Below are 57671 nucleotides of genomic sequence, written 5' to 3' on the forward strand. Positions count from 1 at the left end.
GTCCCCTGGTTCAATTGATTTTAAAGCCGGTTCTAAATCAGGAATCTTAGAACTGGGAAGAATTAAATAAAGAATCCCAATTAGATAGATAACTAAAATTGGCAGAATAATTTTCTTGGGCCAAAGCTTCTTTTTTTTTAATCTTTTTAACATCAGCGAAAAAGCATTTTGCGGCCTAACCGGTATTGATAATCCTTCAACTTTCGTTCACCAATCTCTTTGGCCGGCACACCACCCACAATCTTACCAGGCAGGACATTTTTAGTGACGACGGCACCGGCGGCAATAATCGCCCCTTTGCCAATCTTAATCCCTGGTTGGATAATGGCCCGAGGGCCAACAAAAACATAATCTTCAATGACCACCGGTTCCTCAGAAGCTTCAAACTTAGGATCATTAATTTTATGTTCGGAATTGTAAATCATCACTCCCGTCGCCATATCCACATGGTTACCAATTTTCAGCTTAGCCCGGCCATCAAGAACCGAACATTCACCGACAATCGTGTCTTCACCAATGACAATGTTTTTGGTTTCGTAAAAACGGCAAAAAACATGAATTTTGGAATCCTGACCGATCTTCATACCCGCCAATTGGTAAATAAATTTCCGCCAACCCCAAAAAGGACACCAACCACTCCGGTTAACCATAAGGATTTTGAAGTCCAGCCACCAATTGAAAAAACGGACAAAAGCCCGTCGAAAAGCTTCGCTCACACCAAGAGCCTCACCGTGTTTGTCAGTGAATCTAATTCCCTTTTGGCTAATTTTAATGTTTTCCGAATAAAGCATTTTCTTATTTAATTTTCTTATTTAATTTTTATTTAATTCCTTCTAAAACCTTAATTGTTTTTTGGGCACACGCTTGCCAACTGAATTGCTTGGCTTGGACCAAACCTTTTTTAATTAAATCATCTTTTTCTTTTAGCGCCTTTTCCATCCCCTGAGCCATTTCTTTTGGCTGATAAGGATCAACAATCACCCCGGCCTGACCAACTATTTCCGGCAAACTGCCTTGGTTCGAAACCAAGACCGGTGTCCCACAAGCCATGGCTTCAACCACCGGAATACCAAAACCTTCCCAAAAACTTGGCATCACAAAAACCTGGGCGCCCTTGATTAAAGCCGGTACCTCTTCTTCAGGTACAAAATCAGTGAAAATGACTTGTTTCCCTAAATTCAATTCATTAACTTTGGCAAAGATAGTGTTGAACAACCAGCCTTTTCGGCCAGCAATCACTAAACTCAAATCCTTTTTATCTAGAAGTTTAAAAGCTTCTAATAATCCCTCAAGGTTTTTATTAGGTTTTAAAGTACTTAAAAAGAGCAGGTAATCGCCTTTGACTCTATATTTCTTCTTAACCCTTTCAATCTTTTCTCTTTTTATTCCCGGCTTGAATCTGGTTTGATCATAGCCTGGATAAGTGACCGTAATCTTGCTTGAATCAAGACCGTAGTTCTTAATTATATCATTCTTGGTCGATTCCGAGATAGCCAAAAGGTGTTTGGCCCGTTTGATTGACCAGCCCGTCCAAAACTTAAGTTTCCAGTAAATTGGCTTGGTAAATTGCTCAGGAAAACGCAAATAACCCAGGTCCATAATCGCCACCACTAGAGGCGCAAAAGCAAGCAGGGGTGAATAATGGCCAGGATTAAAAACCAGGTCTGGCTTTTGTTGAAACAGACCTCGGGGCAAACCAAAAACATTCCATAATCTACCTGGACCAAGCACTTGATAATGCCAGTTTTCTCTTTCCTTGGGTAAATCGGCCAAAGGTGGACTGGGAAGATAAACAATATATTGATTCTTTTTATCTAATTGATAAATCTCTTTGATTAATTCAAAGGCATATTGATTCGAACCAACCCGGTTTTTAATATTCGCTTCGTAGCCAACTAAAGCAATTTTCATCTTATTATTTTTATTATTTCCCTAATTTATAGATTACTACACCTTTGGGTAGTTCCCAAGTTTTTAGGATTTCCTTAGGCTCAAACTTATAAATTTCCATGATTTGAACCTTAACCGGGTCAGCGATTTTGCCTTCAGCCACTACATACAAGAAAGCCGCTTTTTCATAGTCTTCAGGCTGCCAGTCTAACGGTCTTTGGTGATAGTAAGCTTCAACAAAATAGCGGTAATCAACCGCATTATGATCCCAGCGGTCGGGACTACGGTAATTGGCGGCCAGATTAAAAACTTCGCCTGGTTGAATATCATCGGCAATCACTTTGGCCGCCAGTTTAATATCCTCAATTGTCCGACCCGACTCTTCCAAGACCAAAACATGACTCAAGTTAAACCAAAACATGCCAATAAAAATTAAAATCGCCAACCATTTTAACCATTTCCTCTGCCAAAGGAACCAAAAGAAAAAGCCCAAGAAAAGAAAAGGCAGAGAAAAAATGAAAATGTAATAGAAAAAATAAAACTTGCCAATATAAAAACGACTGACCAAACCGCTAATCAGAATCGTGGCGACTAAAAGATTAAGGACAAGAAAATTAATTTTGCTTTTAGCTTTCTTTTTAAAATAATCTTGGTAAGCTAAAATTAAGCTAACTATAATTCCTAAAAGTAAACCAACTCCCCACCACTGATAACGAACCAGTAAAGGCTTATGGGCAATAATCGAAACCGGGGCAAAGTCTAAAACTGATTTCATCTTCCCCCAAAATTCAAAAGGAACTTCCGCGGTTTTTAAAAAAGAACCGGAAAGGAGGGCGACAAAAAGCTGGAAAACCGAAACCACCATCGGTTCAAAAAACTTTTGCGGCGAAAGACTGACTCTCTCACCAGCAAAAAAATGAGCGTAAACATTCCTCGTCAGCATAAACTGATGGCGAAGATCAAAAAGAATCAAGGGGGCGCCGAAAAGAAAGAGAATCAAAGCAGCTAGAAGAATTAATCTTTTCTTTTTTAATTTCAACCAGCTCCAGATAAAAGCCAAAAGCCAAAGAGGAGCTAAACATAAAGCCCCGTAATGAAGATTAACCGCATAGCCAAAAGCCAAGGAAACCAAAATTAAGTAGATTTCTTTTCTGGTTTTAAAAAGGCGAGCGAAGAAGAAAATCGTCAGAAGAATAAAAAAGGGTTGGGTATTGGGGTTCCAGGCCCGGTGAGAGAGTTCGACCACCAAAGGCGAAGTGGCGTAAAGAGCCCCAATCATCAGGCCAGGAATCTGGCCAAAAAATTCCCGAACCATCAACCAAATTAACAGAACGGTCAGAACACCAATCGTCGCCGTGTAAATATCGACGCCCACCGGATTAAGACGAGCCAGCCCTAGAATTGGGACGAGAGTGTAGTAATAAAAAGGAGGCAGGTAAACACCACGCATTGAACTTTGGGGTCCCAGTAAGGTCCATTGGTGGTCAACCAAAATTCGCTTAACAATCAAATTATCTCGCGCCTGATCATAAGTGAAAAAGTGAAGTTCGTTAATCTTATAAAAACGAACAAAAACGGCCACCACCAGAATGATGGCCAGGAGGATTATTTCTAATTTATTTTTTAAGATTTGTCTTTTAAGGTCTTTGGGTTTGATGTTTTCGATAAGCTTCTTCATAAACTTTTAGGGTTTCTTGAGCCGTTTTCTGCCAAGAAAACTGCTTAACTCTTTTTAAACCGGCTTTGATTAATTGATCTCTTTTCTCAAGCGCCTCTCTAATTCCCTGAGCAATCGCTTTAACGCTTCTTGGATTAACTAGAATGGCGGCCCGGCCAGCCACTTCAGGCATACTGGAAAGATTGGCGGTAACCACCGGACAACCACAAGTAAAAGCTTCTAGAATCGGTAAGCCAAAGCCTTCATAAAGAGAAGGATAAACTAAGCAGCTGGCGCCACTAAAAAGAGCATTCATTTTCTCCCCTGCGGACACATAGTCAGTAAAAATAATTTTCTGGTCTTTAAACCAGGGTCTCATCTCGGTGTAACCAACCACCACTAAGTTAAGATTTAAATCTTCAAGCTCCCTAAAGGCTTGGAGAATCCTTCTGAAATTCTTTCTTGGCTGCCAAGGAGAAATAACCAACAAATAATCGCCTTTGATTCCATATTCTCTTTTTGTTTTAGCAATTTTCTTTTCATCCTTAATCCTAGCCACTTTAGCGGGAGCGGCTTCGTAAGTTACTCGAATCCGATTAGGTTCGATGTCTAAAATCTTAATAATATCTTTTTTGGTTGTTTGGGAAACAGCCATTACTAAATCACTTTCTTTTTTGACCCAACGCAAACGGCGCTGATGGGCTTTAAGAACCCGGGAATCAACCTCCTTGCCATTTTTCAGAAAAGTCAGGTCATGAATGGTGGTGACTTTAGCCGCTTGAGCCGCTGGTTCAGTCCAGTCAGAAGTATGAAAAACATCAATCGGGCCAATTAGTTTTTCGATTGGCAGGCAATGAAAGCGATTAAAAAGCGGTTCCGCCAGAGTGGGAGGAAAAGTGATGATTTTAGAACTGAAATTCTTGTTAATCTCCCTAATTTCTTGACTGAATTTTTCTAAAGGCTCTTTTTGTCTTAAAGAACCGCCAAAAAGCAGATATTGATTTTTTTTATCAATTTTGGCTAAGGCGCGAACTAAATTTCGGGTGTAAAAGGAAACCCCGGTGTTGTAAATGATTTGACTGATATCAATTCCAATCTTCATTTTGGTTTGTAGATCCAAACAGGAATCTGATTAAAACTAACCTCCTTTATTTTAACAAAGCCGTTTTCTTTAAGCCAGGTATTTATTCTCTCTTGAGAATCAAACATAGGGACTAAATAGCGAATGTAATAGACAGTGGCTGAGGAATAAGGCTCAAGTTTTTCTTCAAGGTTTTCTTTTTCAACCATCTGAAAACCGGAACTTAAACTGACTAGGGGAGTTTTGTTAAGCGAATAATAGTCATAAGGCCAATGAGAAGTATAAGAAGGCAGAAGGGCAATTTTTTCTGTCCCTGGCTGGTTTTCAATAAACCGAACCACCCCTTGCCAATCTTCCCGATAAAAATAGGGCTGAGAAAAATAAACAAAGGCAGAAACCAGATTGATTCCTAAGATTATCAGGATAATAACAAAGATAAATCTTTTCGGAAAAAAAGAAGCCCCATAAACTAAAAGCAAATAAAAGGCTGGCAAAACTAGGAGTAAACGAAAAGGTTGGTAGTTAGGAATAAAAAAGGAAATTAACCAAGCCAGGCTAATCGGAACAATAAGCCAGGCAAACAAAACTAGAGGCCTTTTTTTACTCATCAATCCCCTACCCAGGAGCAACCCATAAAAAATGAATAAAACACCTATAATAATAGTATAAAGTTTTTTGTTGAAAATCGTGATTCGGCCAAGAGAAAACTTGGCCAAGGTTAAAGGCAAGGCTTTGAAAAAACTAAGATTAACTAATCTCCCCCACTCTGGCAGGGAAGTTACGGCCTGGCGGCCAGTTAATAATTGAGTTTTGAGTAAAACCCAGTCAGGCGAAAATAAAACCAAACAAGTAAAAATCAACCAGCCTCTCCTCCATTGTCTTTGCCAAGCAATCACCAGAGCTTGAGCCAATAAAACAAACAGGCCAAAATAATTGGTGTAAAGGAGAAGAACAGTAGTCGCTAAGTAACCAAAAATCAATGGTTTTTTGGCTTCTCGATTAATTCTTAGAAAGAAATAAATGGAGAAAGTGGCTAAAAGCGTGGCCAGAGCATAATTCCTGGCTTCTTGGGAATAGTAAAGATGAAAAGGCGCGGTCGCCATCAAAAGCGCCGCGATTTCGGCCAGATAAGAATTCTTTTTGGCAAATATTTCCTGACCAATCAGATAAACTCCAAAGACGGTGGCCACGCCAAAAAGAACTGAGGGTAAACGAAGAATAATTTCTCGATCACCTAATAAATGAACCCAGACCCAAATGAAGAGATGATAAAAAGGCGGATGAAAATCACCGCCTAATTCTTGAAAAATATTAAAAAAAGAACCTCTGGCCATGATAGCCCGAACCGCCTCATCAAGCCAAAGAGATTGATTAAGATTAATCAAGCGCAAAACCAAAGCCAAACCAAAAATGGCTAAGAGTTTTTTGTGAGTCATTAATTTAACTTTACAGGAAATCAAGGCCTCGCTTAGTCTTTTACCTAAAAAGGTTTTCACTATGGCTCGAAAATAGCGAAATTTGGGTTGGGCTTGATAGGCTTTTTTAAAAAACTCTCTGGCTTTTTTCATTTCTTGACGATGGTAATAGAGATCGCCTAAGCGAAAACACCACGAGGCGAAAATGGCTTGGTCTTGTTTAATTTCCTTTTGGTGTTTTTGAAAAATCAGCTCCGTCGCTTTTAACAAAGCCCGATCATCACTCCGAATTCCCTGGCCCAGCATGTAGGAATCAACCAAGACTTGAGGCAAGTATTGGAAATGATAGTCTTGGCTAATTCTTAACCATAGTTCCCAATCCTGATAACGGGGGAAGTCTTCATCAAACAAACCGGCCTTTTGAAAACATTCTTTTTTGACCAAAGCCGCTGGTAGAGCGACAATCCAATTTTCTAAAAACAAATCTCGGTGAACATCCCCTTCTCTGACGACTTCTTTTTCTGTAGGAATTAATTTTTTTTCTTTGTCACTGATTCTTCTTATCCGGGTGTAAACAACTCCGGTTTTCTTATCAGCTTTTGCCAAAGCTTTTACTTGCTTTGCCAGTTTTTGTTTTTTCCAGAGATCGTCGTCATCATTAAAAGCAATTAAATCGCCTTTAGCCTTTTTAAGACCAATGTTCCTAGCCGCCGCCGCTCCTTGGGACTTGATGGGAAAAGTTTTTGTTTGCTGAAAATATTTAATTCTTTGGTCTTTAAAAGACTTGACTACTTGAGGTGTTTCGTCAGTGGAATGGTCGTCAACCACAATCAGTTCAAAGTCCTGGTAAGTTTGATTAAGAATACTTTGAATTGATTTTTTCAGCCACTGGGCCCGATTGTAAGTGGCGATAATAACACTGACCATTGGTTTTTTGTTTCCTGCCATTTTAGTTTCCTTTTTTCATCACCAAAAGATAACCATTCTTTTTTAACCAAGGAAAACCCCAACGATTAAGAGCATTAAAAACCAAATCAAAATATTTATTACCGACGACCAAGGGTTGATAGCGATATTTGAGAAAAAGAGTTTGATAATCTTGACTAATTGGTTTTAAGGAATGCTGGCTTTGGCCTTTAGCGGCTAGATAACGAGTGACGACTCCCGGATTATAGGGACGGATATGGGTCAAGTCTGAATAAAACTGACTCCATAAAAGCGGACTTCTGATAACCAAGATTCCTTTTGGTTTCAAAACTCGGTTAAATTCAGCCAAAATCTTGTAAACATCCCCTGGTGAAAAATGTTCAATTAAATGAGAACAATGGATGGCCGATACTAACTCTTTTTTAAAAGGCATTTTTCGAATATCGCCTTTGATGACTTGATAGCCTTTTTTCTGACAGGCTTTAATTGAGTCTTTGTTCCCATCAAGACCTTTGATTTTTTTTGGATTCTGGGTAATAAACCTGCCTTCGCCACAACCAACATCTAAAATCCAGTCACTCTTTTTGAGAAAGGAATAAGCAATCTTATCCCACTCCTTTTTTTGTTCAAACTTTAACCTTTTGAAAATTATCTTTTTCAATTTTTTCATCATGAAATTTGCCTGGGAAAGGCCTCTTTATTTTAACACAGATAGATAAAAGAGCATGATTAAAAGGTCTATTTGACTCGATAGTTATCATTCTTTATATTAAGATATAGATAGATGAAGTTTAAAAGAGCCAGACTTCAGCAGATTCTTGTTTTTACTATTCTTTCTCTGGGTTTAATTGCCAGTTTAGTCTTAGTCTCAAAAAATCAAGAGATTAGACGGGAAGCCGCGGCTCAAGGAGGTTTCACTTTTGCAGTTATTAGCGATACTCATGCTGGAATTGATCCTAGCCAGTTTGCTAATTTCCATAAATGGGCCAATTACAACCACACCCAAGCGGTTAAACAAATAATAACCATTAATCCGGTTTTTTATCTTCACTTAGGTGATATGGTCGAAAAACCAACCACTTTTGCCTGGGGTGAATTTTTTAATATTGAAAAACCTTTAATCAACAACAAACCAATCTACCCAACAATTGGCAATCATGAAAGATACCATGAGGATAAAAGCTATTTTAATCGTTTTAGATCATTCTCTCATCTTAAGAGTCTTTTAACTGATTCTAATAAACCTTGGTATTCTTTTGATTATGGTGACGCCCATTTTATCAGTCTGCGAATAGATTATGATAACTACAACCCTTCGGGTGAAGCCTGTAAGCCAGGCAGCCCTGAATATCAATGGCTGGAAAATGATTTAAAAAATACAAGCAAACCCTGGAAAATTGTTTTCTTCCACGTCACTATTTATAGCTCCCAAAGTTCGGCCGAAACCCGACAAGTCAGAAGTTATCTTCACCCGCTTTTCAAGAAATATGGAGTTCAACTCGTTCTCAGTGGCCACAATCATTTCTATGAAAGAGTCGTGGCCGATGGCATCACCTATATTACGGCCGGTGGCGGTAACAATGTCAGGGCAATCCCCACCCCGATTCCCCAAAGCAAGAAATTAGTGGAAAGAAATCATGTCGTTAAAATAACGATTAATAATGACACCTTAAAAGGAACGGCTATCTCCACTCAATCAATTGGCAAAAACTGGCAAAAACCTGGTGGTCAGACACTGGATACCTTTAGCCTAACCACCGACTCTCAAGTAACACCAGAAATCCCAGGAACTACCGAAAAAGGTACCATTCAAGGAAATATCTGGATTGATAATAATAGCGATGGTCAAAAATCTTCTGAAGGCGTTTACAGCTGCTCAGAAACACAAACCAAGCCAAAGTTAAGCCTTTATAAAATAGGCAATTCCACTACTCCTATTAAAACAGTTGAATCTGGAAATGGCTATTACAAATTCACTGAACTGGAACCAGCCAAATATCATCTCAAAATCACCTCACCAACTTGTAATCAAACCCAATACAGCTTAACTAAATGGCGAATAAAAATGGCATCATCTGATGGAGCTAAGACTGATGTTTCAAACTATTGTAACAGCGGGACTTGTGCTGACAGTACTGATACCTGGACCAACACACCTTTTTGGTCTCTCAAAGTTTATGCCAACGAAACTACCTACGCCTACTTTGGCCTTAAACCTAATACCGCCCAATCTCACTTACCTCTTATTACCCTGTAGAAGAATTTATTTGTTAGACTCACAAAAAAAGGTGCCAACGGCACCTCTTTTTGAGATCCTCAGGTGTGAAATCATTTCACAATTAAAAAGTACTTGATTAATTTTAGTTTGTCAAGTACCTTTTGCCAAACTCGGGGACTAAAAACAGCTACTGGGAATAAAAACAGACTTGAAAACAACCAGTTTTTAATCAGAGCAATTCGAAAAATCAATTTTTTTGGAGAACCATAATTTTTTTCGACAAACAAAAGCATTGAAGAAAAATATTGCTTATAAAAATCAAAACTTTCTATTTCTAATCTCTTTTTCCAGCTAGCGCCGCCAAGGTGAATAATCTTGGCTTCGGGAATAACTAATAATTGGCAGTCTAATTTTCTGGCCCGATAACACCAATCAACGTCTTCAAAAAGAAAATGAAAATCTTCATCAAGAAGACCAACTTTATCCCAAGTTTTTTTGGAAGCGATTAAAGCCGCACCAGGCAGTTGGTCGACTTCAAAAGGTTCTTTTCTGGGAAAAAAGCAAATTCGATTGCGGAGAAAGGCTATTTTCAAAACTAAAGGTCTTAAAACCGGATTATGATAAAGAAAAACTTGCCAGAGATTAGGAAACTTCATGTAATAATCAATTTGGGGTTTTTTATTGGGCAGGATTAATAAAGGTGAAACGGCTTTAAACCTGTCTTGTTTCTGAAAAGAATCTATTAATTCTTTGATCGTTCCTTTTTGAACAATCGTGTCAGAATTAAGGAGCATGATTAAATCTCCTTTGGCAATTTTGATTCCTTGATTATTAGCTTTGGCAAAGCCTAAATTTTCTTTGTTCCTGATTAATTTTACTTGCTTAAATTCTTTTTCCACCATCTCTGGTGAGCCATCACTTGAGGCATTATCGATCACGATAACTTCTAAAGAAAGTGGTTTTTGAGCAAGAACCGATTTCAAACAATCTCTGAGAAGTTTTTTGGTATTCCAAGAAAGAATAATAATTGAGACTTTCATTTAATCCTTAATATAACATAAACATTGATTCAAGCTAAAAATTAGGGTAAAGTGAAGTTAATGGTTTCTAAGAGACCAAAATTATATCAAGTTCTTCTTTTTGGCCTTTTACTTCTTGGGTTAGCTACCAGCCTAAGATTAGTTCAAACTAGTCAAGAAATCCGAAAAGAAGCGGCAGTCACCTCCTTCACTTTTACCTTCGTTGGTGACACTCATGCGGGGATTATCGATCCTGATTACTTTCCTAAATACCAAGAGTGGGCGAATTATAACCACCAGCAGGCGGTTAACAAAATGCAAAACCTCAATCCTAATTTCTATCTTCATCTTGGCGATTTGGTTAACGAGCCGACTGAATCTAACTGGAATAGATTTTTTAATATTGAGAGCTCTTTAATTAATAGTAAGTCTATTTATCCAACAATCGGTAATCATGAAAGATACACGGAAAGCAAAAGCTTTTACAATCGTTTTAGTAGTTTTTCCCATCTTGTTAGTACGTCTGATCCCCGCCTTGTTAAACCGATGCAAACAAATCAACCCTGGTATTCTTTTGACTGGGGAAATGCTCATTTTGTCAGTATGCGATTAGATTATGATAATTACTATCTCCAAGGAGAAGATTGTGACCCTGGTAGTCTTCAGTATCAATGGCTAGAGAATGATTTAGCTAAGACCGACAAACCCTGGAAAATAGTTTTTTTCCATGTCCAAATTTACAGTACCACTTCCCAGTCTAGCGCCGAACGAAGAGAGATGAGGAGTTATCTCCATCCCCTATTTAAAAAATATAATGTTGATTTGGTTCTGGGTGGCCACGACCATTATTATGAAAGGGTGGAAAAAGATGGCATTATTTATATTGAGTCTGGAGGAGGCGATAACAGACGAGAGCCACCACCAGCAGTCTCTCAAGTCCCTCGCCAAAAGGCTTCTATAAAGAACCATATCGTCAAAATCGATATTAATGGCGGTTCTTTAACCGGAACGGCTATCTCTACCCCAGCAATAGGAAAAAACTGGACCGATCCTGGCGGCCAAACATTAGACACTTTTAACATCACCAAAACCATCGAGTGTATTGAAGAAGGAGAAATAGGCATTGTTTATCCAAATACACCTGATTGTTGTTCTGGGTTAGTTACTTCAGGCAGATTTCAATTAAATGATGAGGGTCAATGTCAACCGCTCCTTGGCGGTTTTACCTGCACTAAATGTGGTCTTGACGATCAGTGTGGTCCTGGTGAAGATTTTTGTAACTGTCCAGAAGATTGTCCAACTCCTACTCCCTCGCCTTCACCAAGTGAAAGCCCAACGACCAGTCCTTCTCCGAGTGAAAGCCCCACCACTCCCTCACCTTCTCCAAGTGAAAATCCGAGCCCCTCAGCGATAACAACGCCTGCTGAAATGACTCTTAATCTCAAAATGAGTTTTAAAGGAAGAAAATCAGAAGACCAGGGATTGGAAATGAATCTCTTAATACCTGAAATAGAAATAACTCATTCTCTTCAGCTTAAGAAAGACGGTACTTATGATGATTTATCCCTAGATGATTTAGAGCCAAGCAAGAACTACAATTTCCTTGTTCACAAGCGCCCCTATCTTTCTGTGAAGAAATCACTAAAAATCAATGAAGGTGATAACCCAGAATCTGGTTTCTTAGATTTTGGGGTTTTAAAACCAGGCGATCTTAATGGCGATAATCAAATTAATGGTATTGATTGGTCAATTATGAAAAAGAAATATGGCCAATCAGCTAATTTAGAAGAAGGTGACTTTAATAACGATGGTCTGATTAATGCCCTTGATTGGTCATTAATGAAACTCTTTTATGGACAAAACGGCGAAAATTAAAGAAAAAATTCTGTTTTTTAATCGAGATTTGAGCTGGCAAGCAACGGCTTTAATTCTTCTGGTTTTTTCGTTTATTGCCATTTTAATTTTAATTGAAGGCAAGATAAGCTTCCCGCAAAACCTCTTTCAAAAGAAAACTCAACCTTTATCAGAAAACGAAATTAATCTTGAAGAAGATGCTTCTCTAGTAGGTCAGATCTATCTTTCTCCCTCAGAACAGATGGTTTCTCTGGGAGAAAAAGTTGTTATTGAAGTTTGGATTGATAGTCAGGAAAAAAAGCTTGATTCAGTTGATATTAAACTTAATTACCAACCAGAATTAGTAAAAATTATTAGCTTAGAAAAGAGTGACCTTTTTGAAGAATTTCCTGAATTAAACTGGGATGAAGAAACGGGACAAATTGTAATTAGAGCCATTAGTTTTCAGGACAATGAATTTTCAGGTAAAGGAATGGTTGCTCAAATTATTTTCCAATCGCTTAAGGCAGGAATAACCGAAATAGGAGTTGACTTTATTCCCCAGGAAACTTTAGACTGTAATTTAGTGGACTCAGAAACCAGTCAAGACATTTTAGGTAAAGCGACTGGGGCCCAAATTGAAATTGGAGAATAAAAAAATGAAACAACTAAGACTACTCATCATTTTTCTGTTCGTTTTCTTGGTCGGTATTTTTACTCAAGCAACCTTCGCTTACGCCGGCGCTTCTTTATCCCTTTCTCCGGCCGAAGAGACGGTTAATCTTGAGGCTAATCTCACCCTTAATGTTCTTCTTAACACCGGCGGGGTTGAAACTGATGCAGCTGACGCTATCATTCTTTACGATGAAACTAAACTTTCGGCGACGAGTGCCACTCTTGGTTCACTTTATGAAAACAAAATTAGTCAGGACACTTCTCAATCAGGTAAAATTATTCTCCGAGCGACCAGTAGTGCTATTTCAGGCTTTAGTGGTTCGGGTACTCTAGCCACTCTTATCTTTGAAACGATCGACACCGGTACGGCCAATGTTTCTTTTCAAATAACAGCCGGGTCAACCACCGACTCTAATGTCAGTGCTGATGGTGAAGATATTCTCACCACTGCCACTAACGGCATTTACACCATTCAATCAACCGCGATTGGCGGCACAACGACCGCCAGTGCCACTCCGAGTGCCTCTCCCAGTAGTCTGCCGGTGAGTGGTTTATGGGAACCAACCGCTTTTGTTTTTGGCGCCGGTAGTTTGTTGATTATTTTGGCGCTTTCCTTTTTTGTCTTTCTCTGAAGATTACATATAGCCTAAAGCCCGAAGGTCTTCCATTAATTCCTCTTTATCTAAAGCCCGGCCGCTACGTTCTTCCAGGGCTTTCTTAGAAACAGGTTTAGTACAAGGCCAACAGCCAATGCTTCTAAAAATTAAATTACTGTGTTCCACCCGATCATAAAGCGGATTGTAGGCCACCTTGTTTTTCTTTAAGTAATTCCAGATTTCTTTTTCCGACCAATTAAGCATCGGGTGGACCCTCATATGGGGCGGGTTATCCCGCCAGGAAAAATAGCTTTCTTTACCCCGGACCCCATGTTCATCCCAACGAATGCCAACCAGAACAGCATCAAATTTATATTTTCTAATCGCCATGGCCAAAGCTTCGGTTTTCAGAGCATTGCAACAGGCAAAATGATCGGTTTTAAAAGGATTAATTCCCTTTTTTAGAGCCGCTTCATTCTTAAAACGAATAAAATCAAGTTTCCATTCCTTAGCATATTTTTCCATGTATTCATAGGTTTCTTTGAATTCATAATTAGTATCAATCAACATCACTGGAAAGGGGAATTTTTTTAGTCTGGCAAAAGCCTGACGAGCAACAGTCAACATCGTCGTGCTATCCTTGCCGCCTGCCCAAAGAATAACCGGGTTTTTAAACCGGGCTTTGGCTTCTTTGATAATAAACTCGCTTTGACTTTCTAAAGAATCTTGCATGAATCTCCTTAAATCTCTTTTAAAATAACTTCATATAAGTCCTTGTGTTCTTGAAATTTATTCTTGATTCCTCTAGTAATCAAAATTGCTTCCTGATGATGGTCGCCTTTTAATTTTTCGCCTTGTTCGTTTTCTTCTGGCAAGGTTTTGGTTCTAGCCTCGCCAAGGCCACAAAAACCATGATCCGAGATGACAATTAATTTTTCGGCTTTTTCATTTAAAATCCCAACAATCTTATCAATTTTCTGATACCAGGACAAAACCAAGGGTTCGCCCCAGTGAAAGTGCTGCATCCGGTCTAAAGCCGTAAAAACAACCAGGAAAACCGGTGGTTTTTTCTTTTCAATGATTGCCAATGATTTGAAGAAAACATTGTCCGTATCTTCAGCTAATTCATTTAAATCATAAGAAGCACCGTAACCCACCGGTTTATAATCACAATTAAAGTTAAAAGGCGGCATGACAAAAGGAATTTGAAGAGCCACCACTTTAACGCCTTTTTTGTTTAAAACATCCCAAACAAAATCAACTTTAATATCTTCTCTTGTTTGGAGCTGATCATTAACCACATATTTCTGATGACCATGTTCTTTTTGGGTTTTACCAGAAAACATGGTGCACCAAATGGGAGGCGAAAGAATTTCTTCCTTATCAGGGACAGTTAAGGTTCTGAATTGACCAATTTTCATTAAATGATCAAAAGCAGGCAATTGCTTCCGATTGGATTTGATAATCTTCCAGGTGGCGGCATCAATACCAATGACCATTAATTTTATTTTCTCTTTTGTTTCTTTTTTTTCTTTTTTCTTTGTCATTAAAGAATCTCCAAACAAAAACCTAAACCAACAACTTTTTCTTTAAGTTTTAAGCGAAAATTAGCTAAGAAAGGTAAACTATTCTGGGTTTCAATAAAAACAGGCTTCTTGGTAGTAATAATGACCTCACCGGCTTCATTATCCCCTAGTTCCCTACCCTTGACCGTGGCCCCGCTGGTGGTATCAATTTTTCGAATCACTTTTTGAACTACGGCCGGTGTTTCTTGAACATTTAAGTCAAGGTTGAATTTGAAGTTCTTTTTAAGATTCTTTTCTAAACCAAAAGTAATAATCTGGGCTTTGAATTTTTTGGCACTAACGGGCGGCTCTTTGGCAAAGGTAATCAGGTCGCCCCTTTTGACCAAGCCCTTTTTCAAACCTTTTAATTCTAGATAAAGATTGTCACCCGGCATCGCTTTTTTGATTGGTTGGTTATGAATAAAAAGCTTTTCGACTTCAAATCTTTTTTTCTTAGGAAAAACTAAAACTTCATCTTTTTCTTTTAAGACCCCGGAAAGCAAACGACCAATAATCACTGGTTTTCGATCAATCATGTAGATATCCTGAACTGGTAAACGCATCGGTAAATCACTAGGCACTTTTTTGGAGGATAATTTTTCAACCGCCTCTAAGATAAAAGGGCCTTTGAACCATTTCATCTTCTTACTCTTTTTAGCAATATTCTCGCCCTTTAAAGCCGAAGTGGGAATCATCGGAATTTCTTCAGGAAAGTAGCCAACTTTTTTTAACAAGGTAGTGACTTGCTTTTTAACTTTTTCAAAAGGAGCTTTTTGATAATCAACCAGATCCATTTTATTAATGGCAATAATTACCTGGGGTAAGCCAATCATTTTAGCCAGGAAAAGATGTTCTTCGGTTTGACGCTGAATACCCTCATCAACTGCCACTAAGAGAATAGCGGCATCTGATTCAGCGGCCCCAACCAGCATGTTCCTTAGAAAATCATGGTGACCAGGTGCGTCACCAAAAGTAATCGAAGTATCTTTGGTTTCTAATTTTTTATGACCTAAATCAATCGTAATCCCCCTAGCTCTTTCTTCTTTCATCTGGTCCATCAGATAAGCAAAATCAAATTTATCATGGCCAAAAGCTCGAGCATATTTCTTGACTCGCTTCATCACTTCTTTATCAATCTTGCCTAAATCATAAAAAAGCCGACCAAGGAGGGTTGACTTACCGTGATCTAGATGACCAATACAGACAATATGTTTTTCCGGTAAGGTCTTGCTGGCAATCTTGTAAATCTGGCTCATTCTAGATAACCTAGTTTTCTTAATTTATCTTTAATCTTTTCCGCTTCCTTAGGCGATAAATCGTCAATCGCTCGTTCCACTTTGCCTTTCCGATTCTGAATCTTAGCCACCGCCCGGCGAGTGTAATAAAGAATAAACTCAGTCACGGTTCGAAAACCAGTTTCGGGTACTAATTCTTCAATCTGCTCATATAATTCTTGGGGGAAACTAATGGTTTTGTATTGTTTTCTCATATTACCAGTAATTGATAGGTAATATCTTAAACATTCAAAGAATTCTTGTCAAGGAGATTATTCAAGATAGCCTAGATTCCTCAGTCTTCTTTTTACCTACTTCATCGCATCTTTGTTTTGGACGAAATTAACTTTAAATCCCATTTTTTACTCCATTTTTTCACAGAAGCCATCACTTTTTCAAAAACATGATCCTTGTTAATAAACACTATTTAAGGCAAAAGCAGATTATTTTTTGATAGACTTTTTTTGCCAATTAAAGATTAAATTGAAAAGTTAATGAAGGTTATTCGGGAAGCATATAAAAACTCCCTCCTGATAAAATTGCTCTGGATTAGACTGGGAGGCAAAGATAATACTTTAATTCTTTAGTTGACAAAAGTTTTAATTTTTTATTCATTTATTCTTTGGTTGAAATAAAAGCAACTGCTGGGACCATTATTTCCCTAACTATAGGAATTTTGGTTAAAAAATGAAGTCTAAGGTGCGTATCTTTTGTTGCTATTAGTTTGAAATTACTTAATCTAATCATCTCTTCCATTCTCCTAAAGGTAATTGGAAATAGACTCACTTCTTCAAAAGAGGAGGAATTATTATAATTTTTGTTCAACCTATATCTAAAGACCGACTGTTTTAAAAGTCTAGCTATCTTAAAAGGAAATATGTGGAATGGTCTTAGGGCATGTCCAGCATGGGGATTAAACCATGGGGGGATCAAAACGTAGCATATCCCCCCTGGTCTGGTTACTCGATACATCTCATTGACACTTACTTGCTGTTTCTCCAATGGAATATGTTCTAAAACCCCCCTGCATATTACTAAATCAAATTCGTTATCTTTAAAGGGTATTTTGTCAGCAAATCCAGTTATAGTTTTTGGCCAAACATATTCGCCTGGATGCGGATCTAAATTTATAGCTTCACATTGTCTTTTCGCATTCAACACTTTACAATACTCCCCCCTTGCGCCACCGACATCAAGAATTTTCTTTTTCCCGAGCGGCATAAATTCCTCGACTTCTGTCAATAATATTTGAGCAAAATATTCTCTCATCAACTTGGCATTTCTGTTGGAAACAAAAAACAATAATTTTCGATAATGGTTAAATAAATTTATTTTACGATCTTTCACAGTTTTACCTTATTAAATTATAACAAATATCTTTCCTTGACGAAAGAATAACTCTAATTTAAAATCAAAATTACTAATGAAAAGACAAAATAAAAAAATAATAGCCATCATTCCTGCCTTCAACGAAGAAAAAACCGTTACTAAAGTAGTTCGAGAAGTAAAAAAATATGTACCTGATATCTTGGTAATAGACGACTCTTCCCGAGACAGAACAGCTCAAAAGGCAAGAAAAGCTGGAGCCAAGGTAATTTCTCATATTTTAAACCAAGGGGTGGGAATCACTCAAAAAACAGGATATAATATTGCTTTCAAAAGAGACTACGATTACATTGTTCAATTGGATGCCGATGAACAACACAATCCTGAATATATTCCTGAACTGATAGATTTTGCCATCTCTGGTAACTATGACATGGTAATCGGCAGTCGTTTTTTGAATTCTAGCTATAAAAATCTTCCTCTTGGAAGGAAATTAGGAATTAAATTTTTTAGTGTTATAGCTAACGTCCTGGGAAGAACAAGGGTAACTGACATCACCTCGGGCTATCGGGTTTACAAGGTTAAAAGTTTAAAAAAATTGACCCCAATTACTGACAAAAACTGGGCTATTGAGCAAACAATAGAAGCGGGAATAAAGGGATTAAAAATCGGTGAATATTCTGTTAAAATGCCAATGAGGGAAACTGGAGAATCTCAATTTGTCAATTTAGGAACAGTCTTCCGCTATCCTTTTAGAATGTTAGAGGCGTCTTTAAGGGTAATGGTTTTTAGGAGATAAAATGACAACACTAACCATCGGAAGGATTTTAGGAATATTAATGGGAGGTTATTTTCTCTGCAAGACTTTTGTCTTAATTAGGAAAAAAAGAGAGACTCTCTTTGAATTTTTTCTTTGGTCTGGTTTAGGGCTCGCCTTAATTATTTTCTCTGCCTTCCCCGGTCTTACCAACCTGCTCTCTAGATTTCTCGGGACAACCAAAACCACGAATGCCATTTTTTTACTCGCCATTCTTACTTTGCTCTTCTTAAACTTTTTTATTTTTAAATTGGTGAGAAATCTCCACTATGATGTCTCTAAACTCAATGAGGAGCTAAGTGTTTTAAAATCACAACAAGATAAACAAAATAAAAAGGTTAGTCGCTCCGCTAGATCTAAAAAGCAGGACTAATAAAAAGTCCCAAGTTCCAGATGAAAAAAATTGTTTATTTTGGTTCGAGAGAATACACCAGCAAACCATTTGTCGACTTCCTAAACAAAAACGGTGTTCCAACTCAATTTGTCAAACTGCCCCAAAACAAAAAGAACGTTATCAACTGGTTCAAATTTATTCCAATATATGTAAAAGCGATTAGATACCTTAATGCCCCCTTAATTATTACCGATTCATTCCTCATTCCTACTTTAATTTTCGCCTTTTTCGATAAGTTTATAAAGGTTAAATATATAATCCGTATTAGGGGTGATCCTTATAGCGAAATAAAACAATCTAAACTGCTTCCAAATTTTGTTCTTAGTTTATTTCTTTCTTTCGTTATTAAAAACGCCCAGTGCTTAATAGCAATTGACCATTATATTGCTGATAAAATAAAAAGGCGTTTTTCAGGAGTAAAAACTTATGTTGTATATAATGGGATTGACCGAAAAATTTTACCTTCAGATAATGAAATTAAGAAAAAAGAGAAAGAATTAATTGAAGGTGTGGGAAAAAAATTAACTTCTGCGATCAAAATTGTCACAGTGATAAGCCTTAATGATGAGAGAAAACTTAAGGGACTTTTAAAAGCTAGGAGGCCTATAGAAAAAATTTTGAAAAAATACAATTGTGTATATTTGATAGTCGCCTATGGAGCATTTTTAAACCAAGCCAAAAAGAAATACAGAGATTTAGAAAAAGTTTATTTTTTTGAAAATCAGAGTAGAAATGAGGTTATGTCCATCTTATGCCTATCTGATATTTTTTATTATCCCACTTTGTTTGATTTGCATCCCAACACTCTCTTGGAGGCAGGGATTGCAGAGCTACCCGTCGTGACAAAAGCTACTGGTGGGATTCCGGAAATGATTCAGGACCGGAAAACAGGGCTGTTAGTTGACAATATTAGTCACCAATCCTACGATTATTTAGAGATATTAATTAAAGATCCTAAAAAAAGGAAGCAGCTGGGTAAAGAAAACAAAAAACTGATTTTGAGAAAATTTAATTGGGATAATTTATTTAAAAAATATATTAGACTACTTGATAAATACCTTATTAACAATGTTTTTTCAAAAACCCCATAACTCTTAATATGCAAAAAAACAATCGCTTAATTATTATAAGAAATGTATTTTTATTATTAACTGGATTGATTTACTTTATTCTTATACAATACAACAGTAGTTATAGTGAAGCTCTCTTTTTTTTCATCTTTATTTTTGCGATTGGTTACTGTGCCAATTCTCTTCTTGAAATAAATACTAATTGGATGTTGGGAAACTTGATTTTAGCAATAATCATGAGCTTGAATCTCTCTGGTTTGATTAGTATCTATTCGAGTATGTTAGGCCATTTTAAGTATTCTCATTACTGGGGGGCTGGAGTTTATTTAATTCTCTCATCGGCTCTTTTTTTTGTTAAAGGAGACAGGAAAAAGTGGAAAAATAAACAAAATTACCTATCCAAAATAAGGGGAGAAATTATTCGTGATTTGTCATACGCCCTAATTTGTTTAATAGCGTTTTTCATACTTTCGGCTAACATTTATTCAGAAAATAGATATCCTGCTTATGATCCGTGGACTGTCCATCCTGTTTCCCAAGAAATAATAAATGGGAATTTAAATTTTTTTGGCGAATTAAAGATTTGGGATCTTGATTTTTACAAAGGGTTCTATTTTACTCATGCATTCTATGCAAATAATTCCCCAATGCCTGTTCGTTACTGGGGCCTAATTTCTTTTTGCTTAATCTCTGGCTTATTTTATTTAATCTTTATAAATAATTATAATAATCTCTTAATTGGAATTTCAATTCTTTTTGCCTTGAGTAGTGGAAGAATTATATTTAGGTTTTCCATGCCCATTAGGGAAAACTTCGCTCTTGTCTTTTTGATTTTTTTTGTTTATTTATTGCATAAATTATTTAGAAAAAGAAGACAAAACATCTCAGCTTTATTGAAATTAATAATACCTCTAACATTATTGGGCTTTTCGCATTCCTTCGCATCTGTATTCGTTTCACTTTTTATAATACTAAACATTTTTGAAGAGTTGTTAACTTTTTTTTCACTTCAGAAAAAAGAGGCTCTTTATCGCTCTATGCTTCTAGTCGGATCTCTCCTAATTGCAACAATTCTCTCCTATAAAGGTTTAGTTCTAATTTTAATAAAACTAATTTTAGGAGAAAGCTTTGTTTAATTTAATTTCAGAAATAGTATGAAAATAAAACTATGTCGTCAATTAGGTTGCAGCGCATTAAAATTTATGTATGCAATCCTTTTTGTTTTTTCTTCAGGATTCATAACATACCATCAATTTATTATTTGGGAAAGGGGACTTAAGTATATAAATGCTAGTTTGTTTCTAATTTTTGTTATTAATATTTCGATAGTCATACTTTCTATCTTCATCATTAAATTTAAAAGTTTTTTATTTGAAAATAAAATTATTATTTCATTTGCATTATCTACCTTTTTGACTTATAGCGGATACATATATTTGATAAACAGGGGGATAAGAGACGCTGCCTCGTTTCGTGGGATAGTCTATATTATTATCTCAACTTGCTTAGTCATTGTTTTAGTTTGGCAAAAAGTTTTAGAAAAATTTCTCGTGCTCAAGAAAAAAACATACATTTTAATTGTTATGGCGATTTCCATTAACTTAATTCCACAGGCAATACAAACCGCGCAAAAGCTTCGTATAGGACGAGGAGTTGCTATTTCACAAGCTGATGTTGACCTAATAAAAGAATTTAAAAATCGCTACAACGAAGATATTTATTTTATTTACAAAAGTGAAAAAAGCCTTATTAATTGTGCAGTCAAATATTATTTAATCGAACAGAGAAAAATGTTTGAGGAAGAAAATTTTACCAGTAACGAATTAGAGGAATTCTTTTTATCAAAATATAAAGAAAGAAACAAAAAAACATATTTTCTTTATGGAACTGAATATGGATTAGATCAGAATGGAACTGAATATGGATTAGATCAGAGGGTCCAAGAGGACCATCAAGTATTGGAGGAAACTTGCAAAAAGCTTGAATCCCATAACTGCAATTGCTTATTTGAAAAATTAGACAATTTTGCTTTAATAACTATCGAAAATTGCATTGATTAATTTATGACGCTTTTTTCTAAGCGCCACGTTGCTAAATTTTTGTTCTGCCCTTTTTTGGGCTCTCTTTTCCATTTCGTGTATCTCTTTAGGATGAGAGATTGCGTATTTAATTTTTAAGGCAAGTGATCTGGAATCGCCTTTAGAAAAAATTAAACCCGTTTTTAAATCCTCAACAAGGTATTCCACTCCGTCAAAGTTAGAAGAAATTACTAGAGCTCCAATTGCCATTGCTTCAATAATCACATTTGGCATAAATTCTGAATAAGATGGAAGAACCAATACGTTTGACTTTCTTATAAGATCATAAACCTTTTCTTGTTCCTGATAGCCCCAAAACTTGATTTTTTTTAATTCTAATTTAGCAGCCATATTTTTAAGGTTATCCATCATTTCTCCATCCCCAATAATTTGACACTCCATCGAATAACCACGCTTTTGTAGGTAGGCAATAGATTCCAATAATATCTCTACTCCTTTTACTGGTTTCAGCCTGCCAACAAATATCAATTTAAAAGGCTCTTGATTTTTGGTTATTAACTTCTTTTTTGAATATTTATCAACGGCGGGACAAATATTTGGTAATACATATAATTTTTTTGAATATTTTGGGAACTTTTTTAACAAAAGCGGAGAGGCGGTTATGACAAAGTCAGAATTTTTAATAACAAAGTTTTCTAACCTTCTAAAAATTTTTAGCAAAAGAGCTGGAAATTTCTTCTGATAGGTATCACTTCCTCCCGCAACCTTTATCACGCTTTTTTTCTTAAATAGCTTGCTTAGGATTATAACTTCAATTCCGTAGATCTCGTGTCCCCAAGGGTTAGTAATAATCTTGATTTTTGGATATTTTTTTAATACCAGAAGGGCTTTGATGAAAGAAGAAATCAAATAAAATATCGAATTAAAATACTTTCCGAATTGACCCTCAAAAAAAAATTGTTTAACCGAATGAATCAGGAGAAGTCCTGAACATCTTTTGAACAGCCTGCTTACGTTATCTGGTAGAACCATATGTAACCTATCAAAATAGTCAGAAAAAGATTCTATATAAAGTCCTAATTTCCTTTTATGTAAATACTCTAAGCCGCTGTCTGCTTTAGTAGAGATTACTAGTACTTCACCCATAAACAAAAAAATTAATTTTTAATTAGATTATGAAAAAGGCTGATATAGATATCAGCTATATTAGCCCAACTGTATTTTTTTGCAGTCATTCTGGCTCTTTTTGCCATTTCTTCCCTTATCTCTGAGTGTCCCAATAATTTATCTATCAGTTGCGATAGCTGGCTTATATTCCCGTGTTCTACCACATAACCATTTTGACCATGCTTGATCATGAAGGACATTCCTACCTTATCGCTAACAATTGTGCTGGTTTCACTAGCCATTGCTTCAAGTGCAACTAGACCAAAAGACTCATATCTGCTAGGAAGAACAAACACATCCGTTCTTCTATAGGCGGATCTAAGCATTTTTTGATTAAATGGACCAGTAAAATATACTTTTTTTGAGAAATTATTTTCTGAAACCCAACTTTTTAGTTTTCTATCTTGGTCTTTAGGAGGGCCAATTATATAAAGTTTCCAGTTTTTAGTTTTAACTTTTTTTAAGGCCTTAAGTAGAAATAATAGATTTTTTACCTTTTTAGTACCACCAACGAAACTTATAACCTTTACACCCCGACAATCATACTTATCAGAAAAAAGCTTTTTAGTAATCTCGTCATTCAAGAAAATATTCCCCACACCATGGGGGATAATATCTATTTTTTTTGGAGAAATGTTGTAATGGCTTGAGATGCTTAACTTCATAGATAAAGAAATTGTCACTATTTTGTCGGCAGTTTTTAAAATAAATCGCTCAATTATCTCTTTCCAAAATGGGTGACCTTCTCCCATTTGTCTTTCCAGAAAAATTAAACCATGGACAGTAACCTGAATCTTCTTGCGTCTTAAAAGCCCTACTATGGAAGAAAATAATATTGCAGGACTAAATCCGTGTAGTGAAAAAATATCTGCGTCAGAGTGAAAAGCTTCAAAAACAAAAAGAATCTTTTTTAAATATTTATTATAATTTTTAAATTTTCTTGCAGGAATTGAAAGCTCTATTCCTTTATCCTCCCAGCTCTGTGTGAGGTTATAAATTACTCTCATCGGTCCTGTAAAAACTTGGTCTTTACTTTTGGGATATTGACCAATTATCATGACCTTCATTTTCTTGATTTTTGTATGATTATGCTGAATAAATTGTAATTCTTCCCTAACCAGTTATTGAGCACGGCTGAGATATAAGACTTTTCAGCCCTGTATTTTTCTACTTTTATCTTCAGCTTTCTTCCCTTTAGAAAAGCCGTGAGGCTCTTGTAAATACCCTCTTTAGCATGAAAATCTGCCATTGTGTAATCTATTTGTCTTATTTCTTTGACTAGAGGGAAAACTCTGATTTTATAAATTAACCTGCCCACTAAAGATATTATCCTTGTTAATAAAGAATCAGGGCTATTCTTCCCAAGGGGTTCGTGAGTTATATATATCACTCCCCCGTTTTTTAATTTATCTAGTGATTTTTCCAAGACAGTACGGTAATCAGGCAAATGGTGCAAAACAGAACTAAAAGAAATAATGTCATACTTTTCAAAAGTGTCTTTTAGGAAGCTTTCTATGTCTTGATTTATCATTTTTAAAAACTTATTTTTATCTGTCTTTTTTTTAAGCAGGGCTAACATTTTTTTTGATAAATCGAGGGCAGTAACATAACAGCCCTTTTTTAAGAATTTTAAAGTTAGATTGCCAGTTCCACAGCCAACATCAAGAACAGACGGTTGATTAACCGAGACACTTTTTAAAATCAAATCTATATCTTTAATAACTCTCTTTTGTTCATATTTATTGAAAATCTCGGAGTGAATGAAATCATAGATTTCGGCTTCTTTTTCGTGAACCTTAATATTCTCTTTTAAAATTTTCTCACGCAGGCCAATTTTTTCTTTCTGGGCTGATACAGCCAGAGAATAACCATATCTAGATAATTTTGAATTTATCCTTGGTTCTATCTGACCGGTAGTTCTAACAAGAAGTTCTTTACAAAAATTAGGCAAAAGATAAGTCCACTGTCCCGGTATAAAACAGATGCCTTTTTTCTGTTTAACTTCAAAACCACTTTTCTTGAGAACCGATACTACTTCGCCTTGCGTCTTCCAAACATCATAAGGATGTTTTTTTCCCACTTTTACTCCAAAAAAACCTAGTGATTTCCTAACAACTCCAAAAATATTCCTTGTTAAGCCATACATGCTTATTTTATTAGGGGTAGTAATAACAAACAGCCCATTCTTTTTTAAAACCCTTCTCATTTCTCTAATTGCCTTTCTCCAATCAGGCATATGTTCTATTGTCTCGCTGCAGGAAACTTTATTAAAAGTGTTAGCTTTAAATGGAAGTTTGGTTGCGTCACCAGCGATAAACTCGACATTCTTCAAATTTTCCTTCTTGGCTTTTGCTTTAGCTGCTTTTATCATCCCCTCTGAAATATCAATCCCCACACACTTAGCTCCTTTTATAGAAAAAAGCTCAATATCTCTAGCATTACCACAACCAACATCTAAAATCAGCTCACCTTTGGAAGGATTAAGTAACTCCATCACTACCTTTTGCCTCATTTCTTGTTCATATTTCAGAATAGGATCACTTCTAATTCGAGTGTCTCTGCCGACGCTCATCTTGTCAAAAAAGTTTTTTATTACTCTCTCTTTCATGGATGTCGTCTTTTTATTATAACAGGTTGCTTTTTTATTATGTCTCTTTTATCATAATTAAAGGTGTAGAAGCCAATGAAAAATAACCAAAATCCCAAAACGAATCATGGCGTCCCCATAACAAACTACCAGGAGCTTGCGGTAATTGCTAAGGAAAGTACCATCTCTTTCTCAGGAAATATTTTGGGAAGAGGAATGGGGCTTATTATCACCTTACTTCTGGCTCGATTATTTGGCGCCACCCTTTTTGGTATTTATAGCCTGGGGCAGGTGATATTTAATTTTAGCGCTACCATAGCCTGTTTTGGCTTAAGTTACGGAGCGATAAGATTTGTTTCTACGAATCTGGCTAAAAAGGACCAAGCACGAGTAAAAGGCGCCCTGTTTGAGGTTTCGGTGATTCCGTTAGTTTTAGGAACTTTTATCGCCCTCATTCTTTACCTTGGCGCAGAAAAGATTGCCCTCCTTTATGGCAAGCCAGAGCTTTTTCGGCCCCTAAGATTATTCGCTTTTGGGGTTCCTTTTTTCTCTTTATTTCAAGCTTTAAGTAGCGCCACCAGGGGTTTTAAAACAACCAAATACACAGTTTTAGGCGAAAAAATAATTACTCCTTTCCTCAATATTTGTTTGATTATTCTTTTTTATTACTTTGGCCTTAAAATATTTGGCATGATTGGAGCATATATTATGTCAATCATCTTCGGGGCTTTGTTTTTTCTCTCCTCCCTTAAAAAGCTCTTTCCTAAGATAGTTATGGGTGAACTGAAGCCAAAATTTAGGACAAGAAAAATCCTGAAAACCTCTATCCCCTTAACTTTATCCTCTACTCTCTTCTTTTTGGTTGCCTGGACAGATATTTTTATGGTGGGATATTTTTTGCCTACAGTAGAGGTAGGTGTATACAGACTGACAACCTTACTTTCTTCTCAGGTAATAGTTTTTCTTTTAGCCATAAATGCCATTTTCACTCCATTTATTTCAGAATATCATCAAGGGAAGAAGATAAAAGAACTAGAAAGCTTATATAAGGTTGTCACCCGCTGGGCTTTTTATTTTGCTTCTTTAGTTTTTCTTATTATTGCTATCGCTCCAAGAGAATTACTGCAAGTTTTTGGTGAAAACTATATTTTGGGAAAAAATAGCATGATAACTCTTGCGGCGGGCCACTTGATAAGTGCGGGGGTGGGATCGGTGGGGTTTATCTTGATTATGACTGGTTATCAAAACTGGGAATTGATCAATTCGCTAATCTTATTTATATTGACTCTGGCTACAAACATTATCCTCATTCCCCGTTTTGGTATTATCGGCGCTGCTATTGCCACTGCTTTTTCAATTGGTCTTATTAATATCGTTCGTCTCATAGAAGTTTATAAGACCTTAAAAATTCAGCCCTTTAATCTAAAATACTTTGAAGGAATATTGGCAGGAGTAGTAACTTTTTTATTGGTTTCGGGTTTGAAAAATTATTTATTTACCAATTTCCACTATCTTGTCAGCCTCATGTTATCTCTATTATTTGTCCTAACAACATTTTCCCTACTTCTGCTGATTTTCGGTTTGGAGAAAGAAGACAGAGTTATATTAAATAAAATAAAACACAAGCTATGGCAAGGAAAATTTTGGTCATTGGTTTAGACGGAATGCCTGAAAGCCTAATTAAAAAATTAGGCAAACAGGGTATTATCCCTAATTTGTATCGCCTCTATAAAAAGGGCGTGTTTGGTAGTTTGGAAAGCACTATGCCCCCTATCACCGCTCCTGCTTGGGTATCTTTCGCTACGGGGGTTAATCCTGGAAAACATGGTTGTTTCAATTTTCTCAAATTATCTAAAGGTTCACTCAGCGTTAATAGGGCTATCACTTCTCGAGATATTAAATCTCCAACCCTTTACGAGATTCTTAATCTTCAAGGAAAAAAATCTATTCTAATCAACCTTCCAGTTTCTTTTCCTCCTATAACCAATGACATAATTTTAACCAGCATAATGTCTCGAGGAGAAAACTTTATTTTTCCCCAGTCGCTAAAAAAGGAAATGCCCATTTTAAAAAAATATCGAGTTAGTCCAAATCCTGAGATTGCTGCTTATGGAAGCAGAGAAAAGTTTGCTACCGAGGTGAGAAGAATCGAAAAAATTAGGTTTGACTGTGCTAAGCAATTATTTCAGAAGAAGGAATGGGATTTTTTCTTTTTATTAATCAGTAGTCCTGATTGGATTCAGCACAAATGTTTCGATAGGCTTGTTTCGGGTAAAATTTCTAAAAATTCAGAGTCTTGTAATATCTATCAAGACATTGACAAATCTCTTGGTTGGTTTTTAGAGAATATCAAAGACGACACCTCTTTAATTATTATTTCCGACCACGGTTTTAAAGTCTATGAAGGCTTCTTTTATGTTAACGCCTGGCTCCATAAAGAGGGTTTGCTTCAACTTCAAAAAGTGCGCGAAGATTTTGTCGAGACTCCAATCAGCCGATTAGCCGAGGAAAAGAGTTTGGCTAAGAAAAAGAAGAAAAGAATTAAAATCGAAAGGTTATATAATTTTTTAGTCCGCCACCCATTCCTGTTTCGCAAAATCACCCCCTCATATCGTTACATAAAATCATTATTGCCTTTTTACTTTGACCTCTCGGCTACCCAGAGACCGGATATTCCCTCTTCCAAAGCAGTATCCATTTCTATTGGGGCTAACGACATATACTTTCATGATAAAAACCGTTTTTCCGATGGACTATTAAGCGCTGATGCATATAGAAGGTTGTTGAAGGAAGTAAAAACAGAGCTTAGTCAATTAAAATCTCCGCTATCTCGAGAGAAACTGTTCAAAAAGGTTTTTGCTAAAGATGAAATCTATTCCGGCGACTATACCTCATTTGCTCCCGATTTATTGTTGGAAGAAAAATCTTTTAAAACCAGCAAAGAGACAAGGCCAGCAATATTCTCTATTCAAATAGTTAATAGTCACTCTCCAGATGGAATCTTTATCGGCTACGGTTCCGAGTTTGTGAAAGGCAAAAGAATTAAAAATCTCAAAATTTTTGACATCGCTCCTTTAATTCTCCATCTATTAGATATTCCCATTCCTAAAAACATGGATGGCCGGATTAGAAGGGAGCTCTTTGATAAAGACAGCTTCATGGCTAAACGGGCCATTAAAACTCAAAGCTATAGAATTAAAAAAACATTCCCCAAAAAATATAAAGAGGGAAAGGAGGATACAGAAGAGGTTAAAAGACGTCTAAAGACGCTTGGATATTTCTAGATTTAACATCACGATGGAAAAAAGAACAGTTATTATCGGCATTGATGGTGTCCCTTTTGGTTTGATGAACAATTTATCGGAAAAAGGGGTAATGCCTCATTTTAAAAAATTAAAAAATGAAGGTGTTTTTAAAAAAATGCGTTCTTCTATTCCACCCATTTCGTCTATCTCCTGGATTTCAATTATTACTGGTAAAAATCCTGGTGAACATGGAATTTTTGGTTTTATGGAACTTATGCCTAAAACTTATACTCTTCACTTTCCTAATTTTAATGATGTCCAAGAAAAACCCTTTTGGTTAAAAAAGAGGAATAAAAAATTTGCTATTATTAATGTTCCCTCCACTTATCCACCCAAACCTCTTAATGGTATTCATCTCTCTGGTTTTATCTCCCTAGATTTAGAAAAAGCTGTTTACCCTCCTGAGCTCTTTCCTAAATTAAAAGAAATGAATTACCAAGTCGATGTTGATTCGAGCCTAGCCCACCAATCAATGAGCCTTTTCCTTAAGAAACTGAACGAAACCCTTGAAGCTCGGATTGAAGCTTATCGTTATCTTTGGAAAAAAGAAGATTGGGATGTTTTTATGTTTGTTTTTACTGGTACTGATCGAATTGGCCATTTTCTCTGGGATGCTTATCGAAATAAAAATCATCAATATCATGCCGATTTTCTTGATCATTTTAATAGAATCGATAAAGTGATTGGGGAGATTAGTAAAAAACTAAGAAAAGATGATTCTTTGTTTATGCTTTCTGATCATGGTATGGGAAAAATGAAAGCTAATGTTAATATTAATTATTTCCTAAAAAAAAGAGGTTTTTTAGATCTTGACAAAAATCTCAAAAGCTATAATCAGATTACTGAAAAAACCAAAGCTTTTGCCCTCGAGCCAGCTAGAATTTATATTCATCGACAAGGAAAGTATCCTCGAGGAAAAGTAAATAAATCACAAAGAGAAAAAATTACTAAACAATTAGTCGAGGCTTTTAACTCTCTAAAATACGAAAATCGAAAAGTAATTAAAAAGATTTATCATAAAGAAGAAATTTACCAAGGAAAATGTTTAAATCAAGCACCAGATCTGGTCCTGTTACCTCGATCTGGATTCCGCTTTCGAGCTAATATTGATAAAGAAACTCTTTTTGAAAAAGATGTTTTTTCTGGAGAACATACTTTAGATGATTCTTTCCTCTTTGTTAGAAGTCCGCAAATAAGAGATTTACCAGAAAATCTAACCGTAGAAGATTTTGTGCCTCTTTTAGAAAAAACTTTCTAGATTGCCAATGAGAGTAAAAATGTGTAAGATATAAACGATTATGGCCAAACAAATTAAAAAAACTAGAAAAAAAGTAAAAAAAATGAAGAGAACAACATTTGTTTGTCACAATAAAAACAAAACTTGTTGGAATTGCCCGGCGGCTATCTTTAAGGGTAATGTTGATTTCCGCGCTTGTGGTCAAGAAAAAAAGGTTGAAAGTTTAAGAGAAGATGGTCAAATCGTGATTGAATGTTCCCGAAGACCTAAACTTGGTCATTATGAACCCAATATTACCTTTGAACAATGTCCAGAATGGGAAAAAACGAAATATGGTTATCTTCTCAAAAATATGAGAGTGATGATCTTGGGTATTGATGGCTATTTGGGATGGACATTAGCCCTAAAATTAGGCAAATTAGGTTTTCAAGTAAGCGGAATTGACAACTATACGCGACGAGATTCTGTTATGGAGAGATGCGCCCACACAATTGTTCCTATTGCTCGAATGACTAAACGTCTCAAGACAGCAAGAAAAGTATTAGGGATTGATATTAACTTCCGGAAAATGGATATTTGTGATATTGAAAATCTAAAAATTTTCCTTGAAGAAGAAAAACCAGAGGCAATTGTTCACTACGCAGAAATCCCTTCAGCTCCGTATAGTATGATCGATGTTGATCATGCCATCCAAGTCCAAAAAAATAATGTTATTGGTACTCTGGGACTCCTATGGACAATGAAGGATATCGTCCCCAATGCTTCCTTGATTAAATTAGGTACTTTGGGAGAATATGGCGCCCCATTAACAGGCAGGCCTCTTTTCGAGGGCATGTTCCCGGCTGATGCGATTTTAAAATGGGATAACCGAGAATGGAGCCTTGGAGGTGAATTAACCCCTCGAGATCCAGTCAGCCTTTACCATGTCAGCAAAGTTCAAGATACTTTTAATGTCTATGAGGCTTGTAAATATTGGTGGCTTCGGTCTTATGACGTCATGCAGGGAGTGATTTACGGCGTTCATACTCAAGAGGTCTCAGCTAACCCTAAACTCCGCACCCGGTTGGATATTGACGAATGGTTTGGAACAGTTGTCAATAGATTTGTTGCTCAGGTTATTTTAGGCCTTCCTTTAACTATTTATGGCAGTGGCAGTCAAATAAGAGGAATGATTGCTTTAGAAGATGCCATGGAATGTATGGTCCGGTTAATTGCTTCGCCGCCTGAGCCAGGTCAATACGCCGTTGTCAATCAAATTTCTGGCCTTCATAAAATAAGCGAATTGGCTGAAACAATTGCTGAAGTAGGTAGGAAAAAATTTGGTCTGAAAGCAAAAATTCAGAGATTGGAAAATCCTAGGGTTGAAACTGAAGAACACCCTTTTGAAGTTGTCTCCAGAAATCTTCCTCAATTAGGTTTCAAACCAAAAGTTAGTTTGGAAAAAGAAATTACCAGAATGTTTAAACTTTTAACCAAACGGGAGATTAAAGAAAGAATCAAGGCCAAAGCTCAACTAGTTTGGCCTAAAACAAGATGGTCAGGAGAAAAAAGAAAATCTGAAGTATTAGAGATATACAAGCCAGGAACTAAAAAAGTAAAAGGCTATAAAGGCAAACTAGATATCTAAAAAAATGGATATTTCTACTAGCGAATTCTCTAAAGAGGTCTTAGAATCAAAAACTCCTGTTTTGGTTGAATTTTGGGCTTCTTGGTGCCTTCCCTGCCAGACAGCCAATTCTTTGTTAGAAGAAATTAAAAAGGAATATAAAAAGAAAATAAAAGTTATTAAAATAAACCTTGATAAAAATCCAACTTTCTCATCTAAATATAATGTTAAAGGCTTACCCACTTTTATGATTTTTAAAAAAGGAAAGGAAAAAGAAAGAAAGATAGGCGCTCAATCAAAAGACAATCTTTGTCAAATGATTGAGAAATTTATTTAAAAAATGAAAATCTTAATTACCGGCGGCTGTGGTTTTATTGGTGTCAATTTAGTCAATTATTTACTCAAAAAAACAAATTGGCAAATTAATGTTTTAGATAATCTTAGTATTGGCAAACTTAAAGATTTAAAGACGATTAGTAAAAATTCCAAAAAAAGAGTTAATTTTTTCAAAGGCGATATTAGAAACAAAAAGGATGTTGAAAAAGCAATAGTTAATTGTCATTACCTTGTCCATTTAGCTGCCCAAACTGGTGTTATCTCTTCTCAAAAAGATCCTTTTCAAGACGCTGAAATTAATATTTTTGGAACACTCAATCTGCTAGAAGCAAGTAGGAAAAAGGGGTTAGAAAAATTTATTTTTGCTTCATCTGCCGCTCCGTTAGGCGAACAACAACCACCTCTTGATGAAAAAAAAGTCCCTCAGCCCCTTGCTCCTTATGGAGCTAGTAAATTAGCTGGTGAAGGCTATTGCAGCGCCTACGCTGGTTCTTTTGGCCTAAAAACTACTGCTTTGAGATTCTCTAGCGCCTATGGTCCCTGGTCTTATCTAAAAGGAAGTGTTGTCGCTAAGTTTATTAAACAAATAATAAATAAAGAAGCCGTCACTATTTATGGGGATGGTGAGCAAACCCGAGACTTTGTTTATGTTGAGGATATTTGTCAGGCTATTTATTTAAGTTTAACCAAGAAACTTACCAATAATTTTAATCTTTTCCAGATTGGAACAGGAAAAGAAACAACTGTTAATAAATTATTTCAATTATTAGAAAAAGAATTCTCAAAAAGGAATTACAAGGTGATAAAACCTAAATATGAAAAATCAAGACCAGGTGAAATTAAAAAGAATTATACTAATATCTCTAAAGCTAAAAAAATCCTCGATTATAAGCCTCAAACAGAACTTACTGAAGGAATTAAAAAAACGCTTGATTGGTTTCTAAAATAAATTAACTTTTTCGCTTGAAGATTCTTTTTTATCCATATTTCTATTAGAATTTATCACTAAAAACTAAAGTGTTATACTCTAGTATAATATGTTGATAATAATCAAGAAGTCAATAAAATATATTTTTCTAATTTTAGGAGTTTCGATTATTTTCCTGTTTAATATTTGGTTAATTAACCAGGGTTCTGGTTTCACTATTCCTAGAGAGCTTCTTTTCCGAACTCAAGCTGACATCATGAAACCTCTTATTGCCTTTCCAGTTATCCTTGTTTTCTTATTGTTAATCAATAAGTTATTCTCTTCAAAAATTAAAAAACTTAGTCATAAACAAAAAACGATTTTAATCTTCCTTTTTTGTTTAGTTTCTGCTTTCAGTCTTTCTTGGACTGTTCAAACAAATCCCGATTCAGGAACATATCTCGTTGAGTCCAATTATTTAGTTAAAAACGGTGTTATCAAATATTTCAGAGACTGGGGAACTTTTAGTTGTCGATTGACGATGCCAGTAATGCCTTTCTTATACGGAACGTCTTTTAAATTAATCAGCAATAAAGCAATAGCCGTAATCCTAGTTAATTTATTAATTTTTCTGGGAATAATTGTTAATACTTATCTAATTGGCCGCAGGCTCTTAAATAGTAGAGCGGCCATTTATATAATCATCTTATTTTCAACGACACCCTTTATTATTACCCAATCTCATTTGATGCTACTTGATCTCGGCCTGACATTTTTTTTAAGTCTATCTTTTTATTTAATTCTGAAAAATATTGATGAACCTTCATATAAAAAAGGTTTATTAGCAGGTTTGATATTCTTTATCGCCTCTCTAACAAAAGCAACCGGAATACTTTATTTAACCGCTTTATTCTTATCGTTCTTAATCTGGATTATTATTTGTCAAGAAAATAAAAAAACGATCATTTGTTATCTTTTTTCATGGATAACAATGGGTTTCCTTGATCTTATTTATGCTATCTGGAAAAAAGATCTTTATTTTAAAACTTTAATTACTAATAAGGATATTATTCCCGCTTTTCTGCCCTTAATAATTGTAGGATTATTTTTATTATTAAGCCTTCTATTTTTAATTAAAGGCTATTGGCCCAAACTCAAGAAGAAGCAATTAAACAAATTTTTTTTAATCGGGATAATTATCTTTTATCTGATTATCTCATTGCTATTTTTATGGGGAGGAAAAAAGGCTTTTTATCTAAGAACAATATTTATTGGCACTAATATTCCTATCGCTCTCCTTTTTTACTCATCTTTTTATTTTGCTTACAAAAAGAAATTCATGGTACCAATAATCTTGATTCCTTGGTTAGCAACGGTAAATTTTATTCATTTTACGATGTTTAAGCATCAACTTTATTCTTATCCAGTAATATTATTACTAGCTGTTTTTTCTTTAACTTCGTTTTTTAAAAACAAGCAAAAACAAATCAGAGCCATGTTAGTCATCCTTGCTTTTTCTTTGACAATTACCTACTTTTTCTTTTTACCAATGATTAATAAGCATGTCAAAAACAATATTAGAGATAGTGTTAGATATGTAAACCAATACGAACCACAAGAAGTTGTTGTTCTTTTTTTCCCTGTAGGGGAATTGGGAGAGATGTTTCAAAAGTCACTTGAAAGAACCAGTCGATGCCCTCAACCGCCAAGCATTACTGATTTAATGGCTTTTTATACCAATACTCCTATTACTTACGAAAAAACAGACGATTTTATCAACAAATTAGAAAATGGCATCCAGCCCGAGGCTGTATTTTTAGTCTACCATCTCGATCTTCCTGTTGTTGAGAATAAAAAGTTAGAAGCCCTGTTAAATGAAAATTATATTGAAGGGCCAATGTTCGACGAAAATAGAGGAGCGGGCGTCTGGCATGTCAAAATTAAGCTTTATTACCCTTCAAGGCAAGAATAGAACCTGATAACAAAACCCAAAAAATTAAGAAATTAACTACTAATGTTAAAAAGCCATCAGTAGCAATGTTTATTTCAATATAAGCTGAAGAAAATTCGATTACCTGCCTACCTATTTGTAAAATCAAAAAAAGAGCTAAAACAATTGTAAAAAAATTTTCTGCTACTTCAAAATTGAAAACCGGCTTTCTTCTAAACAGATGAAAGAGATAAAAGAAAAAGGGAACGAAAAAAAATAAATCTGCTAAAATAAAATTAAGACTGCTGGCTATATTGATAAACTTCTTAAATAAAAAACGAACCAGAATTAATTTATTGGCTAATAATTGTTCTTGATCAAAATGGTATTTAACCCTAAAAATGGGAAACTGAGGACTAATAGCGACTGCGTTCTCGGGCTCTCCTTTAGTTGACTCTATCTCAAAGTGGTAAATTTTCCTATTAGAATTTTCAATTTTCGGAAAACCAAAAGGAAACAATTCATCGGGCTGGAATTGGTCAACCTTATATTCATTTTCATAATACCAAGATTCATTACCCTTTTCTTTTAGTCTGAAAATCAAAACATCATCATTAATCCTACCAAAGGTATTAAAACGAATGGAAATTATTCCTAAATTATCTTCATAAGCAGTAAATTCTCCATCGATTTTTTCGCCAGTTAATAATTCATTTGTTTTCCAAGAAACTAAACTAGTCCGTTTCTGATCTTGAAATAAAATTGGCAAAGCTTCACCAGAATTAAAAACATTAATAAAGGAAAAACCTAGGCCTAAGAATAATAAAAAACCCGGTATTAAAGACCAAGCTACCCATTTCTTATTTATAAATTGCTTAATCTTTCTACTTAAAACAGTTAACTGATTAAAAAAATCTTTCTTGATTATTTCAAATTCTTTAAAGCCCCTAGCCTCAACTACAATCAGAACTATCAATAATAAGCCAAGTGAGAAAATTATTCTCGCCAAAAGAGAAACATCTAAATCTAAACCAAGTCTCAGCTTATCTGCAAGGACTAAACTTACAGAAACGAAAAGAAGAGCACCAAGAAATCTTTTTAAATAATCTATAATTCGTTTAAACATCATTAATAATAATTTAACAGTTCGTCAGGATCTTTTACTTCGAACCAAAGACTATTACTTATTACTCCATCACTTCTAATCAAACGGAGACTAAAAGTTCCAAATTCTTTGGGTACTTGTTGTTTGCCTACAACCAATTCGTCGGCCCAGCTTTCAATTAATAATTCCTGATCACCAATCATCACTTTTCCTCTCCTATGATCGGGAAAGAAATTTTTACCCTTTATTTCAATAGTATTACCCTGAATTCCCCAAAGAGGAGGAAAGATTGAATAAATTTTAGGCAAGAGCCCTCTTTCTAGCTTCTGATCACGCCATTCTCGATAAACAAAACCAGCCAGAATTATTATTCCAATTAAGAGAAGTGATAAAAATTTCTTTTTTCTCAGAATTTTCCCCCATTCAACAAAACTTAAGAAAAAAATAAAAACTATCAATAGCGAAGTCGCTATTAAGGGAGGAATTTTAGGCGTTAACATCCAAATTTCAGTCAAAATAAACTCAATCGGCAAATAAAACAAAATAAAAATACTGACGGCTAAAATGGCGGCAATTAAGTAGTTTAAAATTTTCTCCATTATTATCTCAATTTATTGTAAAGCTTAATAATAACCAGTTCAATTTGAAAATTAACCTTTAGTTCTTAAAAGCTAAAGATAGCTTTTTTGATTCCCATAAATAATAGCCTGAAAGGCTGATTAGTAGTCCAATCAAAACAGTGATTGATACCCAAATCATTTCCGTTAAGTTCTGGTGAAAAATTGAAAGAAAGATTATTTGAGCTAAAGCAGCTATGCTTGGAAAGAAAACTACCCTAGTCTTCTTGATTGATAAATAGTAGTTAACTAAAAGATAGGTTAAGGAATAGAGGCTGAAAAAAACCGCAAAAAGGGGTAAAGCATGAGTTGCCGATAAATATTGACGGCCATAAAGAATATTAATCATTAATTTGGGAAAGAGAAAATAAACTGAGGTAATCCCAAGACAAACAAAAAGAACCAAACCTAGGCTTTGAAAAAGCAATTTTTGGTATTGTTTCCCTCTGGCTTCATGTTCTGAAACCATAGGAAACATCACTAAAGAAACTGGCATTGAGCCAAAAAAGATTATCTTACCTAAAACTGCTAGAGCCGCGTAAAAGCCAGCTTCTTGAGCTGAAAGGAAATGTCTGGCTAAGACAATGTCCGTGGTGTAAAGCGAGGTAAAAGCCAAAATTGAGAGAAAAACAGGCAAAGCATAAATAACCACTTTTCTTTCATTAAAATCATTCTTTTCTATCTTTTTACCTAAAATCTTTTTAACAAACCAAAAACTGAGAATAAAACCAATAGCCGAGCCAATGACAACAGCAGTCAGAGCCCCAAAAATCTGATAACCCAGATAAACCAGAAAAATACTTAAAACTAGTTTAATAATGAAGGCCGATGTTTCGGCCAAAAAATAGCGCTTGAAAAAAAGAAAACCCTGAAGAGTAGCTAAATTAATGTAAAGAAAAAGAGATAAAAAAGAGGAAAGACCAATAAAAAAGAGAAAAAAGTTTGATTGGAGATGAAGAAAGGAGGTAGTTAAAGGAGAAATAATTAGAAAAATTAACAAAATAAGCGAACCAAAAACAAGGGCTTTTTTTATTGTCCATTGATAAAAATAATCCACCACTAATAATTTTCCTTGGCCTCTTAATTCAGAAACAAATTTAGTGACCACCAATCTAATGGTGGCAATAGGTATACTTAAAAGATAGGCCACGCCGATTAGAGCGGCCAAGGCGCCGTAATCAATCGGTCCTAACATCCTTCCCATTAAAAGATGAAAAAGGTAATTGGAAAAATTACCCAACAAACTGCCAAAAAACAGAATACCACTCCCCATCACTAATTGATTTTTAGAGATTTTTGTTAATTGTTCTCTTAAAAGATTAATTTTCATTTTTTAAAATCAATTCTTAGGCTAACCAAAAACCCCGGGTAAAAAATAAGACAGCCATAATTAATAAAGGAATGACTATTATTGGATAAAGGATTCTCACCCAGCGATATTTCTCTGCCCAAATGGAAAGAAGAATAAAACCAGGGAAAAGAACAAGAACATAACGAGGCATTGAACAAAAAGTCCCGGTAAGAGTCGGCAATAGATAGGCAAGCGCCATAAAAGTAAAATAGGCAAACCATCTTCTTAGGTAGGTAAAGACAATCAAGAAAAAGAAGAGAGTCCCGCTTAAAAACTCTAAAATAACAGTTAGATAGACTGGCGAGGTTTTATCAACCGTGATCAACATCTTTAGATAACGCCAAAAAACCTGATAAAGCAAAACCAATTTGCTCGTCTCCCTACCCGCCCCAAAATAGGGCTGAACCCGAGCAAAAAGTAAAGGATCCAAAAAATTAATTCTTAAGTAGGACATATAACCAATTAACCCTAAAGGAATAAATAATAAAGGCATGAGATTAGAAGTAAAATATTTCAAATCTCTTTTTTCTTTTTGATCAAATCCGGATTGAAAAGCTAGTTCAACAACTAGAGCCGGAAAAAGAAAGACACCCGTCAAGCGGGTTGAAGCCGCCAATAAACCGAAAATGCCGGCTAACCACCAATTTTTGGTCTTGGCAAAATAAAAACTGGCTAAAATCAAAACTAAGAACAATGATTCGGTATAAACAGCGGCCAAGTAAAAAGAAGTGGGAAAAATTAACAAATAAAGAATCGCCCGCCTAGCAATTCTTCGATTGAAATCTAGTCTAACTAATTTAAAAAAAAGAAAAAGACTAAAAAATAAACTGATCGAAGAGATAAACAAACCCGCTAATAAAAGCCTACCTCTAAAAATGGGGCTAAAACCGATGAATTCAATTAACTTAGGATAAAGCGGGAAAAAGGCTTGTTGATAAATTCCATAACCCTTTTTAGCAATATCTAAATAATCAATTCCTTCAAAATTAGCTCGACAGCAAAGCCATTGAGGATCAAGGGCTACTCTCCCGGTATAAAGATACTCCGTCATCGTGGGAAAAAAGCGTTCACCCAGAGCAATTAAGCCAGATAGCAAGACTTGCCAGATAATAAAAACTGACAGAATGAAAAAGAGAAGACCTTTATTTTGCCTTAACCACTTTTTGATAGACTTTATAAGTTTCATTGGCTACTTTTTCCCAACTGAACTTCTTGGCTTGATTTAAACCTCTTTTAATTAATTTCTCTCTTAAATCTTCATCTTCAATGGCTACCGCCAGGCCATTGGTTATATCATTTATATCATAAGGATCAACCAGCACCGCTGCTTGGCCAGAAATTTCCGGTAAACTTGCCTCTTTGCTGGTCACCACTGGCGTTCCACAAGCCATGGCTTGGATAACCGGCAAACCAAAACCTTCATAAAAAGAAGGCTGGCAATAAACCGTGGCGAGGTTATAAAGAACCACCAAGTCCTCATCAGACACGTAACCGACTCGAATCACCTCTTTATCCTGGCCATATTGCTTGATTAACTGAACCAAAGGCTGATCTTCAATATGGGTTTGATCAAATTCCTTTTGCGCTGCTTGCTTGCCGACAATCACTAAAGGCAGCTTCATCGCCTTACAAGCCTTAACTAAACCTAAAACATTCTTATTGTAATTAACGTCACCAACATAAAGAACGAATTTAACCGGTAAATTATATTTCTTCCTTACCTTTGCCAACTTCTTTTTTTCTTCGATTGGTTGAAAAATTTCACTAGCCGCCAAATAAACAACCTCGATTTTCTCCTCAGGATAAGCTAGATAATGAGCAATGTCTTTTTTAGAATTCTTTGAATCAGTAATCACCCGATTGACTGTCTTGAGAGTCATTTTTTGCGCCTCAAATTTTAATCTACCTTTAATCCCGGGAGGATAATGTTCAGGAAAAACTAAAGGGGTCGTGTCATGGATAGTGACCACAGTTTTTTTCTTTCTCATTAAAGGTAAAGTTTTGAAAAATAAGTCAAAATAGGGATAGTGAACTAAATCACAATCTTTGGGAATTTCTCCTGCCTCAACTGAAACCACTTCAAAATCAGCTCTTTTAATTGCCTGAAGAGCTTGGAGCAAGCTTTGAGTATAAGCACCAATTCCTCGAAATTGATGACCTGTTTTTAATGGTGAAATATCAAGAGCAACTTTCATTATTTTTTTAACAAATAACGCCAATAGGCTCTAGGAAATCTTAAAGCCGAGAAAAAAGAAAAAACAATTCCCTGAAAGCCATCAAGAATGCCTTTATGCCTAAAAAGAGTTAAGAAAAACCAATAAATTGGTTTGATCAAAAAGTAATTCAGGGATTGAATTGGATTCTTGCTTAATTTTTTTTCTTTAAATTCAGCGACAATCAAATTAATATATTTACTATTCCTTTGAAGATATTTTTTAAAGGTGGTGTCCGCATAATGAAGGAGATCATTTTGCAACCAACCAACCTTGCCTTTAATCACAATCTGTTCATGAACATCCTGACAAGGAAAGTGGGCTTTGCCATTCTTGACCAGCCGAATAACGCCATCAGGATAAACCCCGCCATAACGAAGATATTTACCTAGAAAATAATTTAATCGGGCCACAAAAAAGCCAGCGTATTCACCTTTATCTTGACCAATCCTTCCGTCTCTTTTTTCGACTATTCTTTGGTGTCTTAAAAACAATTCTCTCTTGGTAATTATTTTTTGGTACCTATTAATTTTTTTATCACTTAAAGAAGTAATCATTTTAATCTCTTTAGATAATGCCTCAGTTACTCTTTCATCCGCATCTAACTGTAAAATCCATTCTCCCTGGCAGGCTTCTAGAGCTTTTTGTTTATTGATGTGAAAGATAGGCGGATTATTAGTAATCGTTACCTTGGCTCCATATTCTTTAGCAATCTCAACCGTCTTATCTTGAGAAGAACCATCAACAATAATAATTTCATCAGCCAAATCTTTGACTAATTCAAGACATTCCCCTAGATTTTCTTCTTCATTATAGGTAGCCAAAGCAACTGAGATTTTATCTTTTTTCATTTGATTCCCATTTTTTTAGTTTCAACTTTCTCTGGCAACATAAATTGAACCGAATCATCAGCTGTCACACCTCTTTCATCAGCAATAATTAAATTAATAGCGTGAACAATAGCTAGATGAGCAATTTGAATTTTGGAGGAAGATGGACCTTCAGGTTTAGCATTACTTTTAATAATCTGCTTTGCCTGTTTACCTAAGGGCGTATCAATATTCTCGGTAATGGCAACCGTGATGGCTTTCTTTTTCTTAGCCTGTCTTAAGATTTCATAAACAAAACCTGTGCCACCACTAGCAGAGATACCAATAACCACGTCTCCCTTATTAATAGCAAAACCAGCGTAACGAGCCAAACCTCCTTCTTCTTCACCTAGCCCTTTAGCAAAAGATACTGGTTGGGAATCAGCTAAATCATTAGTAAAAACCATAATCGGTAAACCGGTTTCAAGTCCCTGACCAGCCATTTCTCTGGCTACTAAAGCTGAAGCACCAGCACCAGTGACAATTACCTTTTTCCCTTTTTTAATTTGCCTCATAATCAACCTGGCCGTCTTTACAATTCCCTCTTTACTACTTTCCAAGGTATCGGTCAATCCCTTCTGTTCCTCTTTAAAAACCCGCTCTATTTTAGACTCGATTGTCCGACAGCCATTAAAATCAATTGAAACCATTAAGGGTTTGTTAATGTCAATTAACTGACCAACACTGTCAATCAAAGTTAAGTTATTGTAAGGAGTTTCTGTAAATTCTAAGGTTGTTCCTGGTAAATCACCCACCTTGTAAGAAGTTTTACAGAGATAATTAATCAAACTTGTTTTGCCAGCATTAAAAACGCCAAGAACCATAACTTTATCTCCCTTTTTGAAAAATTTATTGATCTTTTTTTCAAGTTTAGGTAGATTATGAAAAGTTTTTAAGGAAATCGGTAAAATTTCCTCTCTTAACTCTTTTTTTGTTTTTGATAAAGTCGTCCTTTTAACCCGATCGTCTTTATTACCAATCACCAGATAGTTCATTCCTTTTGTTTCACAGGCATCAATAAAAGACTTCGTTGTATTTATCTGCGGATCAACCAAATTAATAATCAAAATTGCTCCGGTCGGATCAGCTAATAAATAGGGGGCGGCTAGTTTTTTGGCTACTCTCATTTCTCGGTAATCCTAAAAGCTATTTTACCATTTAAGAAATAAATTTCTTTGATTATTTTAGTAGAATCAGGAATTTCTTCATCAGTGCCAATAATAAGAACGTTTTCTTCTTTTTCTAAGGCTTCAAAATCAATTTGCTCAAAATGGTATTTATCGAAATCACGGACGGTCGAAAAACCAAATCGATCACGAGGGGTTAACCTAACCTCTTGCTGAAATTTTTCCGGAGGGTATTGCAAATAAAAAAGAAATAAAATATAGGGTTGATCATACTTATCTGTAACGTAAATTCGTTCGTACTTCTCCCCGACTGTCTGAACATAACTCACTAACTGATCAAAACCATCCTCCCAAGCGTCCGGGTAAGTTTTGGGATAATGGAGATAGTATTGATGCAAATAACCACTGACACTCCAAATCAAAATAATAATCGCCAAAGCCCAGGCAATTCTCATCAATTTTTGACTTACCTTGTCTTTAAGCCACAACCAACCCTGGTAAAAACCATAAGCACTCACGATAACTAAGGGAACCACCATTGATAAAGACCGAAGAGCATGGGGAGTTTGAAAAGTCATCGCTGCCGGTATCGGCGCCACCATCAACCAAAGAAGAAGCACAAGCCAATTTTCTGGCCTCTTTTTCAAAAGAAAGTAAATTCCCAAAACAACTAAAGGAATATCAAATAAATACATTTGACCTGTCTCGGGAACACGGTTTCTCTCAATAACGTCACCACTAATAAACAAAAACTCTCCCTGAAAATGATCAAACCAATTTTTCCCAAAGGCAATCGTATAGGCTAAGTAGCGGTTGTGAATTAGACGCACCGGTAAAGCCATATTAGTGGCGTGCTGACCTCTCAGTTCATTAATCCGCCAGAGCGGTCCAGTATCCGCTATCAGGCCCACACCAGCAAACCGCGAAACTCCGGCTGGACCAAGGAAACTAATCAACAAGGGAATTAAAATTACCAACCCCATAATACCGCTCATCAAAATTGCCTGGTAGTTTTTTCGCTTGAACAATTTGTCTCGATAAAGAAAAACTAATCCCAAACCCAGAAGCGGAACAACTATCCGGGCACTATGGTAGGTATAAAAAGACAAAGAATAAGCTAAAACAGCCAGAATAAAAAATCTTGGGTTTTTTAAGCCTTTAAAGAATAGCCAAGTACCCAAAATAATCAAGAAAGTGGCGGCGTTTGCTTCCCAACCGCCGCGGGAAAAATGGAGGTGCCAGGGAGAAATGGCTAAAAAGAAAGCGGCGATTAAACTCAAACGTTCGTCAGCAAATAGTTCTTTGACCAAAAGAAAAACCAGCCAAACGCTGAAAATACCCAAAAGCGCTGACGGTAATCTGACGGCCAGGACATTAAGGCCGAGTAACTTAACAAAGGGTAAAACTAAATAGAAATAAAGACCTGGCTTGTAATCGCCAAAGGACTTGAAGTGCAAAGGCCAGGAAACGCCATGTTCATCCCTGCCGGTGAGGAGAAGAGAGTAAGCATTATAACCAATGGCCGCTTCATCAGCATTAAGTCCAGCCGGATATCGACTGAGATCCCAAAACCTTAAAACCGCTGCCAAAAGCAGAATTAAGACTAAAAACATCATGATTAATTTTGGTTTTCTGTTTTTCATTCTGTCTCCACCACCCGGTAAGCTAATCGACCATCAAGAAAATAGATTTCTTCTAATAATCTCGCTCCCGGTGTTTGGCTAATATCTCCGATTGGGAGTTCAAATTCGTCGCCGATAAAAAGACAATTTTGACATTGCCTGTCTTCTGGCCAATAAATATTTCTAAATTCGATATTGTCAATTTTCTCGACCAGACCAACATCGCCCCAAGGGTTTTCTTTCAAATAAGCCTGGGCTTGGTAATCTTTGGGTGGATATTGAGTGTAGAAAAGATAAAAGATATATGGCTGGCCATATTCCTGGGTAACAACGATTTTTTCATATTTCTCTTTTCCTTCTTTAATCATCTCAGCGATGGCCTCCGTACCATAATTCCAGCCAGCGGAATTCTTCTCGGCAGAATGAAGATAATAAAGATCAAGATAAAGAGTTAGACAAAAAAGATAACCTAAGACAGTTAAAAAAATCCCCAGGAAAAAAAGTTTTTTGGATTTTTGTTTAAGCCAAGAAAAAACCACATTGATTCCCATCGCCGTAAAAACCACCAAAGGAATCACTAGCCAATAAGACCTCAACCCATGGACCGCATCGCGGGTTATGGCCGCGGGGACGGGGCTGGCAATCAACCACCAAAAGAAAAGATTCTTTCCCCGTCTTTTTTCTTTGGCTAAGGCATAACCGATGCCAACAAGAAGAAAAGGAATTTCAAGATAATACATCATCCCCATATAAGGGGTGCTATGTCGGGGTGACTGCCAATCGCCTTCAAAAAAAAGAAACTTGCCGGTCAAATGGTTAAAGTAGTGATCCGCCACCAAGCGGGCTTTATTTAAAACCTCATGGTGATAGAAATTAAAATTTAATTGGGGAAAACTCTCTTCTTGGGCAATAATTGCTGAGACTTCTTCCTCAGACCGGGTATAGGAAAAAATCTGGGTCACTTTGGCTCTCCGGGCGCTGCCTTGAAACGAAGACAAAAGAGGCAAGAGGAGAAGCATCAACAGAATTAATCCCAGGATTTTTTTCTGCTTAGGCAAATTCATTATTTTTTGTCGATAGATGGCCAAGGCCCCAAACATAAAAACGACTAAGAAAACCTTGGCCCCATGGTAAACATAAAAGGAAGCGGCCAGGAAAACAAAGGTCAGCAGAAAAAATCTGGTGGCCCTGGTTTCCAGAGACTTAAGGAAAAAGATAACTCCTAAAACAATCGTCAACAGAGCTAAATTAACTTCCCAAGCGCCCCGAGAAAAATGAATCTGCCAAGGAGAAATGGCTAAAAGCAAGGCAGCCAGATAAGGCAGACAAACAAACTCTTTTCTTTTATTCAAAAGCATTTTGGTTAAGAAAAACAGAGCGATGACCGTCCCCACCCCGGCTAAAGCCGAGGGTAATCTGATGGCAAAGGTGTTTAAGCCAAAAACAGCCACTGAAGGCAGGAGATAGTAAACAAAAAGCCCTGGCTTGTAATCACCAAAAGATTTAAAAGTCAAAGGTAAAAGCTGGCCATATTCATCCCGACCGGTCTCTAAAATCGAATAAGCATTATAACCTAAAGCTGGTTCATCCCAAGTGAGGCCGACGGGGTAATCGCCGAGTTTGTAAACTCTTAAAGAAAACGCCAAAACGGCAATCAAAATTAAGGGCCAATATTTTTTCAAGAATTTTTTCATTTTTCTAACTTCCTTTCTAGGGTTTTAAAACTAAGATTTCAAAAGCCGGCTGGCCATCAAGGAAATTGATTGTTTCTATCTTCTGCCAGTCTTGAGAATAATTATTAGGACTGGTAATCAGTAAATAATTATTCTGCTTAAATTCTTCGGTTTGACTCTTTTCTTTGATTTCCCAATCATTTAAAAAGACAAACTTATCAAAAGCATCGACCCAGTACCAGTCAGTTTTAAAATAGCGAACCAGATTGGAATCAGATTGATATTTGGCTGGATCCCAATAAAGATAAAAGAGCAAAAATTCATGGGGCTCACCATATCTTTTGGTTATCAAAATCTTATCATAATCCCGATAATGCTCTTGAATAAAACTGGCGACTTGTTTATAGCCATACTGCCAGGACCAGGAATAATTCTGGCGATAAGTACCAAAATAGAGGCTTAAATAATTAAAGGTGAAAACAAAAATCATTAAGATAAAAAGAACAATAAAAATAGTACCTAATTTCTTTTTTTTCTGATTGAGAAATTGAGCTAATTGAAAAACCCCAAGGCCAATCAAAATCTGGGGTAAAGGCAACATGAGCGAGGCCCTTAGAACATGACTACCTCCCCGGGTGATGGCCGCCGGCAGCGGCGCCAGCAAAAGCCAAATCAAGATAACTAAAGCAAATTTCTTCTTTTTAAGAAGAGCCAAAAAGATTAAAACACCAAGACCAAGATAGAAAAAAGGCATTTCTACTGGAAACAAAACCCCATGATTGGGAACGCTAAATTGATATTGGCTTCCGCCTTCTAAAAAAAGAAAACGAGGTGAAAAATAGCCAAGATAATTAGTCAAAAAGTGAGTCGTAAAGTAAATTGGTCGATTGTAAACCAGTCGAGCCATCAGTGAAGGCAGGTTTGAATTCAAACGACTTTCAACAATCTCGTTAATCGCCCCTTGGTCAATAATCGAAATCCAATTGGCCCGCGCCCTAGCCTCAGAGCCTAAAAGAATGGGAACCAAAGGTAAAAAGAAAATGGCCAGCAAGAGAATCGTTAAGATTAAATATTTTTTCTTTTTCGACCACCATTTTGCCCACTCTTCTTTATAAAGCCAAATTAAAGCCAAAATCATTAAGGGTGTAAAAATGCGGGCGTTATGATAAGAATAAACCGAAAGTCCCAGGCTTAAGGCGGCCAGCGGTAAAAACCAGGCTTTTTTCTGACGATAAAAAAAGCAAGCCAGGCCGGCAATAATAAAAAACACGCTTAAATTAGACTGAACCACAAATCGCGAAGAAAAAAGAGACCAAGGGCTAACGGCAAGCAAAAAGGACGCCAAAAGACTGATGCCTGGAGACAAGCCTAAACCTTGAACCAAGAAAAAACAAGCCAGGACCGAAAAGGTGCCCCAAAGGACATGAGGAAAGCGAATTCCCAATTCATTTAAGCCAAAAACGGCAATACTGGGCAGAGAAAAGTAAAGGTTGGCTGGTAAAGGATAGTCACCGTAAGCCCGAAAATTGGCCAAAGGCAGGAATTGTCCCCATTCATCTCTGCCGGTCTTTAAAATAGAAAAGGCATTGTAACCATGACTAACTTCATCCCAATTCAAAGCCGGCGGCATTCGCTCCAAGTCCACCAGTCTTAATCCCAAGGCCAAAAAGAAAATCAAAATCAAAAAAAATTTGGTTTTTCTTTTCATCAACCAATCATCAATCAGTTCAAACAAATAAACCTAAGATTAAAATCAAGGCTAATAAAGCCAAATAATTAAAAACAAAAACGCCATCTCCTTGCAAACGAAAGAGCCAGTCGGTTATTATTTCTTTAACCAAAGCTTGTTTGTTACCGGGATAATAATTGACAATAAAACGCAAGTCAGCTTCTTTTTCCTCTTCAGAAAAAATCATTTTCCCTGATGAGTAAACATCCTGTTTGTTATAAACTATTTCAACAGCATCGTTGACATTAGATTCAGGTGACTCCAAATAAAAATAGTAGCTTTTTTCAGCGGAATCAGGAATAGGTTCAAATTGGAATTTAATTGTGCTGGGGTCGCCGATATTAAAACCATTGATTTTCAATTCTCTCAGATTCTGAGGCTGGTTAGCTTCCTGAAGATAAAAATAAACTGGCTGTTGATTTCTTAAGCTCCTGTTTTTTAAGTTAATAATGATCATCTCGAGATTATTCTTACCAGCCACAAAGGTTTGGCCGACTTGACGCTGGCCGTAGATTTGGTAAAGCTCTTCACCTCTGGTTTGAGCAAGATCAACCCGGTGTTTGATGATAAAAACGGAAATCAAAAACAAAAAGAAGATAAAAATCACTATTAAGAAAAAGATGGCCAGCCAAATTTTTTTGTTCATGATTTTTTAAAACTTTGCCAAATCAGCCAAAAAGAAGTTCCCGCCAGAACACTATGAAATAAACTCTGTAAAAGTTGGGGGTCAAAAATTTGCCTCTGTTTTAAGATCATAAAGGGACTCGAAAGGCTTAAAAAAGAGGGATTGATTGGCGTTAATAAACCGAATGTCTGGGCGATATCATCAAAAAGAAAGACCACGCCAAAAAAAGCTAAATAAAAAATTACTTGCGGCAAGAGTGTCTTTGGTTGTTGGACTAATAAGATGGTCAAAAAAGGCAGTAACCAAACAATCCATTGAGGGTGAAAGTGACTTAAAGAAAAAATTAACAATAAAACAGTCAAGAAAACGGGAATGGTTTTTTCTCTTCTACCCAGCCATGATTTTTGGGTAAAGAAAAACAAACCGGTCCCCAAAGCCACGAAGATAATCAGATTTTCACCAAAACCAAGACTAATTCCGGCCTGAAAAAGACGCTGGTTCAAACCCGAAAAAAGGACTGACTGGCGAAACCCGCCTGAATTGAAAAAGGGTAATAAAGTCGCTAAATAAAGACCACCTCCGGCCAGGAGAACAAAAATTATTTTCTTTAACCGACGACTGGATAAAATCGCTAGGAAGGGCAATAACAGTAAAGGATAGGTCTTAAAAGCAGCCGCCAAACCCAAAAGTAGGCCGCTGCGCCAAACTTGATTTTGATTTAAATAAGCAACTGACCACAAAACCAAAAAGGCCGGTAAAATATCAAAATTCGATAAGCCATAGAGGGTATACCAAACGACGGGGTTAAAAAGCCAAAAAACAAAAACCTTTTTCTTTTGAGCTTCGGTCTTAAAAAAAGAAGTTAACAAAAAGGCAGTCGCCAAATCTAAAACCAGGTAAGGTAATTTCAAGATAAAAAGATAGCGAAAAAGATGAGGGTTAAAAATTTGATTTGGTCCCCAATCAAAAAGCCAGTGGACAAAATCACTGCCTAACAACGGCCGAAAAGCAAATTGAAAACTACCGAAAACAAAATAAACCAGGGGCGGATAATTAAAAGTATCAGTATAGGGCAGGCTTGAAACGTGATTGGCCAAATACTGATAAAGATCGATCACTTTTTGGGAAAGGAAGTAAAAATGAAAATGCTGGCTTTTGATGTCCGGGTGATAGAAAAAAGGCATCATTAAAAGACGAAGAAAAAGGGCTGGGAGCAGCGCCCGGCCATAAAAGGAAGTCAAAAATTTCTTAATCTGGCTTATCACTCTAATCATTATTTTAATCTTTCGCCAATCATCAGTAAAGCCTTGATCAAAATTATCATCTAAAGCTATTGTCTGGTAAAAACTTCCCTGAATATTGAAAAGAAACTACCTCTAGAGGAGTCAAAAATTGCCTAAGTCAACCAAAATTTTACTAATTTTTTCCAATTAATTTTCGCCATTTTTGCCCCAAACCAATAATTAAAGTTAACAAGTAATATTTTAATAAGCCGTTATACTTTTTACTGCTTTCCACTAACCACTGATGGGTTATTTCAGGGAAATCTTTACCCGCCGCACCGTGGTGGTGAAGGATCTTAGCTGAAGGCAAATAATAAACAGCTAAACCGGCTTTATTTGCTTGGCGACAATAATCTAAGTCTTCAAAATAAAAGAAATATTTTTCATTTAACAAACCAATTTTTTTAATTATCTTTCGAGGAATCACCATCGCCGCTCCGGTGACCGCATCGACTTTGACTGGCTTTTTGGTTCGGGGATAATATTTTTGATAACTATCTTTTTGGCCCAACCAAAATTCTTTAATCGCCCTAAAAAGAGAAGGAAAATGATAAACAGAGGGCTGAATCGAACCATCAGGATTAATTAACTGCAAACCAGTAATTGCTTGAGGATGGTCTTGGACAAATTTGATTGTTTCTTCCAAAGTCCCTTCCAAAACTTGAGTGTCAACGTTAAGTAAAAGTAGAAACTTTCCTTGAGCCCGTTTTATCCCCCGATTAACCGCACCCGTAAAACCCCAGTTTTGATCAAGCAAGATGGCCTGGACTGTTCCTCTCTGAAGGTTTTTTTTCAAAAAATCAACACTGCTGTCCTTTGAACCATTATCAACCACAATCACTTCCATTTTTAACCTGCCCTTATTCTTTTCAAGAGAATCAAGACACTCTTGAAGAAGTTTTTTGGTATTAAAATTGGGAATAATAATTGATAAGTCCATCTTAAAGATTAAGAATCTTTTTATCAGAAATAATGGCTTCTTCTTGTTCTTTAAATCTCTTGGGAATCAAGCCAGGAAGTTTAATCAAGGCCGCCAAGATAACCTTAAGATAACCCGGATTTCTTAAACGATAAAAAATGCCGGCAATGTGTTTAGGCATTAATTTCGGAGCAGTTAAGTTTTTCCAGATAAACAAAAGCTGGTTTCGTTCTTGAATCAGAGAAACATAGCTTTTTCTTAATTTCTTAAAAGTACTTTCGTGTTGATGAGTGACTTGAGCTCGAGGATCCCATAAACACCGCCAGCCTCTTTTTTGGGCGCGGTAACATAAATCAATATCCTCCCAGTAAAATTTGAAACTCTCATCAAAACCACCCAAACGTTTCCACATCGACTTTCTAAAGGCAGCACTCCCACCACTTGCCCAAAAAGTTTGATGAGGGGTTTTGGTTTTTCTGCCGGCGGTATAAATAATGTAACCTTTTAAAAAATAGCCTTTGGTCCAACTAAGCTTTGGGCTGTTAGTTTCATTAAAAGAAACGGCAAAAACACTTGGATCTTGAAAATCTTCTTTTAGGGGCTTGAGTAAATCTTTTCGGGGAACAACATCAAGATTAAGGAGAATAATAATCTCATGCTTAGCGATTTCAACTCCGCGATTAACATTACCCGCAAAACCTAAGCGGCGGTGGGGAATCAGTTTAACTTTGGGAAAGTTTTTCTTTAAATAATCAAGACTGCCATCCTTAGAATTATCATCAGTGACAATCACCTCATCAGCCCCAATGGCGATAATTTTTCTTAGGTTTTTTTTGAACAGATCTAAATTGTTCCAACTGGGAATGACTACGGAAAATTTCATTTTTTTTGGGCTTTAACTGCTTTTATCATGCCAAGTAAAAAAAATTTTCTGGCGACAATTATGAGTCCTGATTTTTTTATCAGCTTTTCTAATTTTATCTGGTCAAATTTTTGAATATGCGTCCCTTTCCAAATTTTACCTCGGCTTCTGACCCAAAAAAACCAAATAATCCGGAAAAGTAGATTTTCGCTAGGTACCAGAAAAACAACATATCCCCCTTTTTTAAGAACCCTTTTAATCTCGGCCAAAACTTTTTCCGGCTTAAAAACGTGCTCCAATACCTCAAGGGCAAAAACCGCATCAAACTCATTATTATCAAAAGGTAAATCTTCAGCTTGAGCAACTCTAAATCTTAATTTTTTACTTCTAGCAAACTTTTTTTTGGCGTAAGCAACTGATGGAGGAAGAACGTCAATGCCAACAACTAAATCGGCTTTAGAATAATCAAGAATAACCTTAGTAAAAGTTCCATCGGCACAGCCGATATCTAAAATCTTCCCTCCTGTAGGTTTAGTTAACTCACCGACATTCTTAAATCTTCGGTAATGCCAGAACCGCTGAAAAATATTTTCTTTTATTCCTCTTTCATACCAATCAGGAGGAATATTTTGGTGAAGCTCGGCGGCGGTTTTTGGTTTCATAAAGAAAAAGTCCTCCTAGAATAATCAGGCTAATCAATGAAACTGCCAGTCCTATTCTAAATGATAGAGGATCATAAATAAAGCGAATTTTATGTTTACCTGCCGGCACAAAAATTGCCCGAAAAGCAAAATTGGCACGATAAATCAGTGTTTCTTTGTCGTCTATAAAGACTTTCCAACCAGGATAAAAACTGTCAACCAAAAAAAGCCAACCTGGGTTTTCATTTTCTAATTGAATTATCTCTTGACCTGGCTCATATTCAAGCCAAACAATTTCTTCTTTTTCTTTAGGGACCTCTAATTCCTTTTCAATTTCTGATTCTGGCTCTTTTTCCAAGATAATCTCATTGCTTAAATCAAAGTCTGAACTACCTAAGAGGTTAATTATCTTTTCTGGGTCAGATTCAACCCGATAACTATAAACCATAAAAGCTCTTGGAAGACACTGGCTATTCTCTAAAACCTCAACTGTTCCGTCTTCAAAAACTTTATTAAATTTTGCTAATTGAAACAAACTTCCTGGTTTCCCAGTTTTATCAGGGACATACCTTCCTCCTTCTTTAATCTGTTTAACCGCTAGGATAAAACAGGTGTTGGTCAAATCGAATAACTGAGAGTCATATTTCTCAATTGCCCCGTATCGACCCATCATTCTAGCAACCTTACCTCCGTTAATAACATTAATTAACCGAGCCCATCTCTCGGGATAAACAGCATCATAGCCCGAAGCCGATTCTAACCCATAAGGCATCCACATACTAATAGGAATCGCATCGCCGGTATTAATCCTTACCGGTTTCTTTTGTTCCTGAAGAAATTCTAAAACCGGCGTAGTTGGAAAAATTATTCTTGCTTCTGAAAAGGGAGTAAATTTCCAACCAAAACGAAAAAGCTCAAAAACAAGCAAGAAAAAAAGGAGCCAAATTGAAAGCTTTTTTAAAAAGCTAACCCTCAACAGCCATAAAAGTGCTAAAGTAGCAACCGATAAAGCAAGCGGTAAGATTAAATTTCGCAGGCTGACTTTAAGATTAACTACCTCATTTAAAGAAAAAGGCATAATTTGCCGAGAAAGAAAAATCCCAATCATCAATCCCAAAATAATCAGACCAAAAACTAGCGGAATCCTCGCGATTCGAATTTTCTTTTTTTCACTAACAATTGATTCAACCGCCAGCGCAGCTAAGACTGCAATAGAAAAATTAGTCAAACAAAGAATTCTTGTTGCCGTTGCTGCTTTTAAACCTAAAAAACCCAAATTACTAACGACCTTAGCAATTGGTGTGGGCAAAGCTAGGATAAGAGAACCAATAAACAACCCACCAAAGAAATAAACTAACCTTTTTCTTTGACTTCTAAAAACAACCACCATTGCTAAAATCAAGCCAATTATTCCCGAATAGCCAACCCCATTGGTATAATTTCCCGGACCCCAATAGTTATAAGTAGCTGGATTACCAAAAAAATCAGGCGCAATTAAGGTAATCAGTTGCTGCCAAGGTAAAAAAGCAACCTCAAGCCCCCCCGAAACTCCTTCTTCCACTCGCTGGGAGAGAGAAAATAATTCCCAGCCAGGGATTAGCTGAACCGCACTGAGAGTTAAACCCAATAAAACCAATATTCCCAAAATCAGATGTGTTTTAATCGAATCCCGGTTAAAAATCTTGAAATCAAGCCTAAACCAAAAATAGAACAAAAGTAAGGCTAAAGTATAAATAACCACCTGGGGATAACCCATAAAAATCTGAAGAGATAAAGCCAAACTTAAGAACAGTCCCCAAATCAGCTGTTTCTTCTCTAACCATCTATCTAATAAAAACAAAAGTAGCGGAATAAAAACAATAACATAACCATGAATATTATATTCCAGCCAAATCAAGGAGAATCCAGAAAAAGCAAAAATCATTCCTCCAAAAATCGAGGCAATTTTGGTCAACTTCAAATTTCTTAGGAACAAATAGGTAAAAATAGCAATTAATAAGGGTTGGAGTACTGTTTGCCATGCCCAGGCGTAAGGCTTAGACAAGAACAGATAAAACAAATTAGTCGGATTTAAAGCTCCGCTCTGAAAGTTGGCTAACAAAGGATAACCACCAAATTGCAAGGGGTTCCATAAAGGCAATTTTCCCTGTCTAAACAAGTCAGCTATAAAACTCTTGAGTGGATAGAAAAGCGAAGGAACATCAGCTAAGAGCGGATTTTTAACCGGAACGCCAGTAGGAAATCCCCAATTGTAATCGAGCCAAGGATAATAGACACCAACAATAAAATCAGCTGGAAAAGGAATTAATCCCTTGAAGAAGAACTTCCAGAAAAAGACGATTATCAAGAACGCAATTAAAATAATCGGCCAAAACTTTTTAATCTTAGACATTCTTTTTCTCGGAGAGCAGTTGCCAGGCTAAAATAATAGCGGTAGCTGCAAATAAAGACCGGAGCAGGCTTTTAAGAGTAAAAATGTCGGTCATGCTTGATAACCAACTAGTCAGAGAACCAAATTCAGCCAGAGAAGGGGAAACTGGAGCCAGCAAACCCAAATGAAGCGAGGGTTCAAAAAAGAATAATAAAGCCAGATAACAGCCGAAGAGAATCCCAATTTGAACAAAATATTTTCTGCCCTTATCAATCACCAGCCAAATTAAAAAGGGGGTTAACCATAAAAACCATTGGGGGTGGTAATGAGTCACCGAGAAAAAAAGAAGCATTAAAGTCAGACCTATTTGCCAAAGAGCTTCTTTTTTACCAGTCAGTTTATTAGCCAAAAATAGCAAGAGAAAATAACCAAGAGCAAAAATTGAGAGATATTCTGCCCCTGACAAAGGCAATTTCATGTAAAGCATTTTTTCTGTTTGACTGGCCAAAAAGGCTGACTGCCGATACATTGGTGAAAAAAGAAAATAGGGAATAACAATCACTAAATAAGGGGCGGCGCCAATGACCAGGAGTTTAATTCGCCGCCAAAATCCTTTTTCCAAAACCAAAGCAAAAATAGGCAAAAAGAGTAAGGGGACTAACTTAAAGGCGCCACCAAGACCTAACATTAAAACCGACCATTCTTTTCTTTCTTTAAAGGCAAAGAAAATCGCGGCCACGATCATTAAGGTCGGGAAAATATCTATCTGGCCCATGGCAAAAGTAGCATAAAGAGTTAAAGGATTAACCATCCATAATTTAAAAGCAATTTCTGCCTTTTTTTGAGTAAACAACCGATAAAGCAAAAAAGCTAACAGGAAATCAAAAAGAAGGTAGGGCAACTTAAGTAAAAAGAGAGTCTTAAATAAAATCACGGCGTGATAAGTAGCTCCCATATCTAAGAGAAAGAGGTTATTAAAAGAAAAATTATATAAAGGACCTAAGAGAAACATGAAGACACCAGGAATTAAATAGGCTAAAGGAGGATAGATAAACAAATCTGACCCATAAATTGTGACAAATAAATTACCGGGGTCTAATCGAGAAAGGTGGTCATAAAAAGTCAGCCATTCCCCTTTTTGAGAGATCAGATAGGCGCCAAAATCAATGGCGCGAATATCGGGGTGAACCGTTAAAGGCATTAAGATCAATCTTAAAGCCAAACCAATTAAAATCCATTTGAGAAAAAACTTTTTCATTGAGCTAATTTTACTATTTCCTGGCAAAAATGTTCTTGAGAAAAAACCTGGGCTCTTTTTTTCGCCCCGGCTGCTAATCTTTCTCTTAATTTATTATCCCTAGCAACTTTTAAGGTCTGCTCAATTAATTCTTCTTTACTCTTCCATAATAAACCATCTTTCTGGTGATTAACAATTTCCGGCTGGCCGCCTTTGTTAATCACAATCGGCACACAACCAGCCGCCATGGCCTCAACCGTCGTAATCCCAAAATGCTCTACTTTCTCTGGATTCTGCTCCTCATCAACACCAAAACCAGCCGCTGTCCAAAAAATTTTGGCTTGAGCATAAAGCTTTTTTAATTCTGAAAAAGGCGGACTTTCAATAATTTCGACTGGCAGTTTTTTAGCTTTCTGTTTAAGTAAATCAAAAGCTTCATCCTTGCCAATATCTGTCCCACCAGCTAAAATCAACTGCCAATCACCTAATTCTTTAGCTATCTGGCCAAAAACATCTATTAAAACATCTTGTCTCTTAGACTGTATTAATTGAGAAAACCGACCAACCGAAAAGATAATATTCTTCTTTTCCCCAGACTTAAACTCTTTAACCGCTACCGGTGGATAGACAATCTGGCTTTGGACGCCATATTCCTTATCAATAAATCTTTTGGTTAATTGAGAATTGCAAATAATAGTCTTAATTCTCTTTAATTTAACTTTATTCAAAGGCTTCCTTCCGCCAACATCATGAAAGGGGACTTGAAAATGAAGAAGGTTCTTTTTGGCAAAAAGCGAAGGGATACTCCCATCAGAAACATAAAAAAGCAAATCATAGTTTTTCATTAAGGACATCTTTTTAAAGAAATTTTCCTTAAAAAAATTAGGAACAAAGCTAATTTTTTTTAAATCAATTCCTAATCTCTTTTCCAGCTTCTTCCCTATTCCCCTATCATCCCAAAAAACATCCACTTGCCAGCCTTTTTTAGCCAAACAATGAGCCACGGTTATGGCGTAGCGTTCCCCACCACCCAAAGTATCTAAATAGGGATCAAAGATACCGGCCTTTTTCATTTTTGCTGCCTCTCCCATAATCTGGCATAAGTAATAAAACGACTAAACATTTGGAAAATAATTTCAATCCAACCAACAGTACCATCTCGCCAGCCCTGTTGCCTTATCGCTCGTTTCCAAAATTCGCCGACCATAATTCTTAAAATCCGCCACCAAGTAACGGGCGGATGATGAGCTTGGTAAAGCAAATCTGCTTCGATTTTTGACCATTGTCTGGTTTTTTCGACCATTGAAGACAAATCTCGGTGAGTCAGATGAAGCATCGGTTCTTTCAAGTGACTTAATTCACCTTCATAAATTGGCTCTTCATGCAATCTGCCTCGCCACTCTTTTAGTTTGTCCTTCTTAAATAACCTCTTGACATAATCAGGCCAAGAACCCCCATACTTAACTTCTTTGCCAAGGTAAAAATTCCTTCTGGGGATAGCAAAAGCACTGCCTTCTCTTTTTTTCATTAATCCTTCTATCTCTCTTCTCAATCCAGGTGTCACCCGCTCGTCAGCATCGAGGTAAAAGATCCAATCACCTTTAGCAACCTCTAAACCCTTATTCCTCCAACTAGCATAATCCGGCTTTTTTAAAGGAACCTCTATAATCTCTGCTTTATATTTTTTTGCAATTTCTATTGTTTTGTCAGTCGAACCAGTATCAACCAAAATAATTTCGTCAGTCCACTTAACTGATTCCAAACAGTCTCTAATCATCGCTTCTTCATTCCGAGCAATAATAATAACGCTAAGCTTCATAACTCCCCTTTCCAAATCTATTAATTAAGAAGTCACGGAAACCAATTTTTTGCCAGGGTCGACCAATAAGCAAACGGCTCAACCCCCATTTAAATAAAGCTAATTTAGCTCGTAAAGGCGCATAACGAAGACCAAACAAAAGACGGTTTCTAGTCAAATAATAATCATGTAAAGAGCCGCCAACCTCACTTGAACTGGCATTAAAATGCCACATTTTTGCTTGAGGAACGAATAAAAGCTGAAAACCCGCTTTTTTAGCCCGAACCGAGTAATCAGAATCCTCATAATAAGCAAAATATTTTTTATCTAAAAAGCCAATTTTCTCGATCACTTTTCTTTTAATTAACATCGCACAACCCGAAATATAATCGGTTTCTTCTATTTGGTCATATTGTCCCTGATCAACTTCGTCAACGCCGCGATGTTGAGTCAGAACGTTCTGCCAATCAACGATGCCTCCAACAAACCAAAGAACCTTGCCTCTCTCTGACTCTTGATAACGATCACGATGAAACTCATGTCCAGGGGCAAAATAGATTTTTGGACTCAAAAGACCAGCTTTCTTTCTTTTTTCTGCTACTTTAAATAGATGAACTAGTAGATTTTCATCTAAAATCGTGTCGTTGTTAATAATAAAAATATAATCAGCTTTGTCATCAAAAGCTTTTTTCATCCCTAAGTTATAACCGCCAGCAAAACCGAGATTCTCTTTGGTTTCTAAAAAGATAAACTTAGGA

At 36.3% G+C, this 57671-nt stretch carries 51 protein-coding genes (1 of these 51 running past the window's edge); 16 read left to right on the forward strand and 35 right to left on the reverse strand.

Annotation, left to right across the window (positions count from 1 at the left end; all coding sequences use genetic code 11):
* Window positions 1–152: 152 nt before the first annotated feature.
* Genes VMY36_01230 through VMY36_01255 form a run of 6 tightly spaced genes read right to left on the reverse strand, consistent with a single transcriptional unit; the run spans window position 153 to window position 7640 of the window.
* The gene (locus VMY36_01230) at window positions 153–791 is read right to left on the reverse strand and encodes an acyltransferase (protein ID HUV42507.1); all 639 of its coding nucleotides are present in this window, start codon (window positions 789–791) and stop codon (window positions 153–155) included.
* Window positions 792–819: 28 nt separating this feature from the next.
* Window positions 820–1911: a glycosyltransferase family 1 protein gene (locus VMY36_01235; protein HUV42508.1), complete on the reverse strand. Its 1092-nt coding sequence runs from the start codon at window positions 1909–1911 to the stop codon at window positions 820–822.
* A gap of 13 nt (window positions 1912–1924) precedes the next feature.
* Window positions 1925–3568: a glycosyltransferase family 39 protein gene (locus tag VMY36_01240; protein ID HUV42509.1), complete on the reverse strand. Its 1644-nt coding sequence runs from the start codon at window positions 3566–3568 to the stop codon at window positions 1925–1927.
* A complete protein-coding gene (locus VMY36_01245) occupies window positions 3528–4649 on the reverse strand; it encodes a glycosyltransferase family 1 protein (GenBank protein ID HUV42510.1) in 1122 nt (373 codons plus the stop codon). The genes VMY36_01240 and VMY36_01245 overlap by 41 nt, the downstream gene beginning before the upstream one ends.
* On the reverse strand, window positions 4646–6991 hold the full coding sequence (locus tag VMY36_01250) for a glycosyltransferase (GenBank protein ID HUV42511.1): 2346 nt from the start codon (window positions 6989–6991) through the stop codon (window positions 4646–4648). The genes VMY36_01245 and VMY36_01250 overlap by 4 nt, the downstream gene beginning before the upstream one ends.
* A 1-nt stretch (window position 6992) precedes the next feature.
* Entirely contained in the window at window positions 6993–7640 is a 648-nt protein-coding gene (locus tag VMY36_01255) for a methyltransferase domain-containing protein (protein ID HUV42512.1), read from the reverse strand.
* 114 nt (window positions 7641–7754) lie between these two features.
* On the opposite strand from VMY36_01255, the gene VMY36_01260 reads away from it, so the two are divergent.
* Entirely contained in the window at window positions 7755–9227 is a 1473-nt protein-coding gene (locus VMY36_01260; GenBank protein ID HUV42513.1) for a metallophosphoesterase, read from the forward strand.
* Window positions 9228–9298: 71 nt separating this feature from the next.
* On the opposite strand, the gene VMY36_01265 is transcribed toward VMY36_01260, so the two are convergent.
* The gene (locus tag VMY36_01265) at window positions 9299–10228 is read right to left on the reverse strand and encodes a glycosyltransferase family 2 protein (protein HUV42514.1); all 930 of its coding nucleotides are present in this window, start codon (window positions 10226–10228) and stop codon (window positions 9299–9301) included.
* A gap of 60 nt (window positions 10229–10288) precedes the next feature.
* Here VMY36_01265 and VMY36_01270 point away from each other — a divergent pair, with 60 nt between their 5' ends.
* Genes VMY36_01270 through VMY36_01280 form a run of 3 tightly spaced genes read left to right on the forward strand, consistent with a single transcriptional unit; the run spans window position 10289 to window position 13347 of the window.
* Window positions 10289–12082, forward strand: a complete 1794-nt coding sequence (locus VMY36_01270) for a metallophosphoesterase (GenBank protein ID HUV42515.1) — start codon at window positions 10289–10291, stop codon at window positions 12080–12082.
* A complete protein-coding gene (locus tag VMY36_01275) occupies window positions 12060–12695 on the forward strand; it encodes a cohesin domain-containing protein (GenBank protein HUV42516.1) in 636 nt (211 codons plus the stop codon). Before VMY36_01270 ends, VMY36_01275 begins: the two co-directional genes overlap by 23 nt.
* Window positions 12696–12699: 4 nt before the next feature.
* Entirely contained in the window at window positions 12700–13347 is a 648-nt protein-coding gene (locus tag VMY36_01280; GenBank protein ID HUV42517.1) for a cohesin domain-containing protein, read from the forward strand.
* A 3-nt stretch (window positions 13348–13350) separates the two neighbouring features.
* Here the strand turns inward: VMY36_01280 and VMY36_01285 are convergent, their stop codons facing one another.
* The 5 genes from VMY36_01285 to VMY36_01305 all read right to left on the reverse strand — a co-directional run bounded on the left by VMY36_01285 (window position 13351) and on the right by VMY36_01305 (window position 17497).
* Window positions 13351–14043: a phosphoadenosine phosphosulfate reductase family protein gene (locus VMY36_01285; protein HUV42518.1), complete on the reverse strand. Its 693-nt coding sequence runs from the start codon at window positions 14041–14043 to the stop codon at window positions 13351–13353.
* A gap of 8 nt (window positions 14044–14051) precedes the next feature.
* Complete coding sequence (locus VMY36_01290; GenBank protein ID HUV42519.1) at window positions 14052–14858, reverse strand: alkaline phosphatase family protein; 807 nt, start codon at window positions 14856–14858, stop codon at window positions 14052–14054.
* Window positions 14858–16132 carry a GTP-binding protein gene (locus VMY36_01295; GenBank protein ID HUV42520.1) on the reverse strand — a complete coding sequence of 425 codons (1275 nt, stop codon included), beginning with the start codon at window positions 16130–16132 and terminating at the stop codon, window positions 14858–14860. Before VMY36_01295 ends, VMY36_01290 begins: the two co-directional genes overlap by 1 nt.
* Window positions 16129–16365 (reverse strand): hypothetical protein, encoded by a 237-nt coding sequence (locus tag VMY36_01300; GenBank protein HUV42521.1) that lies wholly within the window; start codon window positions 16363–16365, stop codon window positions 16129–16131. The genes VMY36_01295 and VMY36_01300 overlap by 4 nt, the downstream gene beginning before the upstream one ends.
* 400 nt (window positions 16366–16765) lie before the next feature.
* Entirely contained in the window at window positions 16766–17497 is a 732-nt protein-coding gene (locus tag VMY36_01305) for a class I SAM-dependent methyltransferase (GenBank protein ID HUV42522.1), read from the reverse strand.
* Between the two features lie 76 nt (window positions 17498–17573).
* Between VMY36_01305 and VMY36_01310 the strand changes: the two genes are divergently transcribed.
* The 5 genes from VMY36_01310 to VMY36_01330 all read left to right on the forward strand — a co-directional run bounded on the left by VMY36_01310 (window position 17574) and on the right by VMY36_01330 (window position 21817).
* The gene (locus VMY36_01310) at window positions 17574–18275 is read left to right on the forward strand and encodes a glycosyltransferase family 2 protein (protein ID HUV42523.1); all 702 of its coding nucleotides are present in this window, start codon (window positions 17574–17576) and stop codon (window positions 18273–18275) included.
* Window position 18276: 1 nt separating this feature from the next.
* The gene (locus VMY36_01315; GenBank protein ID HUV42524.1) at window positions 18277–18666 is read left to right on the forward strand and encodes a DUF2304 domain-containing protein; all 390 of its coding nucleotides are present in this window, start codon (window positions 18277–18279) and stop codon (window positions 18664–18666) included.
* Window positions 18667–18686: 20 nt separating this feature from the next.
* A complete protein-coding gene (locus tag VMY36_01320; protein HUV42525.1) occupies window positions 18687–19778 on the forward strand; it encodes a glycosyltransferase family 4 protein in 1092 nt (363 codons plus the stop codon).
* 257 nt (window positions 19779–20035) lie between these two features.
* A complete protein-coding gene (locus tag VMY36_01325) occupies window positions 20036–20893 on the forward strand; it encodes a hypothetical protein (GenBank protein ID HUV42526.1) in 858 nt (285 codons plus the stop codon).
* 18 nt (window positions 20894–20911) lie between these two features.
* Complete coding sequence (locus tag VMY36_01330) at window positions 20912–21817, forward strand: hypothetical protein (GenBank protein HUV42527.1); 906 nt, start codon at window positions 20912–20914, stop codon at window positions 21815–21817.
* Here VMY36_01330 and VMY36_01335 read toward each other — a convergent pair.
* Genes VMY36_01335 through VMY36_01345 form a run of 3 tightly spaced genes read right to left on the reverse strand, consistent with a single transcriptional unit; the run spans window position 21788 to window position 25571 of the window.
* Window positions 21788–22942, reverse strand: coding sequence for a glycosyltransferase (locus VMY36_01335; GenBank protein HUV42528.1), 1155 nt, complete (start codon window positions 22940–22942; stop codon window positions 21788–21790). The genes VMY36_01330 and VMY36_01335 overlap by 30 nt on opposite strands.
* A gap of 11 nt (window positions 22943–22953) precedes the next feature.
* On the reverse strand, window positions 22954–24021 hold the full coding sequence (locus VMY36_01340) for a glycosyltransferase family 4 protein (GenBank protein HUV42529.1): 1068 nt from the start codon (window positions 24019–24021) through the stop codon (window positions 22954–22956).
* Window positions 24022–24026: 5 nt separating this feature from the next.
* Window positions 24027–25571, reverse strand: coding sequence for a methyltransferase domain-containing protein (locus VMY36_01345; GenBank protein HUV42530.1), 1545 nt, complete (start codon window positions 25569–25571; stop codon window positions 24027–24029).
* A gap of 75 nt (window positions 25572–25646) precedes the next feature.
* On the opposite strand from VMY36_01345, the gene VMY36_01350 reads away from it, so the two are divergent.
* The 7 genes from VMY36_01350 to VMY36_01380 all read left to right on the forward strand — a co-directional run bounded on the left by VMY36_01350 (window position 25647) and on the right by VMY36_01380 (window position 34913).
* Window positions 25647–27209 (forward strand): flippase, encoded by a 1563-nt coding sequence (locus VMY36_01350; GenBank protein HUV42531.1) that lies wholly within the window; start codon window positions 25647–25649, stop codon window positions 27207–27209.
* A complete protein-coding gene (locus tag VMY36_01355) occupies window positions 27179–28834 on the forward strand; it encodes an alkaline phosphatase family protein (GenBank protein ID HUV42532.1) in 1656 nt (551 codons plus the stop codon). Before VMY36_01350 ends, VMY36_01355 begins: the two co-directional genes overlap by 31 nt.
* A 13-nt stretch (window positions 28835–28847) precedes the next feature.
* Entirely contained in the window at window positions 28848–30113 is a 1266-nt protein-coding gene (locus tag VMY36_01360) for an alkaline phosphatase family protein (GenBank protein HUV42533.1), read from the forward strand.
* A 40-nt stretch (window positions 30114–30153) separates the two neighbouring features.
* Complete coding sequence (locus tag VMY36_01365) at window positions 30154–31719, forward strand: NAD-dependent epimerase/dehydratase family protein (GenBank protein ID HUV42534.1); 1566 nt, start codon at window positions 30154–30156, stop codon at window positions 31717–31719.
* A 4-nt stretch (window positions 31720–31723) separates the two neighbouring features.
* Window positions 31724–32035 carry a thioredoxin gene (trxA, locus tag VMY36_01370; protein ID HUV42535.1) on the forward strand — a complete coding sequence of 104 codons (312 nt, stop codon included), beginning with the start codon at window positions 31724–31726 and terminating at the stop codon, window positions 32033–32035.
* A gap of 3 nt (window positions 32036–32038) precedes the next feature.
* Window positions 32039–32983 (forward strand): GDP-mannose 4,6-dehydratase, encoded by a 945-nt coding sequence (locus tag VMY36_01375; protein ID HUV42536.1) that lies wholly within the window; start codon window positions 32039–32041, stop codon window positions 32981–32983.
* Between the two features lie 88 nt (window positions 32984–33071).
* On the forward strand, window positions 33072–34913 hold the full coding sequence (locus tag VMY36_01380) for a glycosyltransferase family 39 protein (GenBank protein ID HUV42537.1): 1842 nt from the start codon (window positions 33072–33074) through the stop codon (window positions 34911–34913).
* On the opposite strand, the gene VMY36_01385 is transcribed toward VMY36_01380, so the two are convergent.
* The 20 genes from VMY36_01385 to VMY36_01480 all read right to left on the reverse strand — a co-directional run.
* Window positions 34882–36000: a hypothetical protein gene (locus tag VMY36_01385; GenBank protein HUV42538.1), complete on the reverse strand. Its 1119-nt coding sequence runs from the start codon at window positions 35998–36000 to the stop codon at window positions 34882–34884. The two genes, VMY36_01380 and VMY36_01385, sit on opposite strands and share 32 nt — an antisense overlap.
* The gene (locus VMY36_01390; protein ID HUV42539.1) at window positions 36000–36575 is read right to left on the reverse strand and encodes an IPT/TIG domain-containing protein; all 576 of its coding nucleotides are present in this window, start codon (window positions 36573–36575) and stop codon (window positions 36000–36002) included. The genes VMY36_01385 and VMY36_01390 overlap by 1 nt, the downstream gene beginning before the upstream one ends.
* A 58-nt stretch (window positions 36576–36633) precedes the next feature.
* Window positions 36634–37923: an oligosaccharide flippase family protein gene (locus tag VMY36_01395; GenBank protein HUV42540.1), complete on the reverse strand. Its 1290-nt coding sequence runs from the start codon at window positions 37921–37923 to the stop codon at window positions 36634–36636.
* 16 nt (window positions 37924–37939) lie between these two features.
* Window positions 37940–39130 carry a hypothetical protein gene (locus VMY36_01400; protein HUV42541.1) on the reverse strand — a complete coding sequence of 397 codons (1191 nt, stop codon included), beginning with the start codon at window positions 39128–39130 and terminating at the stop codon, window positions 37940–37942.
* On the reverse strand, window positions 39087–40139 hold the full coding sequence (locus VMY36_01405) for a glycosyltransferase family 1 protein (GenBank protein ID HUV42542.1): 1053 nt from the start codon (window positions 40137–40139) through the stop codon (window positions 39087–39089). The genes VMY36_01400 and VMY36_01405 overlap by 44 nt, the downstream gene beginning before the upstream one ends.
* A complete protein-coding gene (locus tag VMY36_01410; protein HUV42543.1) occupies window positions 40139–41008 on the reverse strand; it encodes a glycosyltransferase family 2 protein in 870 nt (289 codons plus the stop codon). The genes VMY36_01405 and VMY36_01410 overlap by 1 nt, the downstream gene beginning before the upstream one ends.
* Entirely contained in the window at window positions 41005–42153 is a 1149-nt protein-coding gene (locus tag VMY36_01415) for an SIS domain-containing protein (protein HUV42544.1), read from the reverse strand. The genes VMY36_01410 and VMY36_01415 overlap by 4 nt, the downstream gene beginning before the upstream one ends.
* A complete protein-coding gene (locus tag VMY36_01420; protein HUV42545.1) occupies window positions 42150–43796 on the reverse strand; it encodes a glycosyltransferase family 39 protein in 1647 nt (548 codons plus the stop codon). The genes VMY36_01415 and VMY36_01420 overlap by 4 nt, the downstream gene beginning before the upstream one ends.
* The gene (locus tag VMY36_01425) at window positions 43793–45469 is read right to left on the reverse strand and encodes a glycosyltransferase family 39 protein (GenBank protein ID HUV42546.1); all 1677 of its coding nucleotides are present in this window, start codon (window positions 45467–45469) and stop codon (window positions 43793–43795) included. The genes VMY36_01420 and VMY36_01425 overlap by 4 nt, the downstream gene beginning before the upstream one ends.
* 16 nt (window positions 45470–45485) lie before the next feature.
* Window positions 45486–47156 (reverse strand): phospholipid carrier-dependent glycosyltransferase, encoded by a 1671-nt coding sequence (locus VMY36_01430; protein ID HUV42547.1) that lies wholly within the window; start codon window positions 47154–47156, stop codon window positions 45486–45488.
* Window positions 47157–47175: 19 nt separating this feature from the next.
* A complete protein-coding gene (locus tag VMY36_01435; protein HUV42548.1) occupies window positions 47176–47823 on the reverse strand; it encodes a hypothetical protein in 648 nt (215 codons plus the stop codon).
* Entirely contained in the window at window positions 47820–49076 is a 1257-nt protein-coding gene (locus VMY36_01440) for a glycosyltransferase 87 family protein (GenBank protein HUV42549.1), read from the reverse strand. The genes VMY36_01435 and VMY36_01440 overlap by 4 nt, the downstream gene beginning before the upstream one ends.
* 142 nt (window positions 49077–49218) lie before the next feature.
* Window positions 49219–50025: a glycosyltransferase family 2 protein gene (locus tag VMY36_01445; protein HUV42550.1), complete on the reverse strand. Its 807-nt coding sequence runs from the start codon at window positions 50023–50025 to the stop codon at window positions 49219–49221.
* A 1-nt stretch (window position 50026) separates the two neighbouring features.
* Window positions 50027–50887, reverse strand: a complete 861-nt coding sequence (locus VMY36_01450) for a glycosyltransferase family 2 protein (GenBank protein HUV42551.1) — start codon at window positions 50885–50887, stop codon at window positions 50027–50029.
* A complete protein-coding gene (locus VMY36_01455; protein ID HUV42552.1) occupies window positions 50884–51528 on the reverse strand; it encodes a class I SAM-dependent methyltransferase in 645 nt (214 codons plus the stop codon). Before VMY36_01455 ends, VMY36_01450 begins: the two co-directional genes overlap by 4 nt.
* The gene (locus VMY36_01460) at window positions 51482–53899 is read right to left on the reverse strand and encodes a YfhO family protein (GenBank protein HUV42553.1); all 2418 of its coding nucleotides are present in this window, start codon (window positions 53897–53899) and stop codon (window positions 51482–51484) included. The genes VMY36_01455 and VMY36_01460 overlap by 47 nt, the downstream gene beginning before the upstream one ends.
* Window positions 53892–55136: a glycosyltransferase family 87 protein gene (locus VMY36_01465; protein ID HUV42554.1), complete on the reverse strand. Its 1245-nt coding sequence runs from the start codon at window positions 55134–55136 to the stop codon at window positions 53892–53894. Before VMY36_01465 ends, VMY36_01460 begins: the two co-directional genes overlap by 8 nt.
* Window positions 55133–56188 carry a glycosyltransferase family 4 protein gene (locus tag VMY36_01470; protein ID HUV42555.1) on the reverse strand — a complete coding sequence of 352 codons (1056 nt, stop codon included), beginning with the start codon at window positions 56186–56188 and terminating at the stop codon, window positions 55133–55135. Before VMY36_01470 ends, VMY36_01465 begins: the two co-directional genes overlap by 4 nt.
* Complete coding sequence (locus tag VMY36_01475) at window positions 56185–56934, reverse strand: glycosyltransferase family 2 protein (protein HUV42556.1); 750 nt, start codon at window positions 56932–56934, stop codon at window positions 56185–56187. The genes VMY36_01470 and VMY36_01475 overlap by 4 nt, the downstream gene beginning before the upstream one ends.
* Window positions 56924–57671, reverse strand: partial view of a glycosyltransferase family 2 protein gene (locus VMY36_01480; protein ID HUV42557.1) — the 3' portion only. The gene runs 161 nt beyond the window's last position; only the last 748 of its 909 coding nucleotides appear in the window; its start codon lies beyond the right edge, outside the window — the gene reads right to left on this strand; its stop codon occupies window positions 56924–56926. Before VMY36_01480 ends, VMY36_01475 begins: the two co-directional genes overlap by 11 nt.

The organism is Patescibacteria group bacterium, assembly GCA_035529375.1.
Classification (GTDB): domain Bacteria; phylum Patescibacteriota; class Microgenomatia; order PFEM01; family JAHIFH01; genus DATKWU01.

Coding starts and splice junctions, on each gene's coding strand:
- VMY36_01230 (HUV42507.1), bottom strand. CDS start 791: ATGCTTTATTCGGAAAACATTAAAATTAGCCAAAAGGGAATTAGATTC.
- VMY36_01235 (HUV42508.1), bottom strand. CDS start 1,911: ATGAAAATTGCTTTAGTTGGCTACGAAGCGAATATTAAAAACCGGGTT.
- VMY36_01240 (HUV42509.1), bottom strand. CDS start 3,568: ATGAAGAAGCTTATCGAAAACATCAAACCCAAAGACCTTAAAAGACAA.
- VMY36_01245 (HUV42510.1), bottom strand. CDS start 4,649: ATGAAGATTGGAATTGATATCAGTCAAATCATTTACAACACCGGGGTT.
- VMY36_01250 (HUV42511.1), bottom strand. CDS start 6,991: ATGGCAGGAAACAAAAAACCAATGGTCAGTGTTATTATCGCCACTTAC.
- VMY36_01255 (HUV42512.1), bottom strand. CDS start 7,640: ATGAAAAAATTGAAAAAGATAATTTTCAAAAGGTTAAAGTTTGAACAA.
- VMY36_01260 (HUV42513.1), top strand. CDS start 7,755: ATGAAGTTTAAAAGAGCCAGACTTCAGCAGATTCTTGTTTTTACTATT.
- VMY36_01265 (HUV42514.1), bottom strand. CDS start 10,228: ATGAAAGTCTCAATTATTATTCTTTCTTGGAATACCAAAAAACTTCTC.
- VMY36_01270 (HUV42515.1), top strand. CDS start 10,289: ATGGTTTCTAAGAGACCAAAATTATATCAAGTTCTTCTTTTTGGCCTT.
- VMY36_01275 (HUV42516.1), top strand. CDS start 12,060: ATGGACAAAACGGCGAAAATTAAAGAAAAAATTCTGTTTTTTAATCGA.
- VMY36_01280 (HUV42517.1), top strand. CDS start 12,700: ATGAAACAACTAAGACTACTCATCATTTTTCTGTTCGTTTTCTTGGTC.
- VMY36_01285 (HUV42518.1), bottom strand. CDS start 14,043: ATGCAAGATTCTTTAGAAAGTCAAAGCGAGTTTATTATCAAAGAAGCC.
- VMY36_01290 (HUV42519.1), bottom strand. CDS start 14,858: ATGACAAAGAAAAAAGAAAAAAAAGAAACAAAAGAGAAAATAAAATTA.
- VMY36_01295 (HUV42520.1), bottom strand. CDS start 16,132: ATGAGCCAGATTTACAAGATTGCCAGCAAGACCTTACCGGAAAAACAT.
- VMY36_01300 (HUV42521.1), bottom strand. CDS start 16,365: ATGAGAAAACAATACAAAACCATTAGTTTCCCCCAAGAATTATATGAG.
- VMY36_01310 (HUV42523.1), top strand. CDS start 17,574: ATGAAAAGACAAAATAAAAAAATAATAGCCATCATTCCTGCCTTCAAC.
- VMY36_01315 (HUV42524.1), top strand. CDS start 18,277: ATGACAACACTAACCATCGGAAGGATTTTAGGAATATTAATGGGAGGT.
- VMY36_01320 (HUV42525.1), top strand. CDS start 18,687: ATGAAAAAAATTGTTTATTTTGGTTCGAGAGAATACACCAGCAAACCA.
- VMY36_01325 (HUV42526.1), top strand. CDS start 20,036: ATGTTAGGCCATTTTAAGTATTCTCATTACTGGGGGGCTGGAGTTTAT.
- VMY36_01330 (HUV42527.1), top strand. CDS start 20,912: ATGAAAATAAAACTATGTCGTCAATTAGGTTGCAGCGCATTAAAATTT.
- VMY36_01335 (HUV42528.1), bottom strand. CDS start 22,942: ATGGGTGAAGTACTAGTAATCTCTACTAAAGCAGACAGCGGCTTAGAG.
- VMY36_01340 (HUV42529.1), bottom strand. CDS start 24,021: ATGATAATTGGTCAATATCCCAAAAGTAAAGACCAAGTTTTTACAGGA.
- VMY36_01345 (HUV42530.1), bottom strand. CDS start 25,571: ATGAAAGAGAGAGTAATAAAAAACTTTTTTGACAAGATGAGCGTCGGC.
- VMY36_01350 (HUV42531.1), top strand. CDS start 25,647: ATGAAAAATAACCAAAATCCCAAAACGAATCATGGCGTCCCCATAACA.
- VMY36_01355 (HUV42532.1), top strand. CDS start 27,179: ATGGCAAGGAAAATTTTGGTCATTGGTTTAGACGGAATGCCTGAAAGC.
- VMY36_01360 (HUV42533.1), top strand. CDS start 28,848: ATGGAAAAAAGAACAGTTATTATCGGCATTGATGGTGTCCCTTTTGGT.
- VMY36_01365 (HUV42534.1), top strand. CDS start 30,154: ATGGCCAAACAAATTAAAAAAACTAGAAAAAAAGTAAAAAAAATGAAG.
- trxA (HUV42535.1), top strand. CDS start 31,724: ATGGATATTTCTACTAGCGAATTCTCTAAAGAGGTCTTAGAATCAAAA.
- VMY36_01375 (HUV42536.1), top strand. CDS start 32,039: ATGAAAATCTTAATTACCGGCGGCTGTGGTTTTATTGGTGTCAATTTA.
- VMY36_01380 (HUV42537.1), top strand. CDS start 33,072: ATGTTGATAATAATCAAGAAGTCAATAAAATATATTTTTCTAATTTTA.
- VMY36_01385 (HUV42538.1), bottom strand. CDS start 36,000: ATGATGTTTAAACGAATTATAGATTATTTAAAAAGATTTCTTGGTGCT.
- VMY36_01390 (HUV42539.1), bottom strand. CDS start 36,575: ATGGAGAAAATTTTAAACTACTTAATTGCCGCCATTTTAGCCGTCAGT.
- VMY36_01395 (HUV42540.1), bottom strand. CDS start 37,923: ATGAAAATTAATCTTTTAAGAGAACAATTAACAAAAATCTCTAAAAAT.
- VMY36_01400 (HUV42541.1), bottom strand. CDS start 39,130: ATGAAACTTATAAAGTCTATCAAAAAGTGGTTAAGGCAAAATAAAGGT.
- VMY36_01405 (HUV42542.1), bottom strand. CDS start 40,139: ATGAAAGTTGCTCTTGATATTTCACCATTAAAAACAGGTCATCAATTT.
- VMY36_01410 (HUV42543.1), bottom strand. CDS start 41,008: ATGAAAAAAGATAAAATCTCAGTTGCTTTGGCTACCTATAATGAAGAA.
- VMY36_01415 (HUV42544.1), bottom strand. CDS start 42,153: ATGAGAGTAGCCAAAAAACTAGCCGCCCCCTATTTATTAGCTGATCCG.
- VMY36_01420 (HUV42545.1), bottom strand. CDS start 43,796: ATGAAAAACAGAAAACCAAAATTAATCATGATGTTTTTAGTCTTAATT.
- VMY36_01425 (HUV42546.1), bottom strand. CDS start 45,469: ATGAAAAAATTCTTGAAAAAATATTGGCCCTTAATTTTGATTGCCGTT.
- VMY36_01430 (HUV42547.1), bottom strand. CDS start 47,156: ATGAAAAGAAAAACCAAATTTTTTTTGATTTTGATTTTCTTTTTGGCC.
- VMY36_01435 (HUV42548.1), bottom strand. CDS start 47,823: ATGAACAAAAAAATTTGGCTGGCCATCTTTTTCTTAATAGTGATTTTT.
- VMY36_01440 (HUV42549.1), bottom strand. CDS start 49,076: ATGATTAGAGTGATAAGCCAGATTAAGAAATTTTTGACTTCCTTTTAT.
- VMY36_01445 (HUV42550.1), bottom strand. CDS start 50,025: ATGGACTTATCAATTATTATTCCCAATTTTAATACCAAAAAACTTCTT.
- VMY36_01450 (HUV42551.1), bottom strand. CDS start 50,887: ATGAAATTTTCCGTAGTCATTCCCAGTTGGAACAATTTAGATCTGTTC.
- VMY36_01455 (HUV42552.1), bottom strand. CDS start 51,528: ATGAAACCAAAAACCGCCGCCGAGCTTCACCAAAATATTCCTCCTGAT.
- VMY36_01460 (HUV42553.1), bottom strand. CDS start 53,899: ATGTCTAAGATTAAAAAGTTTTGGCCGATTATTTTAATTGCGTTCTTG.
- VMY36_01465 (HUV42554.1), bottom strand. CDS start 55,136: ATGAAAAAGTTTTTTCTCAAATGGATTTTAATTGGTTTGGCTTTAAGA.
- VMY36_01470 (HUV42555.1), bottom strand. CDS start 56,188: ATGAAAAAGGCCGGTATCTTTGATCCCTATTTAGATACTTTGGGTGGT.
- VMY36_01475 (HUV42556.1), bottom strand. CDS start 56,934: ATGAAGCTTAGCGTTATTATTATTGCTCGGAATGAAGAAGCGATGATT.